The following is a 56,681-nucleotide window of genomic DNA, read 5'->3' as shown; positions in this document are numbered from 1 at the left end:
GCACAAGCACCAGCGCCCGGCGGAAAGTAATAACCGCCAGCGGTTCATATCCAGCATTCAGAACGAGAGTGCGCATGCACGTACCTCTTCACGGCCGCACCCGTCAGGGGCACGAGGGCCGGCTGCCCTCGGCATGTCCGGGCTATGGATCGACACCACAAGAGTAAACAAAGAAGTGCACTATCAGCTAATTGCTGGAGCACGCGGTGCCGTGTCCGGCCGGAATTCGTGAACTCCCGCATCTTGCCCAGTTCGCTGCTCGCAGCTTGCCGGGAGTCAACACCATGCCGGGAGTTAACAGACAAGACCCCCGCCGCAAGGGCAGGGGTCCTGTTTAGGGATCAGACGCGCATCCGAGGCCGGAGAGCATTAGCTAACGCGGATGAACACCGGGCCGGAACCAACGTTGGCGCTGAAGACTACGGTCTGGTTACCGTTGTAGCCGCCGTGCACTGCCTGGCCGTTACCGGCGTAGACAGCTATGTGGGCCATGCCGGAGCCACCATCGGCGTAGTAAATCAGGTCGCCCGGCTGGGCTTCAGCAGCGCTCACGGTGCGGCCCAAGGAGAGGTAGCCTGCAGGCCAGTCGTGGAAGTTGATGCCCACGGCAGCCAGCGAGTTGGTCACCAGCATGGTGCAGTCCTGCATAACGCCAAGCTGGGCGTAGGCTGCGGACAGGATAGCTGCACCCTTGCCGCTTGCCGAGGCAGGAGCGGCGGGGGCTGCTGCAGCCGGAGCTGTAGCGGTCACCTTCGCAACAGCGGCGGTCCTTGCGGCCGGAGCAGGAGCCGGAGCGGCTTCCTGGACCTCCACCTCGGGCTCCGGAGCTTCCACAACGGGAGCCGGCGTGGTGGTCACAGCAGGCTTCTCGAAGGAGATGGCAATGGTGGACGCAGCGGAGATCGGAGCCTCAACCGTTGATTCGACTTCCAGCGTGGAGGCCGGAGCTGAGTCACGCTGGACGTTGGCGTCAGCAGCGTTCGCCGCGAGGCCGCTGGTCAGGACCAGGCCGGAAGCGGCTGCGATAACGGCTGCCTGGCGTCCTACACCGCCGGCGTTGTCGCCGACAGCCTTGGCAATGATGGCGAGCGAGTTGGTCTTGGTGGCCTCGGCGCGGTGCCGTGCGGTTGCACGAGTAGTCATCAGTTCTCTCTTTCGTTTCCTTCAAAGCCGCATGTGGGCAGCCAAAGGTGTTTGGACGCGCCGGCATCTTGGGGGTACGCCGGCACGTCCCGAACGGGGATGTGTGGTGATTTAGCGAAGAGCTGTTTGGGCAAAGAAAAAGCCCTTGGACCGTGAGGTCGAAGAACTAGTTCATAGTGAAGAATGCTGAGGAGCCGGTAGCAGCTACCGAGTGCAGCAGCGTTCCCTGGGAGGGGTTCAGGGCACTGATCATCATGCCGTTGCCGACGTAGATGCCGACGTGCGCGCCGCCGTTCTGCATAACCAGGTCACCCGGCTGCGGCGTGGAGGTGGGCTTCATTGCGGTCCACGCGTTGACGCGGGGGATGCTGATGCCGGCCTGGGCATAGACCCACTGGGTGAAGCCTGAGCAGTCCCAGCCGTTGGGGGTGGTGCCGCCCCAAACGTACGGACGGCCGATGCCGGTGTAGGCGAGGCCCGCAATTCCGGAAGTGGACGCGGAGGCAATTGTCTCCACGGCCTTGTCCGCAACGGAGTCGGCCGACGCGGTGGAAGCGGTGGTCACTCCCTGCTCATCGTCTGAGTCCGTGGACTGCGCAACTACCCGCTCAACAACGGGTGCCGGGGTGGTCTTGACCACGGGGCGCTCGAAGGAGACGGTAGCCGTGGGCGCCGCCGTGACAGCGAGGGCACTTTGTGCCGATCCGGATTCCGTGGAAGCGGAGACACCAGCGGTGGTGTCCGCTGCATTGGCCGGCAGGCCCATGGTCAGGATGAGGCCCGAGGCAGCTGCGATGACTGCAGCCTGGCGACCTACTGTCCCGGCATTGGCACTAACAGCCTTGGACATGGAGTCCAGGGGGTTGGTACGAACCGGTTGCGCACGGTGGCGCGCAGAATTATGGCGTGAAGACACGAAGGTAGCCTCTCCCAATGCCTACGAGGTGAGCTGTCGGATTCGGATGGGAGTCACCCGGCCGCGCGGCTTCCTGGGAAGCTTTTGCGACTTAACCCCAAGGCCTTCAAAAAGCTGAAGGCCAAAATTGGTTCCCCCGCCCCTGCCAGACGATGAAATGCGAACGGACCTTGAGCGGTGGCAGAGTTAGGCAATCCGCACAAGAGCGTCAACTTCGGAAAAGTTGACGCGAGTTAGACGGTACAGCAGTTTTGGAAGAATGTCACATTCAGGTCACGGCATGTCAACACCAAGTGATAGCTCACCGTCATTTGACTAAAGCCAACCGGTCGGGTCAACAACTTCGCCGTTGACCTGGACCTCAAAGTGGAGGTGGCACCCGGTGGAAGCCCCCGTGGTCCCGCTGAGGGCCACGACGTCCCCGCGGGACACCGTCTGCCCTTCCTTGACGCTGAAGGACGACAAGTGGTTGTAAGTGGTTTCCAGGCCGTTGCCGTGATCCACTACGACGCGGTTGCCGCCGCCGTACTGGTGCCAGCCGGCGAAGGTGACCGTTCCAGTGGCTGCGGCCAGAACAGAGGTGCCGCACTGGGCTACGTAGTCCTGTCCGCGGTGGAAGTCGCCGGAGCCTCCGGTGATCGGACTGACCCGGTAGCCGAACGGCGACGCAGTGGTCAAAGCAGCGAGCGGGGCGCCAAGACTTCCTGCGGAAGCGGCGCGGGTGATGGCACCGGCAGACTGGGCACTGAGCAGCTGCTTCAGTTTGCCGTCCGGGTCTGCCTGGGTAACCACAGCAGAGCGGCTGAAGTCTATCTGGGCACCTGCTTCCGCGGAAACCTGCGGCTGGGGCACAACAGCGGACGCGGCGACAGGAGTGGATCCCGAGGCATCCGTGGCCATCACGGGACTGGTGGCCGGCACGGTCACGGTGAGCACCAGTCCGGTGGCGGCCAGGGCGATGCCGGCCTTTTGGCCGATGCCGCTGGCAGCGGCGAATTCAGTAATTTGGCGGAAGGGACCCCGACGGCGGCGCGCATCACGGTGCGGATCGCGGGGGCGTTCCGAGGTGATGACTTCGACAACACGCGGTGTCGAAGCAGGGACCGCCGCGCGGCGGCGTCCCCTGGAATTCTGCATGGTCAAGAAGGGTTCCTCTCTGGAAAGCCTGCGAAGTTAGCTGTCGGATTCGGGTCAGAGAGTACAAAGACCCGGTCCGCCGTAAGCAAGCTTCGGCACAGAGATATCCCCGGAGGAATCCTTCACTGGAAGAGGCTTGCTGCTGACGGACTTCACCCCAAGGCAGTCCCCCGCTGCCGCTTGTGGTTCCCCCGCCTCTGCCAGTTACGACTCGTGCTCCTGATCCGCTGGCAGAGCTCGGCTCCAGATCAGGTAACGCTTTAATATCAACGCTTGGTTCAACTATAGATGCTTAAGCCCGAAAGTAACAATTCCGTTATCTTTGCGTAACGCAGTTCACACGGAGTATGGCGTCCGCTCTTTGCCTTTCAGCGGATCGCCACGAACACATGGGCGGCAACTTCCGGAGGCAGCTCCAAGGCACCTTCGATACCCGGAACCCGGACCGAGATGTAGTCACCCACCCGTTCCAGCGACACAGCCGCACCCGGCCGGATACCGCCTTCATCAAGCTGGGAGAGCAGTTCAGGCTCTACCTGGATGGGCTCGGCGAGCCGGCTGATGGTCACCACCGAGGCAGGACCGTACGACTTCATCGCCTCCAAAAGGCTAATGGCGCCATCCGCAAAACCCAGGGTCGGCACGCCGCCCAGGGCAGCAAGGCCGGGGATCGGGTTCCCATAAGGGGACTCAGTGGGATGGTTCAGCAGCTCATAGATGCGCCGTTCCACCCGCTCGCTCATAACATGCTCCCAGCGGCAGGCTTCGTCGTGGACGTAGGCCCAGTCCAAACCGATCACATCGGCGAGAAGACGTTCAGCCAGGCGGTGCTTGCGCATTACTTCGGTGGCACGCTTCCGGCCCGTCTCGGTGAGCTCCAGGTGGCGGTCGCCGGAGACAACCACCAGGCCGTCCCGTTCCATGCGCCCGATGGTTTGGGAGACGGTAGGCCCGGAGTGGCGCAGCCGCTCGGCGATCCTGGCGCGAAGGGCAACGATGTTCTCTTCCTCGAGCTCCAGAATGGTCCGAAGGTACATCTCCGTAGTATCGATCAGATCCGTCATCCAGCTCAGCTCCTCGAGCACAGTACCTAGCGTTGTCCCACCGTATCGCCTTCACCGCGACGTAGTCCGTGGAAAAGCTTAGCCTATTTTGACTTTGTCCGAATAGTTCACCGGGGCGCGGGCGGGGCGTCTCATTGGCTGGACTATGACGGTTCCGGTTCCCGCCTATTGTGCCGTTCAGGCAGAATAAGGGAGGCCCTGGTTGCAGCCGTCACCGGCTGCCGGCCACCAACACCCGTCCGGACCAAAGCCATGTCCAGCCCGAAATTGGAGCACCCGTGAGCGAAACCAGCATCACTATTCCCGCCGACCTCCTGCCCAAGGACGGACGGTTCGGCGCCGGGCCTTCCAAGGTCAGGCAGGAGCAGATTGATGCGCTGTCCGCCGCCTCGAAGAACATCCTTGGCACCTCCCACCGGCAGGCCCCGGTCAAGAACCTTGTTGGCTCCGTCCGCGAGGGTCTCAGCCAGTTCTTCCGTGCCCCAGAGGGCTACGAAGTGGTCCTGGGCGTTGGTGGCTCCACGGCTTTCTGGGATGTGGCCAGCTTCGGCCTCGTTGAAAACAAGGCCCAGCACCTGTCCTTCGGCGAGTTCGGCTCCAAATTTGCCGCAGCCACCAACAAAGCGCCCTTCCTGGACTCCTCGTCAATCATCGTGTCTGAGCCGGGCACGCACCCTTCAGCCAAGGCGGAAGCCGGGGTGGACGTCTACGCGTGGCCGCAAAACGAGACCAGCACGGGCGTTGCTGCCCCGGTCCAGCGTGTTGCCGGCGCAGACGAAGGAGCCCTGGTACTGGTGGACGCCACCTCTGCCGCGGGCGGGCTGGACGTGGACGTAGCGGAAAGTGACGTTTACTACTTTGCGCCGCAGAAGAACTTTGCGTCCGACGGCGGCCTCTGGCTCGGACTGTTCTCCCCCGCTGCACTCGAACGTGCAGGGCGGATCAAGGCAGGCGGCCGCTGGATACCTGATTTCCTTGACCTGCAGACGGCCATCGACAACTCACGCCTGAACCAGACCTACAACACTCCCTCACTGTCCACGCTGGTAACGCTGGACGCCCAGGTGCAGTGGCTGAACTCCAATGGCGGCCTTGACTTCGCTTCTTCGCGCACGGCAGACTCTGCCGGCCGCATTTACAGCTGGGCAGAGGCCTCGGAGTTCGCGACCCCCTTCGTCACGAACCCGGAGGAGCGCTCAAACGTTATTGCAACCATCGACTTCGATGAGTCCGTGGATGCCGCAGCGGTCGCCAAAGTCCTGCGCGCCAACGGGATCGTGGATACCGAGCCGTACCGCAAGCTCGGCCGCAACCAGCTGCGTATTGCAACGTTCGTGGCCATCGAACCGGCGGATGTTTCCGCCCTGCTGGCCAGCATTGATTTCGTGGTGGGCGAACTGCGGAAGTGACCGAAACTGCGAAGGTCATCCGGCTGACGTAACGCTCCAGCCCCAACGCACGACGGCGCCGCCCGGGTTCTGCCCGATCGGCGCCGTTTGCGCGTCTTAACTCAGTTTTCCGTGCCTGGGCGCGCTATTCCGCGCCTAATCCGTCCCGGCGTCGTGGCCTGAGGGTTGTTCCCGCACGTGCGCGGCTTCATCAACCCGAACTTGGTCATTCCGGGCTATAGCGTCCAGGGCTTCATTGTCCACGGCTTCATTGTCCAGGGCTCCAGCATCCCCGTCAGCATCCCCGCCGGCAGGCAGGGCGATGGCGGGCTCAGTGGTAGCGGGCTCAAGGGCGACAGTTTCCGGTACATCGCCCTCGTCTGCGCGTACACCAGCCTGCTCTGCACCGGCGTCGGGCGTGCCGGCTTCCGGCTCGTGCACCGGGTCTTCGCCGCGCTCCGATTCCTGTTCCTGCTCATCCTCAGGCCGGACCCGTTCCGCCCACGGAACCCATTCGGGCGCCAGGATGGACTCCTCGGACGGCAAGAGGCCAAGCTCGTTGACCGTGACCACCTTGGACCGCGAATTCCGGGTCAGTACTGCGAACCACTGCCACCCGGCATAGCCGGGCAGCCTGCATTCAAAGAGGTGGGTTACCAGGCGGTCGCCTTCGCTTTTGGCTGCCAGGTGCTGCCCAACGTCCGATGCCGCGGTGATGCCTTGAATGGCGGTCCGTGCCGTGTCCACCGCAGCAGCTAGGAAAGCGTCCGGCTTGCCCGTCCGCCAGACGGGCACACCGGCGCGGCGCTTGGCTGCTTTTGCCGCCCCAGGCGCCTGGCCGGCAGGCTCAAGGCCGGCAGGCTCAAGGCCGGCAGGGGCCGCGGTACCACCGGCCGCCCCGCCGGCGGCGGCACCTGCCTGCGGCTGCGCCATCTCCAACGACACCGGGCCCATCGATTCATCCGGCGACTCCAACCCCTTCGCCAAGGGCGTTGACTCCGGATCGAGTGACTCCAGGTCCTGCTGATCAGCTTCCCGGTTCATCAGGGCCTAAACGTCCAGCTCGTCGGCAACCTTACGCAGGGCGGCGGCGATGGCCTTGCCCTTATTGCCTTCCGGGTACTTGCCTTTGGAAAGGGTTCCGGACAGGTTGTCCAAAACAGTCACCAGGTCCTGGACCAGCGGCGCAAGGTCCTTGGCACTGGGCCGTTTGGCCTTGGCGATGGACGGCGTCTTGTCCAGCACCCGCAGGCCCAGGGCCTGGGCACCCTTGCGGCCATCGGCCACACCAAACTCGACGCGGGTGCCGGCCTTCAGCTCGGTTACACCCTCAGGCAGCGACGATTTGGGCAGGAAGACTTCCTGGCCATCTTCGCCCGCGAGGAATCCGAAACCTTTTTCCTTGTCATACCACTTGACCTTGCCGGTAGGCACGTAATCAACCTTCTTCGTTCTGACGTCTTGAGACGCGGCCAGCCGTCACCGCATCCACATTGTTGTGCGGGTCCAGGGTATGACGGCTAAAGACCGCGTTGGTCTGTATCCCTCAAGGTTATCCTGCCCGGTGCCGTAATCCTGCTTTCGATACCTCTCCGCAGCGCCACCCTGCACTCATGCCCGGACTGTCAGACCGGGCTGTTAGCGTTACGTTCATGACACCCTCGCGTTACCGGCGTCCCCTGACGATCTTCGCCGCAATTATTGCCGTGCTTTCGCTAGTGGCGGTGGCTGCCGTGATGGCCTTCGCCTTCGCCGGTTCGGTTGCTCCTGCCTGGGTCACCTATACCGCCCTGTACGGCCTGCCGCTGGCGTTCCTCCTAATGCTGTTCCTTGTTTTGGACAGTGTTGCCGGACGCCGCCGGGCAGGAAAACCGGGCGGGCGGTAACGTTGGACTGATGTCCCTTATTCGCGCGCTCAGCAAGGACCTGGAGGCCCGCAGCGACGACTCGTTGCGGGCGCTGTTCGACGCGCGGCCGGACCTTATCTCCCCCGCTGTACCCGACTTCGCCGCCCTCGCTGCCCGGGCCAGCGGCCGCGTCAGCGTCCAGCGCGCCCTGGAGCGCCTCAACCGGCCACAGATGCAAGTCCTGGAAACCCTCCACCTGTGCACCAACACGGACACGGAGCACAGCGCCTCCGCCGCCGGCTTGCGCAAGCTGATTTCCGGTTCCACGGTTGCCGCTGTGGAACGAATCCTGGCGTCCCTGCAGGAACTCGCCCTCGTACACCGTGCCGAACCGCCGCACGGGTCACCCGCCACCGGCAACAGGCAGCGTTATTTCCTCCCCGTTGGCAGCCTCAAGGACGTGGTGGGAATCTATCCGGCAGGGCTTGGCCGCAGCTATACGGAACTGGTGCGCCTCCAGCCGGCCTTCGCGCAGCGGGCGGTCCAGCTCGTTTCCGAACTTCACCGCAGCGGCGCGGCCATCCATGGGGCCACAACGCCCATGGAGGCGGCGCTGGCCCTGCAGCACTGGACGTCCTCGCCGGATGCCCTGCAGGACATTTTGGCCACGGCTCCGGAACGGACGGCGGCCCTGCTCGCCCGGTTCAGGAACTGGGCCATGGGCGCCGTTCCCCAGGCGCAACGCAAGGCGTCCATCACCACCGAGGGATCCGACGTCGGGCCCATCGATTGGCTCCTGGCGCGGGGCCTGCTGGTGCCGCTGGACGCCGCCCATGTGGAGCTGCCCCACAGCGTAGGGCTCTCGCTGCGGGGCGGCGCCGTCATCGACGACTTCAGGCTGTCGCCCCCGGTCCCGGAACTTGGCCGGACCAGTGCCGCGTTGCGGCGCAATGCTGCCTTGGGCGCCATTAGCGAGACGCTGCGGCTGGTGGGGGAAGTACTTCAGGCTGTGCGCGAACAGCCCCTGGCCACACTGCGCAGCGGCGGCGTGGGTGTCCGCGAGATGAGACGGCTGGCCGAGATGCTCCGGATCGAACAGCCCCGGGCCGGGCTGCTCCTGGAGCTTTGCGGGCTTGCAGGGCTGATCCGCCTGGATGTCGACTCATCATCCTGGGTCCAGCCACCGGAGCTGGAGTGGCTTATCCTGCCCAGGCAGGAACAGTGGCTTTGGCTCGTCAACGCCTGGCTGGCCAGCGAGCGCGTGCCGTCCATGGTGGGGCAGCCGATCGCCGGAACCCCGGGAGCGGCAGCGCACCGGGCTGCTTCCGGGAGCACCATCATCGCGTTGTCCGCCGAAGCGCAGCGTCCCGACGCCCCCGTGGTACGCAAACGGATCCTGGAGATCCTGAACGAACTCACCCGTGAAGCAGCAGCCCCGGACGGAACTGCGCCGGTCCTGGACGCACCAGCGGTACTCCAGCGTGCAGAATGGGCCCAGCCGCGGATGGCCCGGCGGTTCAGCTCCCTGATCCGCGGAGTCCTGGCCGAAGCCGAAATACTCGGGCTGCTGGGCTCCGGGGCCTTGAGCCAACTGGGAAGCGCCATCGCGGACGACGATCCCGAGGCCGCCCTCTCCATCCTGGGCGAGCACCTGCCTGCCGAATTGAACCACGTGCTGCTCCAGGCGGACCTCACCGCCGTTGCGCCCGGCTACCTCGCCCCGGCGCTGACGGAGAAACTGCTTCTGATGGCCGATGCCGAAGGCCAGGGGCCTGCCACCATCTACCGTTTCTCGCCCGCCTCCATCCGGCGTGCTCTGGATGCCGGCCACGACGCCTCCACCGTGCTGGAGTTCCTGAAGGAGCACTCGGCCACTGCCGTACCCCAGCCGCTGCAGTACCTCGTGGAGGATACGGCTGCCCGGCACGGCCGGCTGCGGGTGGGTGCAGCGGCCAGCTTCGTCCAGAGCGAGGATGAGGCTGCACTGCTGGAGCTGTTGGCCGGGCCTAAGACGGAGGGGCTGGGGCTGGTACGGATTGCGCCCACGGTCCTCATCTCTTCGGCGCCGCCGCGGGAAACAGCGCAGGTTCTCCGGAGCCTGGGCCTGTCCCCGTCGTTTGACGATTCGGAGCCGCCCGTGCTCCGGCTCCGGCGCGTTCCGGCACCGCACAGCCCCTCCCGCCCCATCTACACTGCCCCGCGGACAGCCCCGCCGGCGGAGGAAGTGCAAGCACAACTTGATGTGCTGCGCCACCGTCCTGCCGCCGTCGGGACTCATCACGGCGCGGACGCAGACCACACCGGTGAAGCAGCGACTCAGCTTGGCCTGGAGGCGCTGCAACGGGCCATCCGGCTCAAGCAGCGCATCAGCATGAACGTAGTGGACGGCCTGGGGAATGCCAACCTGGAAGTTGTTGTTCCCCTTTCAGTAAGCGGCGGACGGGTGCGGGTCTTCGACCCCGCGAAGGACACCGAACGGGTGTTGTCCATCCATCGCATCATTGACATTGAGGCAGCAGAGGAACTGCGCCAGTGAAGGACTCCCCCGCGTGAACGACGGCCCCTTGATAGTCCAGAGCGATAAGACCATCCTGCTCGAGGTTGATCATGAGCTCGCCACCGAAGCCCGGCATGCCATCGCGCCGTTCGCAGAGCTGGAACGCGCCCCTGAACACGTTCACAGCTACAGGTTGACTCCCTTGGGCCTGTGGAATGCCCGTGCGGCCGGCCTGGACGCCGAGAAGGTCCTCGACACCCTCCTGAAGTATTCCCGGTTCCCCGTGCCGCATTCGCTGCTGATCGACGTCGAGGAAACCATGTCCAGGTACGGCCGGCTGCGCCTGGAAAAGGACCCGCAGCACGGACTGGTCATGCGGACTGACGATTACCCGGTCCTCGAGGAAGTGATTCGTTCCAAAAAGATCCAGCCGCTGCTGGGACCACGCATTGACGGCGAAACCGTGGTGGTGCACGCCTCCCAGCGTGGACAGCTTAAGCAGCTCCTGCTCAAGATTGGGTGGCCGGCAGAGGACCTGGCCGGCTACGTAGACGGCACCCCGCACCTGATCGCGCTGAATGAGGACGGCTGGAAACTGCGGCCGTACCAGCAGATGGCCAGTGACAACTTTTGGGCAGGAGGCAGCGGGGTTGTGGTGCTGCCCTGCGGGGCGGGCAAAACCCTGGTGGGTGCCGCAGCCATGGCCACCGGCTCCACCACCACACTGATCCTGGTAACCAACACCGTGGCTGCCCGGCAATGGAAGGACGAGTTGCTTAAGCGCACGTCCCTCACCGAGGACGAGATTGGCGAGTACTCGGGGGCTGTGAAGGAAGTACGGCCGGTAACCATTGCCACTTACCAGGTCCTCACCACCAAACGCGGTGGCCTGTATCCGCACCTTGAACTGGTGGATGGGCATGACTGGGGCCTGATCATTTACGACGAAGTCCATCTGCTGCCTGCGCCGATCTTCCGGATGACCGCGGACCTGCAGGCCAGGCGCCGCCTTGGCTTGACAGCAACCCTGGTGCGGGAAGACGGCCGGGAGGGCGAGGTGTTCAGCCTGATTGGACCCAAGCGCTACGACGCGCCATGGAAGGACATCGAGTCCCAGGGCTACATTGCCCCGGCCGACTGCGTGGAGGTCCGGGTGGACCTGCCGCGGGACGAGCGGGTTGCCTACGCGATGGCGGACGATGCGGACAAGTATCGGCTTTGTGCCACCTCCGAGTCCAAAACGCAGGTGGTGGAGCAGCTCGTGGCCCGGCACAGCGGGGAGCAACTGCTGGTCATCGGCCAGTACATCGACCAGCTGGACGACCTCGGCGAGCGCCTTGGGGCGCCGGTCATCAAGGGCGACACCTCCGTGAAGGTACGCCAGAGGCTTTTTGATGCCTTCCGTGCCGGGGAGATCCAGACGCTCGTGGTCTCGAAGGTTGCCAACTTTTCCATCGACCTTCCCGAGGCCTCGGTGGCGATCCAGGTTTCCGGTTCCTTCGGGTCGCGGCAGGAAGAAGCACAACGGCTGGGAAGGCTGCTGCGGCCCAAGAAGGACGGCCGGGCGGCGCGGTTCTACTCGCTCGTGGCACGGGACACCCTGGACCAGGACTTCGCCGCGAAGCGCCAGCGGTTCCTTGCCGAGCAGGGTTACGCCTACCGCATCATGGACGCCAAGGACGTGGAAACGGCCGAATAGCCGAACCTCCCGCAGGAACCGGGCGCCCGTCAAGTGGGAACCGGGCGCTTCTGCAGTCTGAATTTGGGCGCCCGTCCAGTGCGAACTGGAGTGGTGAGGCGCACACTGGAGCCATGCTTCCCGAGAGAAGGCTTGTCATTCCCCTGCCAGGCCAAGAGTCAGTGTGGGACTATCCGCGGCCACCGCGCGTGGAGCCGAGCCAGGAACGGATCCGGATCTTCCTGGGCGGCGAACTCATCCTGGAAACCACAGATTCGCTCCGCGTTCTGGAGACGAGCCACCCTCCGGCCTACTACCTGCTCCGGTCAGACTTCCACCCGGATGCACTGGAGCCTGCACCTGGAAGCAGCTTTTGTGAGTTCAAGGGCTCGGCGCGGTACCTGAATGTCCGCGGCGGCGGGAAGCTCGCGGAGCGGGCAGCGTGGTTCTACCCGGAACCCGTCGCCGCCTACGCTGCGCTCTTGGGCCGCATTGCGGTCTATCCCGGCAGGATGGACTGCTGCGAGGTCGACGGGGAGCGTGTGCTCCCCCAGGCCGGCGGCTACTACGGTGGTTGGATCACCAGGCGGGTAGTCGGCCCCTTCAAGGGTGAACCCGGAACACTCGGATGGTAAGCACAGGCGCGCCCTGCTCACAACAACTATCCAGACAACTCCCAGATTTCGGGAGCATCATGGAAGCATGAACAAGAACGGCCCTGAGGCAAAGCTCCTGGTAGTGGATGACGAACCGAACATCCGGGAGTTGCTCTCGACGTCCCTGCGGTTCGCCGGGTTCGACGTCGTCTCCGCAGCAAACGGACGCGACGCCCTTGCCGCTGCCGACCTGCACGCACCGGACCTTGCCGTCCTGGACGTTATGCTCCCTGATATGGACGGGTTCACAGTCACCCGCCGCCTCAGGGCTTCAGGGAAGCACTTCCCCGTTCTGTTCCTGACAGCAAAGGACGATACAGAGGACAAGGTCACAGGCCTCACTGTCGGCGGGGACGACTACGTGACCAAACCATTCAGCCTCGATGAAGTAGTTGCCCGAATCCGCGCCGTTCTGCGCCGAACGCAGCCCCTGCTCGACGACGACGCCGTGATCCGCGTCGATGACCTGGAGCTCGACGACGACGCCCACGAAGTGCGGCGCGGCGGCACCGTCATCGAACTGTCCCCCACGGAGTTCAAGCTGCTCCGCTACCTCATGCTCAACCCCAACCGGGTGCTGTCCAAGTCACAGATCCTGGACCATGTGTGGGAGTACAACTTCAACGGTGATGCCTCCATCGTGGAGTCTTACATCTCCTACCTGCGCCGGAAAGTCGACATTGACCCTGCAGCTCCTGCCCTGATCCAGACCAAGCGGGGCGTGGGATACGTGCTCCGGACGGCAGAAAAGCGCTGACCTTGCTGCAGCGGTGGAAGTCGTCCTCGCTCAGGACGCAACTGGTGGCCATGATCATGGCGCTGCTCATTGTTGCCCTGACAGTCACCGGTGCAGGCACGCTTGCCTTGCTCCGCAGCTACCTGCAGGCCCAGGTGGACGACAAGCTGTACGCAGCGGTGGATCTCGCGAAGGAGCAGCAGTCTTTTACGCCGCTGCAGGCACGCAACCCCATGGTCCCCACCGATTATTCGCTGATTCTCTTTGTTCCGGGACAAAAGCCCTATCCGTTCGGCGGCGACCCTGACGACGGCGGCCCGGACATCCCTGCCATCACCGTGGAGCAGGCCCGGGACCGCGGCGCGGTTCCCTACCAGGTCCGCGGCGATGACGGCCAGAACTGGCGAGTAGTAGCGGTCCCTGTGCAGACGGAGGAATCCGAAGCAGTGGTGGTCATCGGGCTGCCGCTCCAAAGCGTGGATGATGTGCTTAAACATGCCAGCCTGGTGGTTACCGGAGTGGGCCTGCTGACGCTCCTGCTGGCGTCCATGATTGCAAGCTGGACTGTCTCGCGCTCCTTCCGGCCGCTGGCACGGGTGGAAAAAACCGCCGCCGCCATTGCTGCCGGTGACCTTTCCCGCCGCGTGGACGTGGAAAATCCCGGTACCGAACTGGGCCGGCTCAGCAGCTCCCTGAATGCGATGCTCGCCCACATCGAAACGGCCTTTTCCGCACGCACGGCGTCTGAGGCGAGGATGCGCCGGTTCGCAGCCGATGCATCCCATGAACTGCGGACCCCGCTGGTGACCATCCGCGGTTTCTCCGAGCTGTACCGGCACGGCGCGCTGGCCACGGACGAGGACGTGGCCACTGCCATGGGCAGGATCGAGAGCGAAGCCAAGCGCATGGGCTCCATGGTGGAGGACCTGCTGCTGCTGGCCCGTCTGGATGAGCAACGGCCGTTGCAGCAAAAGCCCGTGGACCTCCAGCTGATAGCGCACGACGCGGTGGTGGACACCCAGGCCAGCGCCCGCTCACGGGTGATATCGCTCACCGGGCTCGACGGCGGCCCGGCAGCCCCCGCGCCCGTGCTGGGCGACGAAGCCAAGCTTCGCCAGGTGGTGGGCAACCTCGTAGGCAATGCACTGCGCTATACCCCCGAGGACAGCCCCATCGAGCTGGCTGTGGGCGTCCGTGCCACAGAGGGCGGGCAGCTCAGGTCAGTCATCGAAGTCCGCGACCACGGGCCCGGGATCTCGGAGGAGGACGCTTCCAAGGTTTTCGAGCGCTTCTACCGGGCAGATACCTCCCGAACAAGGGAGACGGGAGGCAGCGGGCTGGGACTGGCCATTGTCGCCGCGATCGTGGGCTCCCACGGCGGTTCCGTCCGGGTGGAAAATACCGACGGCGGGGGCGCAACTCTGGTGGCCACGCTCCCGCACCGCGATGACGCACCGGAGAAGGACGCAGCGGACGGCGAGGAAGCAGAAAGCCTGGGTTCGTTTCCCAGGCCCGCCGGCAGTGACGCCCGGGGCAGCGACGGCAGGGTTATCCACATATAGGTTCCCGGTAATGGCAGCAGCGCCTCCGCTTTCCTAGGCTCGGGGCAGTAGCCCGGACAGCCCGGGTGCGGGAGCAGAAGCTGCCCGTTCCAGCGAAAGGCCCTGCCATGAGCATCATTTCCGTCGACACCGAACTCCTCCAGCTCAAGTCCGCCAACGTCCAGGCAACCGTGGACCGGATCAGCGCCGATGTCCAGGCCATGAAGCGCGGGCTTGACGAGCTTCAGGGCTCTTGGCGGGGCTCCGCTGCCACCAACTTCCAGGCACTCATCACGGAGTGGACCATTACCCAAGGAAGGGTGGAGGCATCTCTGGCCTCAATCAACATGGCCCTCGTTTCGGCTGCGGCCACGTACGCGCAGGCGGAGCAGGGGAACACGCAGAGGTTCAGCTGATCTCGCCCTGTTTGCGGTCCTAGGCTTCCGGGGTGCCTTGATGGAACCGCAGGCGCCAGCGGTCGCCGTCCAGCACCCACAGTGAGCTCCTGAGAGTCGTGCCGGAGCGAGCGTAGCTCCGGTACGTCAGCAGGACGACGCTGGTGCCGATACGGTCCGCGCCGAGGATCTCGATGTCGGTCCGCTCGCCCGGGTCTTCTTCGAGCGCCATCATCATGGCGTCCCGCGTCCAGACCCTGCCCGAGCTGCCGATTTCCAGAAAGTCCGGGTGCAGCAGGACAGCTGTCCTGCCGATGTCGCCGCGCACCAGGGGTCCGAGCAGTTCGCGCTCCAGCTCTTCCACAAGCGCTTCGGGCGGGGCTGCTTCCGCCTGGCCTGCCGCCCCCGCGAGGTCAAAAGCGCCGTCCAGCTGGGTGAAGTCCAACTGGGTAAAGTCCAACTGGGCGGCTTCGCCTGCGGCCGACTTCTCTGGGGCAGGTTCCTTTTGGGTGGCATCTTGCCGGGCAACTCTCCGCCGGGTGCTCTCCGGTTGGATGGTCCCCGCTTGGGTGGTCCCCGGTTGGGTGATGTCCTGCTGGCTGAAGAGGTCAGGTTCGCCGGAGGCGGCTTCCGGGGGTTCACCGGCGGCAGGGGCTCTGCCGGCTGCATGCGTAACGGAAGCAGGCGCAGGGTGGGCGCCGGGAAACCCTGGTCCCGATCTGGCCGCCACCCCCTGCTGATAGGCGGTCGCAGCGGCCCGCGCCCGCTCATCGGCGGCTTCGTTCAGGTCATGCCCGGCGTGCCCCTTGACCCATTCGAACCTGTACTTCCGTCCCGCGAGCTCCCGATCCAGCTCTTTCAGCAGATCGACGTTCAGCACCGGTTTGCCGTCCGCCTTCCGCCAGCCTTTGCGTTTCCATCCAGGCATCCACTTGGTGATCGAGTTGATGACGTACTGGCTGTCGCAGAGGATGTGCAGGTCCTCGTGGCGAAGGTGCGCGGTGGCCCGCAGCAGATCCAGGACAGCCATCAGCTCGCCCTGGTTGTTGGTGCCATGCGGCCAACCGCCGGCCCGCCAGCAATCGTCATTCACGTACCAGGCCCAGCCAGCCGGGCCGGGGTTTCCCAAAGCCGAACCGTCGGCCGCTGCAGTAATTGTCACCGGTCCATCCTGCCAGAAGTCGGTGACAATGCGGATGCGGGCTCCTCCGAACCCTCAGAGCGGCTTCAGCATAGCGAACGGACGTCGGCAGGAAAGGCATAGAAGACCGTCGAAGGAAAGCGTGTACCGAAACCTCTTGACGCAGGGTTCAAAGCACCGGCACAATCGGACGTTATACGAGAAAACGCTTTCTCATCTGAAGCCTGTCAGCGACGACGCGTGACGGGGAGACCTTGGGGAAGCAAGTTCAGCAGACCAAGGAAGGCACATCAATGACGATTCCAACCGTTAGCCGGAGGAAATTCCAGCTCGGCGCGGCAGCACTTGCGCTCTCCCTCCTCGCAACCGGCTGTGGTGCGTCCACCAGCCCCAGCAGCAACGAGGAAGTGACCCTGCGATTTGCCTGGTGGGGCAACGAGTATCTCAATGCGCAAACCGAAAAGGTCATCGACGCTTTCGAGGCAGAGCACCCGAATATCAAAATCGAGTCCGAACCCGGCGAGTGGGCCAGCTACTGGGACAAGCTGGCTACCAAAACGGCCGCCAACGATGCCCCTGATGTCATCCAGATGGACCAGAAATACATTGCCGAGTACGGCGGCCGCGGAGCCCTGCTGGACCTGTCCAAGCAGAAGGGAATCGATACCTCCAAGCTGGACAAGGAGGCGTTGGCCTCGGGCCAGTACGACGATGCCCAGTATGGGCTGAGCACGGGCCAGAACGCTTATGTCATTATGGCGAACACGAAGGTCTTTGAGGCCGCCAACGTGCCCTTGCCCGATGACACCAAGTGGACCTGGGACGAATTCATCGAGACCGCGTCCAAGATCAGCGCTGCAGGAGAGGGCAAGAACTACGGCGCGGCCTACGGCAGCAATGAGGCGGACCTGATCATCTGGCTCCGCCAGCATGGGGACAACCTTTACTCCGAGGACGGCAAGCTGGACTTCGACATTAAAACGGCCGCCTCCTTCTGGGAGCGCCTGAAGGAACAGCGCGATTCCAAGGCGAGCCCGCCGGCGACGGTGGCCACGGAGGACTCCGGTGCCGGCCTTGAGGAGAGCCTCTTCGGCACTAACAGGGTGGGCATGGCGTGGTGGTGGACAAACCAGCTCGGCTCCCTCGAAGCCACCACTGGCAGCAGCATCAAGATGCTCCGGGCGCCCAGCAAGGACGGCTCCGCGGAAAGTAACGGCATGTACTACAAGCCAACCATGTTCTGGTCCGCTTCTTCACGGACCAAGCATCCCGAAGCCACGGCCACCTTCATCAACTACCTGGCCAACAGCCCGGATGCCGGCGCCATTCTTATGACCGACCGGGGCGTGCCCACCAACCCGGAGATTGTCGACAGCATTACGGCCTCCCTGAAGCCTGCCGACACCACTGTGGTGGGCTTCCTGAAGGACATCGCCCCTGACATGAAGGAAGCGCCGCCCGTTCCCCCGGTAGGCGCAGGCAGCGTGCAGAACGTGATCAAGCGGTACACCGACGAGGTCCTCTATGACCGCCTGACGCCGCAGGCGGCTGCCGAAGCATTCAAGAAGGAAGTTGAAGGAATGCTGGCCGGCGCCAGGAAGTAGTTCCTGTCCTGCAGAACCCCGACAAATGCAACAGCGGCCCCCTCAAGCGAGGGGGCCGCTGTTGCGTGTGGTGCGTGCGGGACTGGCCCGGCGGGAAGGCTAGAAGCCGCCCATGCCGCCCATGTCATCGCCGCCGCCAACCGGAGCAGCATTCTTCTCCGGCTTGTCGGCCACAACTGCCTCGGTGGTGAGGAACAGGCCGGCAATGGAGGCCGCGTTCTGCAGGGCAGAGCGGGTTACCTTGACGGGGTCGTTCACGCCGGCGGCCAGCAGGTCGACGTATTCGCCGGTTGCTGCGTTCAGGCCGTGGCCGGCGGGCAGGCCGCGGACCTTGTCCACCACAACGCCCGGCTCAAGGCCGGCGTTGAAGGCAATCTGCTTCAGCGGTGCATCGATGGCAACGCGGACGATGTTCGCACCGGTTGCCTCGTCGCCGGACAGCTGCAGGTTGGCGAATGCCTTGGCACCGGCCTGGATCAGGGCCACGCCGCCACCGGCGACGATGCCTTCCTCAACAGCAGCCTTTGCGTTGCGCACTGCGTCTTCGATGCGGTGCTTGCGCTCCTTGAGTTCAACCTCGGTTGCGGCACCGGCCTTGATGACTGCCACGCCGCCGGCCAGCTTGGCCAGGCGCTCCTGCAGCTTCTCGCGGTCGTAGTCCGAATCGGAGTTCTCGATCTCGGCGCGGATCTGGGATACGCGGCCTGCGATCTGGTCGGCGTCGCCTGCACCCTCGACGATGGTGGTTTCGTCCTTGGTGACAACAACCTTGCGTGCCTTGCCCAGGAGTTCCAGGCCGGCGTTTTCCAGCTTGAGGCCAACTTCCTCGGCGATGACCTGGCCACCGGTGAGGACGGCGATGTCGGCAAGCTGCGCCTTGCGGCGGTCACCGAAGCCCGGAGCCTTGACGGCGACCGACTTGAAGGTGCCGCGGATCTTGTTGACGATCAGGGTGGCAAGTGCCTCACCCTCGATGTCCTCGGCGATGATCAGCAGCGGCTTGTTGGACTGCATGACCTTTTCAAGGACAGCAACCAGTTCCTTGACGTTGGAGATCTTGGAGTTGACGATCAGGATGTACGGATCTTCGAGGACCGTTTCCTGGCGCTCCGTGTCGGTGACGAAGTAGGCGGAGATGTAGCCCTTGTCGAAGCGCATGCCTTCGGTGAGCTCAAGCTCCAGGCCGAAGGTGTTGGACTCCTCGACCGTGATAACGCCTTCCTTGCCCACCTTGTCCAGGGCTTCTGCAATGAGGGCGCCGATTTCCTCGTCGCCGGCGGAGATGGACGCCGTAGCGGCGATCTCTTCCTTGGTTTCGATTTCCTTAGCGGAGTTCAGCAGTTCGGCCGTGACGGCCTCAACTGCCTTCTCGATGCCGCGCTTGAGGGACAGCGGGTCGGCGCCGGCCGCAACGTTGCGCAGGCCTTCCTTCACCAGTGCCTGTGCCAGCACGGTAGCCGTGGTGGTGCCGTCGCCAGCGACGTCGTCCGTCTTCTTGGCAACTTCCTTGACCAGCTCGGCGCCGATCTTCTCGTAGGGATCGTCCAGCTCGATCTCCTTGGCGATGGAAACACCATCGTTGGTGATCGTGGGGGCGCCCCACTTCTTCTCGAGGACGACGTTGCGTCCACGCGGGCCGAGGGTGACCTTAACGGCGTCGGCGAGGATGTTCAGGCCCCGCTCAAGGCCGCGGCGTGCCTCTTCATCAAATGCAATGATCTTGGCCATAACGGCAATAGTCCTTTCGGGACAGTCGTTAAGAATGAACCTTCGCTGCAGTGCCCGCGACGGACGATCCTTTGCCGTTGGCCTCTGTATGCCTCCGGGTGCGGATCTCACTCCAGTTAGGTGTTTCTTCGCTCCTCGACCGGTGCCGCGCGCCGCAGGCCGGAACCAGCATTGCTTTAGCAGTCGGTACGTCAGAGTGCTAACTCAATAATTAGCACTCCCCACGTGAGAGTGCAAGCGAAAGGGACGGAAAACAGTGCCTCCCGGCAGCGGCGGCTGCGATCAGTTCGAAGCCCGCCCCGCCGTCTCGTGGCCGCTTATTACGGGGTTGTTGTCGGCCCCGTAGGTGAAGACGGTGAAGGTGGCTGCCGTGACGTCCCCGTTGGCGTCGAAGGCAATCGGCCCGGACTCGCCGTCGTAATTGGCATCCGGCCCGGACTTCAGACGTGCCAGGCAGTCTTTGTAGGACTGGCACGCCTCCGCAGCAGCTCCGCCCGATGATCCTTCCGCTGTTCCTCCCGAAACGGCAATCAGGTTGGCGGCGATAGACCGGCCGGCGTCGTCCTGTGCCCTCACGGCAGCCAAGGCGGCAACGGTCACGGCGTCATAGGCTTCGGCGGCGAAGGACACGTCCTCGAGGCCCGGGTCCACCGTCAGGAGCCTTGCCTGGAAGTCGGCATCAGGAAGCTGGCCGGGAACCACCGCCCGGGCGCCCTCCAAGTAGCCGGCTGCCACCCCTGACCCGTACCGGCCGAAGGCACCGTCACTGAGGATGAGCAGCTTCCCGTCAACACGTGAATTTGCCAGTTCTGCCAGCGCACCCTGCGCCCCATCACGGGCGATGACAATGACGGCGCCCGCGTCGGCGTTGCCGGCAGCGTCGGCTGCGCTGCCGGCAACGCCCTGCGTGAAGGCGGCAGTTGCCAGCACTTCCACACCAGCCTGCTTGGCAGAAGCTGCGACGGCGGCGGAAAGGTCCTTGCCGTAGGAGCCTTCCTGGTACATCACGGCCACTGAGGTGGCACCGGCGTCCTTGGCCATCTTGACCAGTACCGGGCCTTGTGCGACATCGGCCGATGCGGTCCGGAAGTAATAGCCGCCGCTACTGATGTTGCTCAGCCCGGCGGCCGTGTTGGCGGGTGAAATAAGCGGAGTCCGGGCGCGGGAGAGGACGTCGATGGCCGCTGCGGCATGGCTGGAATCGGTGGGGCCGATGACGACGTCCGCTTTCGCGGCAACCAGCGCCTGGGCCTGTAATGCCACATCCTGCCCCGCGTCGGTGGGCAGGAGCTCCACCGGCCTGCCTTTGTGTCCGCCGGCGGCGTTGATCTCCTGCACGGCGAGCTTGGCGGCGGCCAGTTGCGGGGCGTTGAGGAAGCCGTTTTGCCCTGTGTTGTCCAGGATCAGGCCTACGCGCAGGGTACCGTCGCCAGAAGCCTCTGCGGCTTCCACCCGCGCGTTGCCGGTGACGCCGGAACAGGCGGTCAGCAGCAGAGTGGAGCAGGCGGCAGCCGTGACGACCGTCCGGCGGAGGTTTCCAGGACGAAGGATCAGATCGTTCACCCGGCTGGCCGGACGCTTTCCGCCTGCGGGCCCTTCTCGCCTTCGCCAACTTCGAGCTCCACGCGCTGGCCCTCGTCGAGGGCCCGGTAACCTTCACCCTGGATGGCGGACCAATGGACAAAAATGTCATCGCCCGAGCCGTCAACGGTGATGAAGCCGTAGCCTTTTTCAGCGTTGAACCACTTGACGGTTCCCAGTGCCATGCTGACCACTCTTTCCGTTATTTCCGGACGCCCCCGGCCGCTGTGTGCCTGCCGGCATGAACGGACCCTGAAAACTCACTCTAGCCAATTCAGTGCCGGTGGCACCGGGATGGCCTTGGCCGGTCCTTGATAGTTATTGAGGCGTGACCCTGCAGTTGGACACCACTTAGCGGCGCACTGCTTACCGGTAGCCGGGCCCCAGGACCACAACCAGCGGTACCTGGAAATCCGTGCTGTTGACGACGGTGGGAATACCCAGAAGCGCCGCAAGGGCCTGTGCGTTGGGCAACTGGTCTGCCCCCTGGTAGAAGATGACGGAGGCCTGCTGCGGGGAACCTGCCCAGTTACCCACCTGTCCCAGAGTCCAGCCGTCCGCCTGGACAGTCCCGCCAACCCGGCTGGCCAGTCCTGCCGTCCCGGCGGCGTTGTAGATGGCGACGCTTTGCGCCTTGTCGATAAACACGGGAGCAGGGTCTGAAGCGCTTGGTTCCGGTTCGGCTTCTGCACTGGTTTCGGGCTCACCGGATGCAGAGGGCGATGCCTCTGCAGAGGGTTCCGGAGAAACGTCCGGAGTGGCGGAAGGTGTGGAACCGGTGCCGGCCAGAGGGGATGCCTCCTGGCTCGAAGCGGCCTGGCTGCCCGGCGCGCTGAAGCCGAGCTTGGGAAGGATCAGGAAGGACACCAGTCCAATGGCCAGTGCGGCCATGCCCACCGCAAGAATGGGCCAAAGCCGTACCCGTGACGGGGCGGAAGCCGTGCGGTGGACACCTTGTCGCGACGCGGTCTCAGGGACCTTGTCGAATTCATCGCGGGCGTATTTGGTCATGATGGAACGACATCCTTGTTGATTGCTGCTGAAGGCTCAGCTTGAGCGTCTTACGCGTCGGACCCCAGGCGCCGTGCAGTACGTGCACGGTGACGCGACGTACGTAGTCTACGCAACCGCTTGACCAGCATGGGGTCGTGGGCCAACGCATCCTCGGTGTCGATCAGTGCGTTGAGCAGCTGGTAGTAATGGGTTGCGGAGAGGTCGAAAAGCTCCCGGATGGCCTGTTCCTTGGCACCGGCGTACTTCCACCACTGCCGCTCCAGGGCAAGCATCTGCTGGTCCCGCTCGCTCAGCGGCGACTCCCGGAGTTTGAAGTCGGCCAGGAGGGACGGCCGGGGTTCCTGCTCCGGCAGGTGCTCCCGGGCTGGTTCCGCCACGGCGTACTCCTTAGCTGGTTACGAAAAATGTCTGACCCCCATGCTACGGACGAATAACAGCATTGTCATTTGGCGCTGCGAAGGGCCCGCCTGCGCCCGGATAGTCTGCCCTGCAAGAATGGGACCGTGTTTGAATCAGATGCCTTGTTCGAACTCGAGCAGGAGCCGGCTCGGGGAGCCGGCTTCGGCGAGTTGGCGCAGCTCCCGCTTGACGAGCTTATGGCTCCCGACTGGGCCGCTGCCCTGGCGGGCGTCGAAAACGATCTTCGGAAGGTGCTCACCTTCCTCGCCGACGAGGTGGCAGCCGGGCACCAGGTGCTGCCGGCGCCGTCGAACGTCCTGCGGGCCTTCCGGCAGCCGCTCGCCCAAGTTAAGGTCCTGATCGTGGGCCAGGATCCCTACCCGACCCCGGGGCACGCGGTGGGATTGTCCTTTTCCGTGGATTCGTGCACCCGGCCCATCCCCCGGAGCCTGGCGAACATCTACCGGGAGCTGGAATCCGATCTCGGGTTGCCGGCCAGAGTCCATGGCGACCTTTCCGCTTGGGCGGACCAGGGCGTGCTGCTCCTGAACCGCGTGATGACGGTGCGGGCGGGTTCCGCCGGCTCGCACCGCGGCAAGGGCTGGGAGAAGATCACGACGGCGGCGGTCTCGGCGGTCGCCCAACGCCGGGACGGGAGCGGGTCCCGGATGCCGCTGGTTGCCGTGCTGTGGGGAAAGGACGCCGAAGGCGTCCGCCCCCTTTTGGACGGGGCCCCTGCTGTGGCGAGCGCCCACCCCAGCCCGCTGTCCGCATCCCGCGGCTTTTTTGGGTCCCGGCCCTTCAGCCGGGTCAACGAACTCCTGATTGCGCAGGGTGCCCTGGGCGTAACCTGGGAGCTCCCCGCAGCACCCTAGCTTAGGCTTGCCTTATGAGCACCCTTCCCGCCGCTACCAGCGCCACCAAGAAAAGCCGTCCGCAGATCAACCTCTCCGTGCTGCGCAGGGAAGAGCTTTCCCCGCACATGGTTCGAATTGTGGCCGGCGGGGACGGCTTCGCGGACTTCGTGAACAACGGTTACGTCGACCGCTACGTCAAGATCGTCTTCCCCCAGCCCGGCGTGGATTATCCCTCCCCCCTGGACCTGTGGAGCATCCGGGAGATCATGCCCCGGGAACAGTGGCCCTTCACCCGGACCTACACCCTTCGCTGGGTGGACACTGCGGCCCGCGAACTCGCCATCGATTTTGTGGTCCACGGTGACGAGGGCCTCGCGGGCCCCTGGGCTGCCAAGGCCCAGCCCGGCGACTCGCTGACCTTTACTGGCCCCGGGGGCGCCTACAACCCGGCACCGGACGCGGACTGGTACCTCTATGCCGGCGACGAGGCCGCGCTGCCTGCGATTGCGGCATGCCTGGAGTCCCTGCCGCCGGAAGCGGAAGGGTTGGCCTTTGTGGAGGTGGATTCCGACGCCGAGATCCAGACCATCGCTGCCCCCGCCGGAGTGAAAATCCACTGGCTCACCCGCAATGGCGTCCCGGCCGGCGAGAGCGACCTCCTGGTGCAGGCCGTCGCACAGGCCGAATGGCCCGCGGGCCGGGTGGATGTTTTCGCCCACGGCGAGCGGGGCTACATGAAGGCCCTGCGCGGAGTCTTTTTCGACCAGCGGGGCCTGCAACGCAGCCAGGTCTCCCTCTCGGGTTACTGGGCCAAGGGCCGCGTGGAGGATGTGTTCCAGGCCGAGAAAAAGCTGCCGGTGGGACAGATCTAGCCAGGTCAGATCCAGCCAGGATCCATGCAGGCGCTGGTCCCCCCAGCCCCTGTCCCGTTGTCAGCGGCGGCGGGCGCGCCGCCGCTCATTGCTCGCCAGGCTGCGCGTCAGTGGCCGGGCAAGGGTGTCCCCGAGGACAATGCCGCCCGCCGTCCCCAGCACGATGGCGCCTGCATTGAGCATTCCGCCGGCGCCGAGCAGGATCTCGGCTTCCTCGATGGTGAGCACATACATGGAGCGGAAGATGGTCAGGCCGGGCAGCAGGATCAGGGCTGCGGGCACGGCAACCACCAGCTGCGGCGCCCCCATCCTAAGGGCCACCACACGCCCCAACAGGCCGATGACCACGGCGGCCAGGGCCGGTGAAAAGCGGTCACCCACGCCGAGCTGGCCGGCCGCGAGCAGGACGAGGTAACCGGCCACTCCCACGGCCGCTGTAGGCAGCAGGAGCTGCCAGCTGGTCTGTTCGGTGATGCCAATCGCCATCACGGCCACCGCCACAAAGATCACCAGGACCCACAGGTCGTAGGCCGGCGGGAAGGTTTCGGTGACGTCGATGCGCTGCATCCCGGTCAGCTCACCCACGACGAAGGCGACGGCGATACCGGCAACGATGGCGCCGAACGTCAGCAGTGTTGACAGGAACCGTCCTGCTGCCGTCACGGGGAAGCCGTTGATGGCGTCCTGCACCGACGAGACGAGGCGTCCTGTCGGCAGGAGCAGGAGGATGCCGCCCACCACCACGATGGCCGGGGACGTTGTCAGCCCGAACTGCCAGAGCACCAGCGCCAGCTGTGTCACCACGAAGGAGCAACTGGCGGTGATGAAGAAGTCCGGGACGCGCCAGCGCCCCAGCTGGCGGGCCAGCAGGCTGATTCCGATGTTGGCCACGAAGGCGATCGCCGAGGACACCGGTCCGCCGCCCAGGACTCCCACAAAGACGGCCGCGAACGTACCGAACGCCACGGTGACCATCCAGCGCGGAAAGGGCTTGGGGCTGGTGATGGCCTCATCCAGCCGGCGGATCGCCTCGTCCCGGCCTACTCCCCCGGCCACAATGTCCGTCACCAGCTGGTGAACTTTTGCCAGGCCGGCGTAGTTGTTGGTCCAGGAACGCACCACCCGCAGCAGCGAAATGGGTGTCTGGTCCTTGGGTGCGTAGTTGATGCCGACGGACTGGTTGGTGATGTCCACTTCGATGTTCTTCAGGCCCAGCGCCGCAGTGACGGCGATAATGCTTGTTTCCACTTCGAGCGCACCGGCTCCGTACCGGAACATGGTTTCGGCCAGGTGCAGGGCGAAGTCGAGGGTCTTGCGGGCAGAGGTGTCAACGCCGCCCACCTGGATGGTGGGGTTGGCGTAGGGACTGCCCGTCAACCGGTCCACGATGCTCATCGGCGCCGTGGGCGGGTTTTCACCCTGGACCAGGCGCCGCAGCATTCTTTTGGCTGCGGCGTTCTGCCGGACCTGGGCAGGGGTCAGCGGTTCAGTTCGGGGCAGGCCGTCCGTGTGCGGCCTGCGCCCGGGACGTTCGGGCCGGTCAGTCATGGTTGCCTCCTCCCGGTGCGGTGCTGTGGTTGGTAGTTCAGGCGGGACGCTTCAGGGGCAGCTTGCCGAGCAGGGTGCGGGCAGCGGCGGCCGCCGCGCGGGTCAGCCTGTTGGCGTGGAAGACGGCGGGACGGACCGGCATTACGAAGTCACCCACCAGCTGGACCACCTCTCCCCCGAAGCCCTTTTTGAACGCATACCCGCCGTGGCCTTCCTCGTCCTGGCCGGAGATGCCGAAAGTTCCGTAGAAGTTGTACCGCGGGTACCCCTTCTCCAGTGCGTGGAGCATCATGCCCCAGTACAAGGACGTGGCGCCGTTGAAGTAGATGTAGTCCTGCACGGTTCCGCCGATGACGCAGACCACCTCGTCCCCGTAGCAGACAAAGTGGATCGCGGCCACTGTGGCGACTCCCACCGAGTCGGGGAACCGCTCAATGTCCTTCAGGCTCCGTTCGTAGCTGTCCACGAGGTCCTGGACCACCTTGAGCCGGTTCGCCTTTTTCTTGCTTCCGGTCTCTTCCACCTCGCGGCGCAGTTCCGCGGCCGTCGCGGATTCCGCCTCCAGCCGCTCGGTGATGGATTTCCGGTAGGCCGGGATATCGATCTTGGCCATCATGAGCTTTGTGAACTCTGCCGAGGTGGTCCGGAGCAGGTGCTCATAGTAGGCACGTTCGCGGTAGACGAAGCCCTTTTCGTCCCCGGCCTTGCTCAGGGCGCCGTAGAAATCGTCAAGGGTTTCCAGCGTGGCCTGTTCCAGGAAGACGCCGTTTTTCTCGGCTTTGCGGATGGCCTTGCGGGTTCGGTAGCTGGTGCCCATGATGAGCTCTTCGGCGTCGCTCACGCCGGCAAGGCTCTTGATGAACATCCAGTTCACGTTGACGAAGTTCATGTCCAGTCCCTGGTGCTGGAATCCCAGCCCCGAAAGCCGGGCCACCAGCTCCCGGTTGTCCTCAACTTCAGGGTGTTCGGCGCCGTCGGCGTCGCGGGCGATGTACTTGAGGTTGGGCGAAATCCTCAGCTCGGCGGCTTTGCGTTCCGCGGCGCGCTGGCGGAGGAGGCCGACGACGGCGCGCACCAGGCCAGCATCCGTGTAGTCCATCAGGGGTCCCTTGGCGCATTCGCACACGGTGTAGCCCAGGCGGGTGGTGGTGTAGTTCAGTTTGCCGGCCGCCACCAGTTCGCCGTTGCGGCGTACGCCGAACAGCTCCACCTGCTGGCCCCGGGCGCGCTGGAATGCCGCGAAGTCAACGGACTGGAGAAAGCTGTTTTGCGGGTGCTTCAGGGCATAGGCCTCGAAGTCTGCGTCGGTGAGGAGGGCAAATTCAAGATCGGTGCCGGTGGTGACTGGATTCAAGGGATTTCCTCATTCGCTGTTGTGCGTCCTGGCAATGGCAGGCTCAGGGCAATGACGGGCAGGGGGCCGGCCGGCCGGTGCAGCGGCTGGTCCGGGCGTAACAGGTCAGTAGAACTGCTGGCCGGTCCGGGCGGTTTCGATTCGGCGGAAGACCCTTTCGGCGCCTTTGACCCACAAACGGTGCTTGAGGGGAGCCAGGACGTAGTCGTGGCACCCTACGAAGTCGGTGACCGTTTTGGTGAAGCTGGTCTTGAACATGCCCATGCCGTACAGGTTGTGGCTCTTGTCTTTGATCCGGGCGGAGGGCGGCGTGCCGCAGAAGTCGTACTCGGTGCAACCCAGTTCCTGCATGCGCCGGATGGCTGCCCACTGGACCAGGTGCGAGTCACCGTACTGCTTGCGGTTCTGGGTGGAACCGCCGTCCTTGTAGGTGGCCTTGGCTCCGTAGTTGATCACGAACGCACCCACGCTGGGTTTGCCGTCCTCATAGACGAAGAAGAAATTGCCCTGGCCGCGGTTGCAAAACTCGTCCCAGAACTCGGCGTAGTACTCATAGCTGCGAAGGGGCATGGAACCCTTGGCGCTGACGGTGTCCGCCATCAGGTCGTAGAGTGCCCGGTAGGTTTCCGGGCCGTGTTCTTTCCGGAGCACCTGGCAGCCTTCCCGCTCTGCGCGGCGGATCGCATTGCGTGCGCGGGAGGAAATGGCTTTGAAGACGGCTTCCTCCGGGCCGGAGATGTCCAACAGGGCCGTGGAGTCGTTGGACTGGATGTTGGGGGCCTTAACCAGGCCGGCTTCAGCCAGGTGGGCCTGTGCATCGGCCGAGTCCACGATGTCCGGTTCGATCTTGATGGTGAAGACGCTGAGCTTGCTGGCGCGGGCGAAGTCGGCGCAGGCTTGAAGGGCTGACTTCAGGTCTCCGGCGTCAGCGAGGTCAGGGCCCTTGATGAGGTACCAGAGCCGGCCCAGCACCGGGAACTTCTTTTCAAGTACCAGGTTGTAGCTGGCGGTGCCGGAGCTTTCCAGCACCAGGAACCGGACCTTCCAGCCAGTGCCGTTCTTTACCGACGCGTATGCCGCGGACTGCAGCATATTGCCGCCATTCGGGTTGGCCGTGACGTGCTTGTCCCAGTTTTCAATTTCCTCGGCTGTGGCAAAACGTGCGGTGAATTCTCGCAAGGGGGCCGTGTCCAATCAGGGGTTGTGCGCGGTTCTGTACTCGTGGCTGCGTGCGGACATGCAGCCTCAAGTCTAAAGCCTGGCGGGGTGGGGGCTTTCCAGCGTGGTGGACCGAAGCCATGCTGCCGACCCTGCCGGGGATGCCAAAGCCCCGCTGCCTTGACTCGGGAAAGCGTCCTGGCAAGGGTTGAAGCATGCAGCCGTATCCCGGACCTTTGAGGCACGAGCAGGATCAGAGTGTTGAGCGGCCGGGGCTTGGCAGGCAGATCGTGGCCTTGGTGGTGTTCCTTGCCGCTTCCTTCCTCGTGGCCGGGCTGGGTGCCCTGGCCACCGCGGGCAACGTGGACGGGTGGTACACCACTGCGGACAAGGCCCCCTGGTCGCCGCCGAACTTTGTCTTCGGTCCCGTCTGGACCATCCTCTACACGGCGATGGCGGCTGCAGCCTGGCTGGTCTGGCGGAAGCAGGCAGCAGGTGGCCGGCGTGCCCTGACTGCGTATGCAATCCAGCTGGCCCTCAACCTGGCCTGGACCCCTGTATTTTTCGGTCTTTATCCAACCATCGGTACAGCTGCACTGTGGTTGGCGCTGGTGATCATCCTCGCCCTCATCGCCGCCGTCTCGGTGACGGTCCTGTCCGTCGGCCCCATCAGCCGGGCCGCCGGCCTGCTCCTGCTGCCGTACATCACCTGGCTGGTGTTCGCAGCCACGCTGAACTTGTGGGCCGCCATCCATAACTGACGGCGCGCGTTATGCCGACGCGGCAGAGATGTCAGCATACGGCCACGTTGACGGCGAGGCCGCCCATGGCCGTTTCCTTGTATTTGGAGCTCATGTCCTTGCCGGTCTCGCGCATGGTGATGATGACCTCGTCCAGGGAGACCCGGTGGGACCCGTCGCCCCAGAGCGCCATTTTCGCGGCGTTGATGGCCTTGGCAGCGGCGATCGCGTTGCGTTCGATGCAGGGCACCTGGACCAGCCCGCCGATGGGATCGCAGGTCAGGCCCAGGTTGTGCTCCATCGCGATTTCGGCGGCGTTTTCCACCTGCGCAGGGGTCCCGCCCATCACCTCGGCCAGCCCCGCGGCAGCCATCGACGACGCCGACCCGACCTCGCCCTGGCAGCCCACCTCGGCCCCCGAGATCGATGCCTGCTCCTTGTACAGTACCCCGACGGCGGCGGCGGCGAGCAGGAACTTCACCACCACGTCCTCGCGGTCCTCCTGGCTGGCGTTCTCCATGCCGGGCGCGAAGTGCAGCGCGTAGTACAGCACCGCCGGGATGATCCCGGCAGCCCCGTTCGTCGGGGCGGTGACGACCCGCCCGCCGGAGGCGTTCTCCTCGTTCACGGCAAGGGCGATCAAGTTAACCCACTCCTGCCAATACTTCGGGTCGTGGAAGTCCTCATCCTGGCCGTCACCGTCAGGCCGGGAGCTTTCCTTCTGGAGCCGCTCGTACCAGTCAGGGGCACGGCGGCGGACCTTCAGCCCGCCCGGCAGCACGCCTTCACGCTTAAGGGATGTGGCAACGCAGCCCTCCATAACGGAGTAGATATGCAGCAGGCCCGCCCGGATTTCCTCCGCAGTGCGGCTCTCTTCCTCATTGACCCGCATCACCTCGCTGATGCCCAGCCCGGTCTCCCGGCAGTGCTCCAGCAGCTCGGCGGCGGTCCGGAACGGCAGCGGCAGTTCCTTCTTGGATTCCTCCAGCTCCTGCTGGGCCGCGTCCTCCTCACCCTCACGCACAATGAACCCGCCGCCCACGGAGAAGAACGTGGCAGTGTGGAGGATCTCGTCCTCGGCATCAAAGACGGTGAACGTCATCCCGTTGGTGTGCCGCGGCAGGATGGTCAGCGGCCGCAGCACCATGTCCTTCACCCCATACGGCAACGGCACAGCGCCCGCCAGCTGGAGAATTCCAGTCTCGGCGATAGCCGCCAGGCGTTCCTCCACCTCCTCCGGCAGGATCAACTCCGGATGAAACCCCTCCAGCCCCAGCAGGATCGCCGTCATGGTCCCGTGACCGTGTCCCGTCGCCGCGAGCGACCCATACAGATCCACCCGAAGCGAGGCCACACGGTCCAGGGCACCGAAGGATTTCAGCTCCTCCGCGAACACAGCAGCAGCCCGCATCGGCCCCACAGTGTGCGAGGAAGAAGGCCCGATCCCAATAGAGAAAAGGTCAAAGACTCCAACAGCCATTACGGGTATTCCTCACTAAGAGTGTGCGTGGGTTGCGTGGTGGGTAACCGGACTCCGGCAGCATGCGTCTAAGGGAGCGTCACGTCCGCCCAGCGGGCGTCTTCGCGCCCGAGCATGCAGAGGAGTTCAGACCCGACGGGCCTTACGCCAGCCACCAAGCCCTATCTGGCGCGTTTATAGAACGGGAGATCAACTACTTCGAACGGCTCTGCCTTGCCGCGCAGATCAACCTCCAGTGGTGTGCCGACTTCGGTGAATCCGACGTCGACGTATGCCATGGCGATCGGGTATCCCAGGGTGGGGCTGGGCTGACCGGAGGTGACTTCGCCAACGATATTGCCGTCCTTGAGGACCGGGTAATGTGCACGGCCGGCGCGGCGTCCCAGGCCCTTGAGGCCTACGAGCCTGCGGCCGGACGTGCTGCCCGCGCCGGCCTCCTTTTTGGCTGCCAGCGCGGCCTTGCCCACGAAGTCGCCTTCCTTGGAGAGCGCGACGACAGGTCCCAGGCCTGTGGCAAAGGGGTCGCCCTGCAGGGACAGTTCGTTGCCGTACAGCGGCATGCCTGCTTCAAGCCTGAGCGAATCGCGGGAGGCGAGGCCGGCGGGAGTCAGCTCCCCTTCGTCAGCGATGGCGACGAGTGCCTGCCAAAGGCCAGCGGCGTCGTCGTTGGCCACAAAGATTTCAAACCCGTCCTCGCCGGTGTAGCCCGTGCGGGCGAGCAGGAGGTCCAGTCCGGCGCCGCCCACTAGGATGGGAACCACCACAGCGGCGTAGTACTTCAGCTCCGTCACCAGGTCGTGCTGCGCGGCCGGGACCAGGCGCAGCAGCAGCTCCTGCGCCTTGGGGCCCTGGACGGCGATCAGGGAGGTGGCGGCGGAAGCGTCGTCGACGGTGACGTCGAATCCGGCGGCCCGCTGGGCAAGGGCAGCAGCAACAACCCCGGCGTTACCTGCGTTGGGGACCACCAGGAAAACATCGCTGCCGCCTTCCGAGGTGCCCTCACCTGCAGGGCGGCGGTAGGTAATGAGGTCGTCGATGATGCCGCCGTCCTCATCACAGATCAGCGAGTACTTTGCCTTTCCCACGGGCATGGCGGACATCTTTCCCACCAGGGCGTAGTCCAGAAATGCGGCGGCATCCGGCCCGGTAACCCAGACTTCACCCATGTGGGAGAGGTCAAACAGGCCGGCGGCGTTACGCACCGCATGGTGCTCGGCCAGCTCGGAGCTGTACTTCAGGGGCATCTGCCAGCCGCCGAAGTCGGTGAAGGACGCCCCCAGTTTCTTGTGCTCGTCGTAGAGTGCGGTGTACTTCTCAGTCATGGCGCGGACCTTAGTTCTCGAACTCGGAAAGCGGCGGGCAGGAGCAGATCAGGTTCCGGTCGCCGGCCGCGCCGTCGATGCGGCCCACCGGCGGGAAGTACTTGTCCTGCTTCAGTGCCTTCACCGGGAACACGGCCTGCTCACGCGGGTAGGCGCGGTCCCAGTCACTGCTGATGGCAGCCGCGGCGGTGTGGGGAGCGTTGCGCAGCGGGCTGTCAGCAACGGAGAAGTCGCCCTGGGCCACCTGGTCGATTTCACCGCGGATGGAGATCATGGCCTCGATGAAGCGGTCGATCTCGCCGAGGTCCTCGGATTCCGTGGGCTCCACCATCAGGGTGCCCGCAACGGGGAACGCCAGGGTGGGGGCGTGGAAGCCGTAGTCGATGAGGCGCTTGGCCACATCCTCAGCTGTGACGCCGGTCTTGGCCGTGAGCTCACGCAGGTCCAGGATGCACTCGTGGGCCACCAGGCCGCCTTCACCGGTGTACAGGACCGGGAAGAAGTCGTTCAGGCGGGCAGCGATGTAGTTGGCGGCGAGCAAGGCGGACTTGGTGGCCTCGGTCAAACCATGTCCGCCCATCAGCTTCACGTACGCCCAGGAGATGGGGAGCACGCCGGCGGAACCGTACTTGGAGGCGGAGATGGGGACGTCGTTGCCTTCGGTCCAGGTGGCCGCGTTGCCGGGCATAAAGGGCGCCAGGTGCGCCTTCGCAGCGACAGGGCCGACGCCGGGTCCGCCGCCGCCGTGCGGGATGCAGAATGTCTTGTGCAGGTTCAGGTGCGAGACGTCGCCACCGAACTTGCCCGGCTGCGCCAAACCGACGAGGGCGTTGAGGTTTGCGCCGTCAATGTAGACCTGGCCGCCGGCAGCGTGGATGGCGTCGCAGACTTCGCGCACGTCGGCGTCATACACGCCGTGCGTTGACGGGTAGGTGATCATGATGCAGGACAGGGCGTCCTTGTTGGCCTCGATCTTGGCGTACAGGTCGGCGTGGTCGATGGTACCGTCGGCGGCGGTGGCCACCACAACCACCTTCATGCCCGCGAGGACAGCGGAAGCGGCGTTGGTGCCGTGCGCCGACGCCGGGATCAGGCAGACGTTGCGCTGCTGGTCCCCGCGCGAGTGGTGGTAGCCGCGGATCGCCAGCAAGCCGGCGAGCTCGCCCTGGGAACCGGCGTTGGGCTGGATGGACACCTGGTCGTAGCCGGTGATCTCCGTGAGCTGCGCTTCGAGGTCCGCGATCAGTTCGCGCCAGCCTTCGGTCTGCGAGTCCGGGGCGAACGGGTGGATGGAGGCGAACTCGGGCCAGGAGATGGCTTCCATCTCGGCTGTGGCGTTCAGCTTCATGGTGCAGGAGCCCAACGGGATCATGGTGCGGTCCAGCGCCAGGTCCCGGTCGCTGAGCTTGCGGATGTAACGGAGGAGCTGGGTCTCCGAACGGTAGGTGTTGAACACGGGGTGCTGCAGGAAGTCGGAGGAGCGTTCGACGGCGGCATCCAGGCCGAACCCATCCGCCACCTCAGCCAGCCCGGCACCAAAGGCGGCCAGGACGCCGTCGACAATGTCCGCGGTTGTCGTTTCATCGGTGGAGAAGCCCACCGTGTGCGCGTCGATGCTGCGCAGGTTGATTCCCCTGGCCTCTGCTGCGGCGATGATGCCCGCGGCCTTGCCGGGAACGGAGACCGTGACAGTGTCGAAGAAGCTGGTGTGCACTACCTCCAGGCCGGCGGCCTTGAGCGAAGCGGCAAGGGTCCTGGCGTGGGCGTGGGCGGACTGCGCAATCGCCTTCAGCCCCTGGGGTCCGTGATAGACGGCGTACATTGAGGCCACGATGGCCAGCAGGGCCTGCGCGGTGCAGATGTTCGAGGTGGCCTTCTCGCGGCGGATGTGCTGCTCGCGGGTCTGCAGGGCCAGGCGGTAGGCAGGAGTTCCCGCGGAGTCCTTCGAGACGCCCACCAGCCGTCCGGGCATGGAGCGTTCAAGGCCTTTCTGGACTGCCATGTAGGCGGCGTGCGGGCCGCCGTAGAACAGCGGGACACCGAAGCGCTGTGCCGAGCCGACGGCGATGTCCGCGCCCTGCTCACCGGGGGGCGTGATGAGGGTCAGCGCGAGCAGGTCGGCCGCGACGGTCACGAGGGCGCCGCGCTGCTTAGCGTCGGCGATCACGGCGCTGTGGTCAAACACCCGGCCGGAAGCCCCGGGCTGGTGCAGGACCACGCCGTTGATGGGGCCGTCGGGCAATCCCGTGGAGAGGTCCGCCACCTCAACCTCGAAGCCGAGTGCCTCGGCGCGGCCCTTCACGATGGCGATGGTCTGCGGCAGGCAGTCGGCGTCCAGCACAGTCTTGCCGTCCCGCACCTCTTTGTTTTTGTTCGCGCGGCGCATCATCAGCACGGCCTCGGCCACGGCGGTGGCTTCATCCAGCAGGGAGGCGTTGGCGATGGGCAGTCCCACCAGGTCCTGGACCATGGTCTGGAAGTTCAGCAGCGCTTCGAGCCGGCCCTGGGAAATCTCGGGCTGATAGGGCGTGTACGCGGTGTACCAGGCCGGGCCTTCGAGGATGTTGCGGCGGATCACCGGCGGCGTGACGGTGTCGTAGTAGCCCTGGCCGATCATCTGCACGGCGGTCTTGTTCTTGGCTGCCAGAGTGCGCAGTTCGGCGAGCGCCTCCACCTCGCTCAGTGCGCCCTTCAGTTCCAGCGCGGAGTCCTGGCGGATGTCCTTGGGGACCGCGGTATCCACCAGCGCGTCCACGGTGTCGTAGCCCACGGCCTTGAGCATGGTGTCGACGTCGGCCTCCCGGCGTGCGCCGATGTGCCGGTCAACGAAGGTGGCAGCAGCGGGGGCGGCAATAGCCGGAGAGGCGGGGGCCGGAGATACAGTCACGGGGAACTCCATAGCTAAGGCGGCATCAGGGTACGCCGCATCGATTCGGGTTCCTCCCCGCTCTGTATTGGACCTGAGAGTTTCCGCGTTGCCTGCATCCGCTGGCCCCGCTTGCACCGTCGGTGAGCACAGCAGTCCAGGTATCCGGGGAACCGGATGCCAGGCGGACGGCCTGCTACTTTCCAGAGTTGCCTCGCCGCGGCGGTACATGGGCCTGTGAGATTCCTGGGGAGGTATTGCTCCTACGGCGCCTGCTTGTACCTTCTGGCAGAACTCTCCCGCCGCAGATCAAAGGCTATTCATTTGGGTTTTCCTGGTGGCCGGCGACGGCCCACACATGCAGTAATTCTCCTATGCCGCGGGCTCAGGAGCAAATACCGGCTAGCCCCTGAGCCTCTCGACGGCGGCCAGGAGTTCGTCGACCTCGGCCTGCCTGTCGCCGGCGTTTCCGGACGGCCCGCTTTCCCACATGGCGTTGAAGTACAACCCGTCCCCCATATACAGGACGGCCTTTGCCATCGCAGCGCCCACGTCCTTGCCGATCAGGTCCAGCCATTGCTGCTGGATGACTGCGAAGCGGCGGCGGGCATCCTCGTGGGCCACCTCGGCGAGTCGCGTCACGGCGACAAAAGAACGGTCCATGGGGGTATCGGACCAGAGGGAGGACCGGATGAAGTAGGCCGCGGCCCCCTCGGGCGCGGCGGCCATGGCTGCGAGGTCATCTCCTGCCAAGCGGTCCAACCGCTCCAGGGTGGCAGTGATCAGCGCTTCCTTGTTGGGGAAGTGGTACAGCAGGCCGCCCTTGGAGACGCCGGCCCGCTTTGCCACCGCATCCAGCGTGGCGGCCCTCTCCCCCACGTCGATCAGGAGTTCTTCAAAGGCATCGAGGACTGCATCTCGCGCTACGGGTTTTCGGGGCATGCCTCCCATCATGCATCGCGGGTAGTGGATTTCTTAACTATACCGTCTGGACGGTATAGTTATTCCATGACACCGTCCACCGCCTCCCAGCAAGCACTCACCCGCACTGCCCCGACGGCCCCGGATCCCACCAGGGGCACGTGGCGCGACTGGCTTGCGCTCGGGCTGCTGATGTTCCCTGTCCTCCTCGTGGCAGTGGACAATACCGCCCTGACGTTTGCGCTGCCGGCAATTGCGCGCACGCTGGGAACCTCGGGAGTGGAGCTGCTGTGGATTGTGGATGCCTATCCGCTGGTGCTGGCTGGATTGCTCGTGGCCATGGGGAGCCTGGGCGACCGGATTGGACGCCGGCGGCTCCTGATCATCGGCAGCATCGGCTTTGCAGCCGTATCAGCAGTAACGGCCTTCGCTCCCAGCGCCGGCTGGCTGATTGCCGGACGCGCGGCCCTGGGTTTCTTCGGCGCCATGCTGATGCCCTCCACACTTTCCCTGATCCGCAACATTTTCGTCGATCCCAACCGCCGGCGGCTGGCCATTGCCATCTGGGCTGCAGGGTTTTCCGGCGGCGCCGCCCTGGGCCCAATATTTGGCGGGTGGCTCGTTGAGCAGTTCTGGTGGGGAGCGATACTCCTGGTGGCCGTGCCCATCATGCTGCCCCTGCTGGCCTTCGGACCCGCATTCATCCCCGAGTCCAAGGACCCAACACCTGGGCGGGTGGATGCGCCGAGCATCCTGCTCTCGCTGCTCACCATGGTTCCGGTGGTCTACGGCATCAAGGAATTCGCCACCGAAGGTGCCGGACCGCTGGCCCTGGGCAGCCTGGCCTTCGGCCTGGCAATGGGTGCCACTTTTGTCCGGCGGCAACAGCGGCTCAAGAGCCCGCTGCTGGACATGTCCTTGTTCCGCAACCGGGTGTTCAGCATGGCCATCACGGCAAACGTCCTGGCCCTGTTCTCCTTCAACGGCTTCATCCTCTTCCTGGCCCAGCACCTACAGCTCCTTGAGGGCATGTCCCCTTCCGCTGCGGGAATGGCAATGATTCCGGCGCTGGTGGCAACCGTCGTGGCGGGCCTTGCGGTGGTGCCGGTGGTGCGGAAGGTCCGGCCGGGTTTCGTAGTGGGCACCGGCCTGGCCATGAGCGCCGCAGGCTACAGCATGGTGACGTTCGGCAGCCATGCCGACGGGCCGGCACTGCTGCTCGCTGCCCTGCTGGTCCTGGCCCTGGGCGTGGGAACGGCCGAAACCATCTCCAATGACCTCATCCTTGGCAGCGTCCCGGCGGAAAAATCGGGGGCAGCCTCGGCGATCTCGGAGACAGGCTATGAGGTGGGCGCACTGCTGGGAACTGCCGTCCTGGGCTCCATCCTGACCGCCTCCTACCAGCAGAACCTGCAGCTTCCTCCCGGAGCGGTTGAAGCCGCCGGCCAGGGCAGCGCGCATGCCAGCGAAACCCTGGCCGGCGCCATGGAACTTGCAGCCGGGTTGCCGGCACCCTTGGCGGACGCCGTCCGCCATGCCGCCGGCTCCGCTTTCGACTCCGGCGTGCACGTCACCGCGGCGATCGGGCTGGTGCTGATGGCGACGGCGGCAGTCCTGGCCGCCGTCGTGCTCCGGAAGGTGCCCAAGGCACAGTAGGGGCGCAGGCTGCATAACGGGCTCGCGCGGGCAGGCATAAAAACAGCGCCCGGCTCCGGACTTCGTGTCCGGGCCGGGCGCTGAAGGCCGTGCGTGGTGCCCCGCTGGCTAAGCGTCAGGTGCCGTGACGCTCGCCGTCGGCTTCATGGTTTCGGCGTTCACCATCCAGGCGAACTGCTCGAACTTGGCGATGAACTCGTGGAGCAGGTCAGCCGACGTAGGGTCTTCCTCGTCTACTTCATCATGGACCTTCCGCATGGTGCCTACGGCAGCTTCCAGGGCTGCGACAATCCGCTCGATGGCATCCTTGGTGCTAATCAGGCCCGCAGGAAACGGAGCGAGACTGGTGGACTCCGCCACGGTGGAGCTGCGTCCATCCGGGAGGGCATGCAGCGCGCGCATCCGCTCGGCGGTATCGTCGGCAAACTGGCGGGCGGCGTCGATGATCTCGTCCAGCTGCAGGTGCAGGTCGCGGAAGTTGGTTCCCACGATGTTCCAGTGGGCCTGCTTGCCCTGGAGGTGCAGCTCGATCAGGTCCGTCAGCACAGCCTGCAGGTTGTTGGTCAGTGTCGGTGAAGCTTTCATGCGTCCTCCTCGATTGGTCCAGTAATCCCGACGCTACCAGCCCGGCACCGGGCAGAGGACGGTACCTCCGGGAAATTTCTCAGTGAGCTTACTAATTCCTTTTTCCCGACATAAACGAACGCGATTCATATCTCCCCTTGCATCCGGGGCGATGGGACCGCATACTAAATGAACGTCATTCATTTAGTGACCGTCGTCTCACTGGAGTAGCAAACATGATTGAAATTTCCTGCCTCGACGCACCCGCTTCCCTGGCACGGACATCGCCGTCCAGCCGGAAGGCCCTGCGCGTTGGCGTGGTCCAGCACCGGTGGCAAGCTGACAGCGCCGCTGTCGAGGCCGAACTCAACGAGGGCATCAGCCGGGCCGCTGCACTGGGAGCCTCTGTGGTTTTCCTCCCGGAGCTCACGCTGTCGCGCTATCCGGCGGACACGCGGCCGCACAACGATCCGGCAGAGGGGACACACCGTACCCGGCCCTCGGACATCGCCGAAGACCTGCTGACGGGGCCTACCTTCCGCTTCGCCGCAGACGCCGCCCGCCGTCACGGGGTATCGGTCCACGCGTCCCTGTACCAGCGGGCAGAAGACCCGGACGGACAGGACGACGGGCTGGGCCTGAACACGGCCATCCTGGTCTCGCCGGAGGGCGAACTCCTGGCGCGGACCCACAAGCTCCACATCCCCGTCACCGCCGGGTACTACGAGGACAAGTTCTTCCGGAAGGGCCCGGCAGCGGCTGACGCCTACGAAGTGCACGCCCCTGCCGAACTCGAAGGCGCCCGGCTGGGCATGCCCACCTGCTGGGACGAATGGTTTCCTGAGGTGGCCCGGCTGTACTCGCTGGGCGGTGCTGAAATCCTGGTCTACCCCACGGCCATCGGCTCCGAACCGGACCACCCCGATTTTGACACCCAGCCGCTCTGGCAGCAGGTGATCGTAGGAAACGGCATCGCCAACGGGCTGTTTATGATCGCGCCCAACCGCTGGGGCAGTGAAGGCACCCTGAACTTCTACGGTTCATCCTTCATCTCCGACCCCTACGGCCGGATCCTCGCCCAGGCACCCCGTGACGCGTCCGCCGTCCTCGTGGCCGACCTGGACCTGGACCAGAGGAAGGACTGGCTGACCCTGTTCCCCTTCCTGGCAACACGCCGTCCGGACACCTACGGCCGCCTCACCGAGCCCGTCCGCCCGAATGAATCCATCGGCGGCGAGCGCGGGTTCGCGGAGGTGTGCTCGTGACCGCCCCCGCGGCACAGCAGGACGCGGCTGTCCCGGCGCAGGCCGGACAGTGGCAAATGCCCGCCGAAACAGCGCCGCAGGAGCGGCTCTGGATGGCGTTTCCCGCCGGCGGCTACACCCTTGGCGAGTCCACTGAGGCTGCCCACGCAGCAAGGTCCACCTGGGCTGCAGTGGCGAACGCCGCCGTCGAATTCCAGCCCGTCACCATGGTGGTGGATCCCGACGACGTCGAAACGGCCGCCGCCTATCTCCACCCTGAGGTTGAGGTACTTGCAGCCCCGCTGAATGATGCGTGGATGCGCGACATCGGCCCCACTTTTGTCCTGGACGGCGCGGGAAACCTTGGCGCCGTGGACTGGGTGTTCAACGGCTGGGGCGCACAGGACTGGGCGCAGTGGGACAAAGACGCCCTGGTCGCCGGCGAGGTGGCTGGCCGCTCCGGGGCACACCACATCGTGTCGGCGCTGGTCAACGAGGGCGGCGGCATCCAGGTCGATGGCCAGGGAACGGTCCTGGTGACGGAAACAGTACAGCTGGATCCCGGACGCAATCCCGGCCTCAGCCGGGCCGACGTCGAGCTGGAACTGGCCCGCACCATCGGCGCCACCCATGTGGTGTGGCTGCCCCGCGGCCTGACCCGGGATTCCGAGCGCTTCGGCACCCGCGGCCACGTGGACATCGTGGCGGCCATCCCCTCGCCCGGCACTCTGCTGGTCCATTCCCAGAGGAATCCCGAACATCCGGACTTCGAGGTATGCCGGGAAGTCATCGACTTCCTGCGCGGCACCACGGACGCGGCCGGCCGGACGTGGAACATCATCGAAGTCCCCGCCCCCGAAACACTCCGGGATGAGGAAGGCTTCGTGGACTACAGCTACATCAACCACGTGGTGGTCAACGGCGGAGTGATTGCCTGCAGCTTCAACGACCCCCAGGACGACAAGGCCCTGCAGATCCTGGCCGAGGCCTACCCCGGACGGCGTATCGTCGCCATTGACGCACGCGAGCTGTTCGCCCGCGGCGGGGGTATCCACTGCATCACCCAGCAGCAGCCTGCTGCCTCCCAGAAAGTGGTGTCATGACAGAAACCATCCGCACCGGGACAACCGCCGCAGGCGGGCATGCTCCCGGTACTGCCCACGGGATCACCCCGAAGGGCCTGAAGGGCGGGCAGCTGGGACTCCTCGCCGTCGTCGTTCTCGGCATTTCCACCATCGCCCCCGCCTACACGCTCACCAGTGCGCTGGGCCCCACCGTCAACGAGGCCGGGCTCCAGCTGCCGGTCATCTTCCTCATCGGGTTCATCCCCATGATCCTGGTATCGCTGGCCTACCGGGAGCTCAACGCCGACTCCCCGGACAGTGGCACCACCTTCACCTGGGTGACCAAGGCTTTTGGCCCCTGGGTGGGCTGGATGGGCGGTTGGGGGCTCCTTGCGGCCAACATCATCGTCCTGTCCAACCTGGCCGGCGTCGCCGTCGACTTCTTCTACCTGTTCCTCTCGCAGCTCACCGGCCAGCCCGGACTGGCCGACCTGGCGGCCAACAAAGCCTTGAACGTGCTGACCTGCTTTGTGTTCGTGGCCCTGGCGGTCTGGGTCAGCTACCGCGGGATGCACACCACCAAGCTGGTGCAGTACGGCCTCGTGGGGTTCCAGCTGCTGGTCCTTGGCCTGTTCGTGACCATGGCGTTCGCCAACTGGTCCAGCTCCGAAACGGCCATCCCCTTCAGCTGGGAGTGGTTCGATGTCACCAAGATTGAAACCTTCGGCCAGATCGCTGCCGGCATCTCGCTCTCCATCTTCGTGTACTGGGGCTGGGACGTCTGCCTCACCGTGAACGAGGAAACGGCTAACGGCAAGAAGACCTCCGGCCTGGCCGGCACCCTCACCGCCGTCATCGTCCTGGCCATCTACCTGCTGGTCAGCATCGCCACCATGATGTTCGCCGGCGTCGGAGACACCGGCAACGGCCTGAACAACACGGAAATCCACGAGAACATCTTCACAGCCCTGGCCTCGCCCATCATGGGCCCGTTCGCCATCCTGATGTCCCTTGCAGTCCTCTCAAGTTCCGCTGCCTCCCTGCAGTCCACGTTTATGTCGCCCTCGCGCAGCCTGCTGGCCATGGGCCACTACGGTGCCCTGCCGAAGCCGTTCAGCCGGATCAGCACGAAGTTTGCAACACCGGGCTTCGCCACCGTCGCGGCGGGCGTTATGTCGGCGGGATTCTACGCCGTGATGCACGTGGTCAGCGAAAACGTCCTCAATGACACCATCCTGGCCCTGGGCCTGATGATCTGCTTCTACTACGGCCTGACTGCCCTGGCTTGCGCCTGGTACTTCCGGCACAGCGTCTTCACCAGCGCCCGCAACTTCGTCCTGCGGCTCCTGTGCCCGGTGCTGGGCGGGGTGGGCCTGTTCGTAGTGTTCTTACAGACGGCCGTGGACAGCTGGGCGCCTGAGTTCGGCAGCGGCTCTGAGGTCTTCGGCGTGGGGCTGGTCTTTGTCCTTGGGGTAGGCATCCTGGCCCTGGGTGCGGTGTTCATGCTCATCATGGCCCGGCTGCACCCAGGCTTCTTCCGCGGCGAAACCCTTAAGCGGGATACTCCGGCCCTGGTTGTCCCGGAGTAGCCCCTAACAGCAGCGCACACAAAAGGTGCCGCACCCCCGATCGTTGGGGATGCGGCACCTTTTGGGTGGTGTCACCAGAAGTGCGCCACGTCCACAATCAGCCGTGAGCCGGATCCCGGGCCATCGAGCGTGAACACACGGTAGGGCAGCCGGGCGCGGACGCCCAGACCGATGGTTGTGTAACCTTCAAAGCTGCCCGCCCAGGCGAGTTGACGGAAGGTCTGGTAGCCGTTGACGTTGGTCAGTTCGGCCTGGTTGGCCGGGCTGTACGTGGCATTGCCGTTGTCGTCGTAGGACGGGGCGGTCACCGTGACCTGGAGGAACGCCTGCCCCCGGAGAGGAACCGGATTTCCGGAACCGTCCTGTGTCACGGTGTGGACGTAGCGGGCTTTGTAGCCGGCAACATCACCTTTAAGGTCAATCACCATCCGGTCGAAGCAGTAGTGCTGCCCGGTCCGGATGTTGGTGACGGCGGCGGCGCTCATGGTTTCAACGGCTTTCGCCTTCGAACCCCATTGGAGACCGCAATACGATGTGGTTGCCGAGGCGGGCCCCGGAACCAGAATTCCCAGCCCGACAGCCATTAAGAGCGCCGTGAGCCAGATGAGGAGCTTTTTCATTGTGGTGCCATCCATGTTTGGTGGAGCGGTTGGATAGCTCAAGAGTAGGAGCGCAGGACTGCCGAAACGAGGGTTGTGGCCGCTTCGGCGCGCAACCGTGAGGAAGCCAGGATCCGCATCACGCGGCAGTAAATCCGGGGCCTTTTTGCCGCCGTCCTTAACCGTTCCGGTGCCGTTTCTGGACCCGGCCGTTATGCCGGATAACGGTGCCGGAAAGACGAAACAGCGCCGGACGCCCAATGGAGTGTCCGGCGCTGTTCTTCGTATGGAATTTCAGCCTTCGCAATCGCGGCAGTACTTCATGCCGTTCTTTTCGCGGGCCACCTGGGACCGGTGGCGGACCAGGAAGCAGGAGGAGCAAGTGAACTCATCTGACTGCTCCGGAACAACGATGACTGTCAGTTCCTCGTTGGAAAGGTCGGCGCCGGGCAGGTCGATACCCTCGGCCGTGTCATTTTCATCGAGGTCGATCACTGCCGTCTGCGCGTTGCCGCCACGGGAGGCTTGCAGGGCCTCCAGGGAGTCGGCGGGAGACTCTTCTTCTTGCTTGCGTGGAGCATCGTAATCGGTAGCCATTGCATGTTCACTTTCGTTGCTGCACAGCGCCATTTCAGGCACCTCAGTGAAGCAGTTTAGGTCATTATGCCCTCACGAGCGCAAAAGTGTGCTCAACCAGACATACTGCCCGGTTCCGCCGCAGATATCAGGTGCTTTTCCCGCGCTTGGTCTGCTCCGACAGCCACGCCGCTGAGAGCCGGAAGCCAGCCCCACCGCGTCGCATCTGCCATGGCATCTGCAGCTTGGCCGGGAGTGTCGCAGTAAAAGGTATCCGCGAACCAGGCCTGGATACGGGCTGGAAAGTTAGCTGTCATGCCCCCGACCGTACGCAGCCAATGTTGTGGCCGCGTTTCGTCCCTGTCTCGCGGACATTAATCCTGTTCTCCTGTTGAAAGCGGATGCGGCCTTGGATTCGGGACGGCCGCGGCCGAAAGAAGAGGCTATTGACCGGCCCGCGGAACTGCTCCTAAACTCCGGGCATCGGGATCCCCTGTGAGTAGTTTTCGCCCTTTGACCCGGAAGCATCAGCGATGGCCACAGTTCATCACCACGATCCGGAACGTGACGTCCAGCAGTCACTGCATGAGTTGCGAGTGCGGCTGCAGGGACCCTTAATCGAGCCACAGGATCCGCTGTACGAGGAAGCCCGGGCCGTATGGAACGGCATGGTCGATCTCCGCCCACGAGCCATCGCAAAGGCTGGGGCAGTCTCGGACATTGACGTTGTTCTGGATACTGCGCGGCGCAGCGGGCTGGCGCTGGCGGTCCGCGGCGGAGGGCACAACATTGCCGGCCACGGAACTGTTGACGGCGGCCTGGTGCTGGACTTGGGATCACTCCGGGCTGTCCAGGTGGACTCTGAACGACGGCTCGCCACCGTTGAGCCGGGAGCTACCCTGGCTGATGTGGACCGGGCAACGGCCGCACAGGGGCTGGCTGTTCCGCTGGGGGTCATCAGTGGAACAGGGGTGGCAGGACTCACCCTTGGCGGCGGGGTGGGCTGGCTGACCCGAACCGGAGGCCTGAGCCTGGACAACCTCGAAGCCGCGGACATCGTCACCGCCGCAGGCGAACACCTGCACGCCAGCGCGGACGAGAACGCGGAACTGTTCTGGGGGCTGCGCGGCGGTGGCGGAAACTTCGGCGTCGTATCCTCTTTCACTTTCCGCGCCCATCCCCTGCCGGCGGCACCCTTGGGCGGCAACCTCTTCTACCGGCGACAGCACTGGAAGCACGCCCTGCTGGCCTTCGATGCCTGGACCCGGGACCTGCCCGATGAGATGAACCCGATCATCTCCTTCCTGGTCTTTCCGCCCGATTTCGGCATGGGCGACGAGCCCTGGATGATTCTTGGATTCGCCTGGGCCGGCGACGACCACCAGGCCGGCCTCAACCTCGTTGACCAGCTCCGGGCCGATGCCCCGCCTGACGAGGAGGAAGTGGGGCCCACGTCGTGGCTGGACTGGCAGAGCGCCATGGACGCGGTGTTCCCCAAGGGCTCACGCGGCTACTGGAAGAACGTTTCGTTTTCGCGGCTGGACGAGGAGGTGGCCGACGTCGTGGTGGGTTTCGCCTCCGAGCTGGCGTGGCAGGGAACCGGTATCGACATCCACCACCTGGAGGGCGCGTTCGGGCGGGTCCCGGAGGAGGCAACAGCGTTTCCGAACCGGTCGGCGCGTTACTGGCTGAACGTTTACGGGTTCTGGCGTGAGGCCGCCGAGGACGAGCGGCTGACCGCCTTCGCCCGCAAGGCCTACGCCCTGATGCGGCCGTTCGCTGAGCAGGGGGAATACGTCAACTTCCTGGGGGCGGAGCTGGGCATCAAGGAGGCGGACGCCGCGCGGAGTGCCTACGGCCAGGATAAGTACCAACGCCTCGTGGCACTCAAGAACCGCTATGATCCGCAGAATCTCCTGCGCCTGAACCACAACATCCCGCCGACGCAGGCGTGAAACGTCCCTCAGGATGGACTGCCGCTCTGAGCCCCCTGTCGGATTCGAACCGACGACCCCCGCTTTACAAGAGCGGTGCTCTGGCCAACTGAGCTAAGGAGGCATTGCCCTTGCGGGCGAGCGCCTGAACGGCGCTAGATAAGGTTAGCCCAAGTCTTCCCGGTGGTAAAAACGCCGCCTCAGTTCCGGCACGGAAGAAGCGGGCAACGGAAAAGCCCGCCTCCGGAAGCGTTCCGGAGGCGGGCCCCTCATGTTCGGCGGAGACCGTTAGGCCTTGGCGTCGATGGCCGCCTGGATCTCAGCGTTCAGGTCGGTTGCGCCGTCCCACTGCTTGCCGTCAATGAAGACGGTAGGCGTACCGGTGATACCCGTGTTCGCTGCCAGCTCGGTGGAGTACTTCACGTAGGGGCGGAAGGTCTTGTCGTCCACGCAGCTGTTGATGTCCGCACCGATGTCACTGGCAAGGGACTTCAGCTTGTCGTCAGAGAGTCCGGCTCCGCCTTCGGCAGGCTGGTTGGCAAAAAGAACGTCCACATATTCGGCGTACTTTTCCGGCGCCTTGTCGGCTACGCAGGCGGCAGCGTTGGCGGCGCGTGAGGAGTAGTTGGTGCTGGACTGGCGGTCCAGGAAGCCCAGCGGACGGTACTCCATGCTGATCTTGCCTTCATTACGGAGCGTGGTGAGGGCTTCGTTGTAGGTGTTTTCAAACCGCAGGCAGACCGGGCAGATGAAGTCGATGTAGGCAATCACCTTCACGGGCTGGCCGGCCTCGGCCTCGGCGCCAGGTGCCACCACCGGGCTGGGCTGCGCATCCGGCTTGGCCGGCAGGTTGGCCATGTCCACCGTCGCCGTGTCTGTCTTCTTGACTTCGGTGTTGGCCAAGAGGGTCACACCACCGTTGACGTTGGCGCTGGCAGGCACCGGGCCCTGGTCTGCGATGGGCGTGTTCTGCCGGATGCCCGTCGTCACCACCAGCGCGATCACCGCCAGGATGGCCACAACGGCCACCACAATTCCCCACCCGATCAGCAGCTTGTTGCGCTTGTCCTTTTTCAGCTGGGCTTCACGGATCAGCCGCGCTTTCTCGCGGGCCTCCGCGGTTCGCTCAGCTTTGGACTTACGTACTTCGTTTGCGGGGCTCATGTGTTCCTTGGGTCGATTGACGAGGGGGACCAATTCGTGGCAACCCCATTATTTTAGGGGAGAAAGCTGAGAGCTTGCCTTTTCAAGTATTCTGCCGGATTGACCAACGGACGAATAGCATGGAAGATTCCGTCCCGTTAGGGTGGGCTGAGAGGCACAAGCAACCCCAGGGGGCCGCAATGCAAACACCCGTCCAGGAAAAACCTGCCACCGCAGCCGGGTCCGGCGCCGCCGGCTCCGGCCGCAGCGGGAAAACAAAGTATGACTTCATGGTGGTCTCGAACAGGCTGCCCGTCGACCGCTGCGCCCCGGGCGAAAGCGGCGACGACGGCTCCGGGTGGCGCCGGTCCCCCGGCGGCCTGGTGACGGCACTGGCGCCGATGATGACCAAGACCGACGGCGCGTGGGTGGGCTGGCACGGCGCCCCGGATGAGACGGTGGAACCGTTCAGCCACGGCGGCATGGACCTGGTTCCGGTCCAGCTGAGCGCTGACGACGTAGAGCTCTACTACGAGGGTTTCTCCAACGCCACACTGTGGCCGCTCTACCATGACGTCATCGCCCCGCCGGAATTCCACCGGACGTGGTGGGATGCCTACCGCACGGTCAACAGAAGGTTCGCCGACGCCGTCGTACGCCATGCTGACGATGGCGCCACTGTGTGGATCCAGGACTACCAGCTGCAGCTGGTGCCACGGATGCTTCGGGAGGCGCGGCCGGACCTCCGGATCGGCTTCTTCAACCACATCCCGTTCCCCCCGCCGGAGATCTTCGCCCAGCTGCCCTGGCGCCAGGCCATCATCGACGGCCTCCTCGGCGCGGACCTGGTGGGCTTCCAGCGGCCCAGCGACGCCGGAAACTTCATGCGCTCCGCCCGGCGCTTCCTGGGCGCCAGTGTCAAGCAGCAGCAGGTACACGTTAAGGGCCAGAACGGGGAAATTACCCACATCGCCCGCGCCCAGGCGTTCCCCATTTCCATCGACGTCCAGCAAATCATGGAGCTGGCCCAAAAGCCCGAGATCATTGAGCGCGCGCGCCAGATCCGCCAGGACCTCGGCAACCCGAAAACCATCCTGCTCGGAGTGGACCGCCTCGACTACACCAAAGGCATCCGGCACCGGCTGAAGGCGTTCGAGGAACTCCTGGCCGACGGCAAGCTGTCCGTTGGTGATGCCACGCTGATCCAGGTGGCCAGCCCCAGCCGCGAACGCGTTGAACAGTACCGGCTCCTGCGGGAGGAGGTTGAGGGCACGGTAGGCCACATCAACGGCACCTACGACACCCTCGAGAACACCGCGGTCCGCTACCTGCACCACAGCTACCCTGTGGAGGAGATGGTGGCCCTGTACCTGGCAGCGGACGTCATGCTGGTAACCGCCCTGCGGGACGGCATGAACCTGGTGGCCAAGGAGTACGTCACGGCCCGCACCAACAACGACGGCGCCCTGGTGCTCAGCGAGTTCGCCGGCGCGGCCGACCAGCTCAAACAGGCGCTGCTGATTAACCCGCACGACATCGATGGCTTGAAGGGCGCGATCATGCGGGCTGTGGAGCTGCCGCCCCGGGATGCCTCGCGGCGGATGCGGGCCATGCGTAAGCAGATCCTTGAGCACGACGTGGACTACTGGTCTGCCGAGTTCCTCCGGGCCCTTGAGGAGAAGGCGGTCCGTGATGACTCCTGAGGACCGGGCCGGCAACGGCAAGTTGGCACTGACACCTGAGCTTCGCGAGGCCCTTCGGCGCGTCGCTGCAACGGATCACTTGCTGGTGGCCATGGACTTCGACGGCACCATGGCTCCCATCGTGGGCCACGCCGACGACGCCCGCCCCCTTCCCCGCGCCGCCACGGCGTTCGCCGGCCTCGCCGTGCTGCCGAGGACGACAACGGCGCTCATCTCCGGACGCGCCCTTGCGAGCCTGCGCACGGTCGCGTCGCCCCCGGTGGACACCCTCCTGATCGGCAGCCACGGGGCAGAGGCCTGGCTGGGGCCGGGATCGACCGGACTGACGCTCGATGAGGAGCAACAGGCCCTGCTTGCCGAGGTCCGCAGCATCCTTGCGGAAATCGTCGAGGAGGCACCAGGCACCAGGCTGGAGGACAAGCCCGCCGGGGTGGTCCTGCACACGCGACTGGCGGACGACGACGTGGCGCAGGACGCGGTATCTGCCGCGCGCTCGGTGCTGGAGGGCCGCAAGGGCGTCTTCCTCAAGGACGGGAAGCGCGTCCTGGAAACCTCTGTGGTCAACGCCTCCAAGGGCGAGGGCGTTACCTTCCTTCGCCAGGTCACCGGGGCCACCGCCGTCCTGTTTGCCGGCGACGACACGACGGACGAGGATGCGCTGGCCCGGCTGGAGCCCGGGGACGTGGGCGTGAAGGTGGGCCTGGACTTCACCCAGGCCCAGTACCGCGTGGAGGCACCGGTGCACGTGGCGGAGATGCTGGAAGTGCTGCTTCAGGAGCGGAGCCTTGCTGTTGCCGAGGAAGACCAACAGGGCTTTCAGGGCAGAAGTTGAGCAAGGTCATATGTGACGTCCGTAACATTTGCGACTAAAAGCACAACATCTGACATACTCTTGCTTGTGATGTGGCGCACAAGTACCGTGCGGCGTCACTCGACGCTCTCCAACCCCGGTTGAAGAACGTTTGCAGCACAAAACTGAACAAACATGAACCATTCACAACGGATCGTCCGGCACGTACCTGCCGGTGAAGGGATTGATAACTGTGGCTACAGTTACTTTTGATAACGCTACGCGTCTGTACCCGGGCACAGAAAAGCCCGCCGTCGATAAGCTCAACATCGACATCGCCGATGGCGAATTCCTCGTCCTCGTTGGACCCTCCGGTTGCGGCAAGTCCACCTCCCTGCGCATGCTCGCAGGTCTTGAGGACGTCAACGCAGGCCGTATCCTCATCGGCGACCGCGACGTCACCGACGTTCCGCCGAAGGACCGCGACATCGCGATGGTTTTCCAGAACTACGCGCTGTACCCGCACATGACTGTGGCCGACAACATGGGCTTCGCCCTGAAGATCGCCGGCGTCTCCAAGGAAGAGCGCGCCGAGCGCGTCCGTGAAGCTGCCAAGCTCCTTGACCTCGAGCCCTACCTGGACCGCAAGCCGAAGGCGCTCTCCGGTGGCCAGCGCCAGCGTGTTGCCATGGGCCGCGCCATCGTCCGTAACCCGCAGGTCTTCCTCATGGATGAGCCGCTTTCCAACCTGGATGCCAAGCTCCGTGTGCAGACCCGCACCCAGATCGCATCCCTGACCCGCCGCCTGGGCGTCACCACTGTCTACGTGACGCACGACCAGGTCGAGGCAATGACCATGGGCGACCGCGTCGCTGTGCTGAAGGACGGCCTGCTGATGCAGGTGGACACCCCGCGCAACCTGTACGACAAGCCCAAGAACGTCTTCGTGGCCGGCTTCATCGGCTCCCCCGCCATGAACCTGCTCGAACTGCCGGTCGTCGACGGCGGCGTGCAGTTCGGCGGCACGGTTTACCCGGTACCGCGCGACGTCCTCCAGGAAGCACATGGCTCCACCGTGACGCTGGGCTCCCGCCCGGAGGACCTTGAGACCGCTCCGCACGGCGAAGGCCTGAAGGTAGAGGTCGACGTCGTCGAGGAACTGGGTGCCGACGCTTACGTCTACGGCCACACCACCCTTGACGGCAAGGACCACGACATCGTGGCACGTGTCGACGGCCGCCGCCCCCCGATGAAGGGCGAGTCCATCTACGTCCGTCCGCAGTCGGGCCACGTGCACCTGTTCGACACCAAGACCGGCCTGCGCCTGGGCGACTAGTCCCCACCGCATAAACCGACGGCGGCCCTCCTTGACTGGACGGCCGCCGTCGGCCTTTAACCGTGCCGGCAGAAGAATTAGCTGGCCACGCCTACGTACGGAAGAATTGACCCATGACCGAGGAATACAGCGCCCAGTGGCACGACGAACCCACCGACTATGGGCAGGTGGGGAAGCTGCCCCGGTTCGTGGCGGCGAGTGCGGACGACGGCAAGCTCGCTTCGGTCTCCAGTTCGCTGAACATTACGGCAGCAGCGGCTGATCCTGAACTGCTTGACCTGCCGTGGCACATCGCGCTGGAGGACTGGCCAGCGGAGAACCTGGCTGCCCTCCCCCGCGGCATTTCCCGGCACATCGTCCGCTTTGCCCACCTCGGCGGCTCGGTGATCGCCATCAAGGAAACCTCGGAGCACGTCGCCCGGCATGAATACCACATGCTCCGCAAACTGGCACGGCTGGATGTTCCCTGCGTCGAGCCCGTCGCCGTCATCACCGGCCGCACCACCTTGGACGGCAGGCCGCTGAACCCGGTGCTGGTCACCAGGCACCTGAAGTTCTCCATGCCGTACCGCGCCCTGTTCTCGCAGATGCTCCGCAAGGACACGCTCACCCGCCTCATCGATGCGCAGGCGCTGCTGATGGTGCGGCTGCACCTGATTGGCTTCTACTGGGGCGACGTCTCGTTGTCCAACACCCTGTTCCGCCGCGATGCCGGGGCCTTCGCCGCCTATCTGGTGGACGCCGAAACCGGTGAGTTGTATCCGGACCTGTCCACGGGCCAGCGCGAGTACGACCTGGAAATCGCACGCGTGAACATCGCCGGCGAGCTGATGGACCTGCTGGACGGCGGGCTGATCGAGGAAAAGGTCGACCCCGTGGCCACGAGCGAGCTGATCATGGACAGCTACCGCCGCCTGTGGGCAGAACTGACGGAGAAGGAGTCCTTCGAACTCGGTGAGCGGTGGCGCGTGAGTGCCAGGATCCGCCGGCTCAACGAACTCGGCTTCGACGTCGAGGAATACGCCATCAAGACCACCCAGAACGGGTCCACCATCCAGCTGCAGCCCAAAGTGGTGGACGCCGGACACCACCAGCGGCGGCTCCTGCGGCTTACGGGCATCGACGCGCAGGAAAACCAGGCCCGCCGGCTCCTTAATGACATGGACTCCTTCCGGGCGGACAACAACCCGGACATGGACGAGGAATACAGCGCCCACCTCTGGGTCAGCCAGATCTTCGAGCCGATCGTCAGGTCCATCCCGCGGGACCTTTCCGGGAAGCTGGAGCCCGCAGAAGTGGTGCATGAGGTCCTGGAGCACCGCTGGTACATGTCCGAAAAGCAGGAACGGCACATCCCCCTGGCCGAGGCCGTCCAGTCCTACATCGACTCCATCCTCCGGCACCGCCGGGACGAGGCCGCGATCATGCTTAACCCGGACACCGGGCTGCTGAAGATCCTCGAGGTGGAAACTGAAGAGTCCCGCTACGGCGCAGACGAGTCGATCGAGGAATACCCGGACTCGGACGACTAAGGCTAGATTGCCTTGCCGGGATTCAGGATGCCGGCAGGGTCAAACAGTTCCTTGATCCTGCGCTGGAACTCCCGGACCGGTTCCGGCTGCTCCTGGCCCAGCCACCGCAGTTTGTACTGCCCCACGCCGTGTTCCCCGGTAATGGTTCCACCCATTTGCAGGGCTGCGGTGATGGATTTATCAAGGACCTGCTGGAGCCTCGCCATGGCGGCGGTATCCACCATGCTGTCCTTCCGGTCTATCCAGAAGGTGGGGTGCAGGTTGCCGTCGCCCGCGTGGGCCACCACCTTGAGGTGCACGCCGTGGCTGGCGGCCATGGCCTCAAGGGCAGCGACGTAGTCAACCAGCCGGGAGCGGGGCACGGCGACGTCCTCTCCCACTCTGTACTCATCATCCACTTCCACGCCCCTGCTGTGCCGTCTGAGCTCCACCAGCCGTTCTGCCTCCGCGCTGGCTTCGGTGGTGACAGTTGCCCCGCCGGCCTTCAGGACCTCCCGGACCACTTCCGCCTCGGCTGCGGCACCGAAGCCGTCCGTCTGGACCAGGAGCAGGGACTTGCCGCGTGCCGTAAGGTCCGATCCGTGGATCTCATCCAGCTGGGCCAGCGTACCGCCGTCAAGCAATTCCATGATGGCGGGCTGCACCCGTGCCCTGCCTACGGCAAGGACCCCGGCCGCGGCGAGACGGAAGTCCGGGTAGAAAGCGGCAACTGTGTGCACTTCCCGGGGAAGATACTTCAGGCGCACGGTCACGCCCACCACAATGCCAAGTGTTCCTTCCGAGCCGACGAACAGGCCCGTCAGGTCATAGCCAGTTACGCCCTTGAAGGTCTGGTGGCCGGTATGGATGAGGGATCCGTCAGCCAGCACTACGTCCAGCGCAAGGACAGAGTCCCTGGTGACCCCGTATTTGGCGCACCGCAGGCCGCCTGCGTTGGTGGCAACGTTGCCGCCGATGGTCGAGGTGCGGAAGCTGGCTGGATCCGGCGCGTACATCAGGCCATGCACCGCTGCCGCCTCATTTAGCACGGCATTGATGACCCCTGGTTCCACCACTGCTGTTTCGTCGTCAGGATTCAGGTCCAGGATCTGGTCCATGCGTTCGAGGGACAGGATGATGCAGCCCCGGGTGGCATGGGCACCGCCGGAGACTCCGGTCCCGGCGCCCCGAGGCACGATTGGCACTGCACTGTCCGCGCAGATCCGCACCACAGCCTGTACGTCCCGCACTGACTCCGGGAACACCACCGCCAGCGGGAGCTGGTAGTCGAGGATGGGCGCCTGGTCCACCGCGTACCGGCTGAGGGTCGCTTCCGCACGGTCCACCTGGCCGGCCGCCAGTACGGTCTCCAGCTCCTCAACTACGCTTCCCACGAAGCCTCCATCCGTCGTCGCACACGTCCCACCAGTGTAGGACGGTGCTGTGGGGCGGCAGCGCGAAGGGCTCCGCTGGCGGTAGTAAGCGTTTGAAAAACTCTTGCAAGCGCTTCCAGTGCCTGACCTGCGAAAAGGCTGATTCTGAGCGGCTGCCCCTGTCTTCGGGTGTGGAAGCGTTTCCATAATCGGCGGCAAAGCGTCTAAGCTTACTTCCATGTCTGTCGAAACTGTGACGCTCACCACCACTCCCCGAACCGGGCCGCTGACCCTGGTCCACCAAGAGGACAGCCAGCCCGGCTGGTGGCGCTCCGCCGTGATTTACCAGGTCTACCCCCGCTCGTTCCGTGACCTCAACGGCGACGGCGTGGGGGACATTGCGGGCATCACAGAGGAACTGCCGCACCTGGCGGACCTCGGAGTCGACGCTGTATGGTTGTCCCCCTTCTACCGCTCCCCCCAGCGCGACGCCGGCTACGACGTCAGCGACTACTGCGACGTGGACCCGATCTTCGGCACCCTCGGTGACTTCGACGTCATGATGGCCGAATCCCACCGGCTGGGCCTGCGCGTCATCGTGGACCTGGTGCCCAACCACTGCTCGGACCAGCACCCGTTGTTCCAGGCAGCCCTCGCGGCGCCGGCCGGCAGCCCGGAACGGGAGATGTTTATCTTCCGCGACGGCCTTGGACCTGGCGGCCATGAACCGCCCAATAACTGGCAGTCCCACTTCGGCGGACCAGCCTGGACCCGAGTGACCGGGCCGGACGGCCAGCCGGAGCAGTGGTACCTGCACCTTTTTGATTCATCCCAGCCTGACTTCAACTGGGACAACCCCGCCGTCCGCACCGAATTCGAACGGATTCTCCGGTTCTGGCTTGACCGCGGCGTTTCCGGCTTCCGCGTGGACGTGGCCCACGCGCTGGTCAAGGCCCCGGGGCTCCCCGCGTGGGGAGGTCGGGCCGACGGCGGAAGTTCGGACGGATTCCCGGGCCATGAGGCACCGATGTTCGGCCAGCCGGCCATCCACGGGATCTACCGTGAGTGGCGCAGGATCCTGGACCAGTACGGCCCGGACCGGATTCTTTGTGCAGAGGCCAGCGTTGACCTCCCCCGGCTTGCGCAGTGGGTCAGGCCGGACGAGATGCACCAGGCCTTCAACTTTCCGTACCTGCACGCAGGGCTGGATGTATACCGGCTGCGTTCGGTCATCACGGACTGCCTGACGGTCTTGGACGCCGTCGGCGCTCCCAGCACCTGGGTGCTTTCCAATCACGACGTCGTCCGGCACGCCAGCCGCTTCGGCTATAACGGGCATGGGCCCCGCGATGGTGACGGCATCGGACCCGCAGATCCGCAGCCGGATACGGCCTTGGGCCGGCACCGGGCCGCTGCTGCCTCGCTGTTTATGCTCGGGCTTCCGGGGGCGGCCTATGTCTACCAGGGTGAGGAGCTTGGACTTCCGGACGGCATCGACATCCCTGAGCACCTTCGCCAGGACCCCACGTTCGCGAGAACTGGCGGGGAACGGCTGGGCCGGGACGGCTGCCGGGTTCCGTTGCCATGGCGCGCCAACGAGCGCCACCTTGGATTTGGTTCCGGGAGCGACCCCTGGCTGCCGCTGCCTTCCTCGTTCAACGGACTGGCACGGGACGTACAGGCCGAATCGCCGTCGTCGCACCTCGCCCTGTACCGGCGCATGTTGGCCGTCCGCCGCGAGCTGGATCTGGGTCGTGGGTCATTGGCGTGGGCGGAGGATTGGTGCACCGGTTCATCCCTGGCGTATGTTAACGGCACTACGCTGGTGCTTATGAACCTTAACCACGAGCCGCTGGAAATGCCTGCGGGCCAGGTCCTCGTCCGCAGCACCTCAACAGCCTCGGGTCTCCTTGCGTCGGGCGAAACCGCCTGGATCAGGATTGGATCGGACAACCCAGCAGAGTGAGCATGGCGGGCATCAAGGATGTTGCTGACAAGGCGGGCCTGTCCGTAGCCACCGTTTCGAGGGCGCTGAGCGGTAAACCGAATGTCTCGGCAAAGAGCCGAAAACTGGCGCTGGAGGCGGCAGGGGAACTGGGGTTTGTCCCGTCCTATCATGCCTCCAGCCTTGCCTCCGGGCGGAACCACAACATTGGCCTCGTGGTTCCCGCCATCCATCGCTGGTACTTCTCGTCGGTTCTCGAGGGTGTATCTGAAGTCCTTCTGGACGCCGGCTACGACCTGACCCTCTACAACGTGGGCCACGAGCCGGAGCATCGTCACCGCGTGCTCAACGATTTCCTGCTCCGGAAACGCCTCGATGCGGTAATTGCCGTGGCCCTGGTGCTCAGCGATGCGGAGATCCAGCAGCTGCTGGCCGTCCATCGCCCCATTGTGGGCATCGGCGGCGCCTTGCCCGGTGCTTCTACCATCAGGATCGACGACGAGCGGCTGGCCCGTATGGCCACCGACCACCTGGTCCGGCTCGGGCACACCCGGATAGCCCATGTCACCGGCAACGCGGCCCTCGACCAGGACTTCAAGCTGCCGGGTATCAGGCACGCGGGCTATCAGAAAGCCATGGCGGCCGCCGGCTTGGAGGTCCGCCCTGAATGGCAGATCGCCGCCGACTTCACTGTCCAGGGCGCATACACGGCTGCCCGCCGGCTACTAGGCACTACCCCGGAACGCCCCACAGCGGTGTTCGCTGCCTCCGACGAGATGGCCGTGGGCACTATCCTCGCCGCCCGGGACTTCGGCTTACAGGTTCCACGCGATCTCTCGGTGGTGGGCATGGACGGCCACGAATTGGGTGAAACGTTCGGCCTGACGACGATCGACCAGGACCCCCGCGGACAGGGCGCTTTGGCCGCCAGGACAGCCCTGCAGCTGCTTGAGTCCGCGAGAGAACGCGACGGAGCCCAGGTATCGCCGGATGCTGACCAGGAGTATCCGACCGAGTTCGTCATCAGGACCAGCACGGCGGTGCCGCCGGCCTGACTGGGGCAGCTGCCTTGACGTCAATGCCGTTGACCCCAAACTGCGGGGCCTGTCGTAGAATTTTGGGACTGCGTCAGGCTTTGGCCACGTCGGCGTCAGGGACGCCCATAAACCGGCAATACTTGGCAAGAATCGTCGGCCAGGCGGCAAGGTACCGTGCGCGCTCTGCGGCCGGGTTCTCGGCCCCTTCCCAGCCCTCGTGGAACACCCGTACTTCCGTGCCGTCAGCCACTGCCCGGAAGACCACCAGCAGTTCGGTGGACCACAGTGCGCTGGAGCCGGGGTGCCACGTGGCGTGGAAGGACAGCGGCGGTTGCCAGTCGTCGAGGGTGCCCCAGATACTGGTCCGGCCGTCGTCAGCTGTTTCAAGGATGAGGTTTTCCTCGAACTCCACATAGGACCCCGAGCCGTACACGCCGAACGTATCCAAGGGCCACCAAAGGTGCGTGTGGTCGGTGAAGCCGGCGAAGGCGTGAGCCACGCTTCCGGGCACAACCACTGTGTTGACCACAGGTTCGAGGAGCTCGATGGGACTCTTGTCATTGCTTCCGAAGGGTTTGCCGTGGCTGAAGAGGCTGTCCATGGTGTTCAACTCTACCCGCGCCACCCCTCCCCAACGCCCCATCACCTCCTGCGCCCTTCCCGGTCACGCCCCATCACCTCCTACGGGTTTTCGTCCAACCCTCCATCAGCTTCCACGGGTGTTGGCGTGGCGGGCGGACCTTTGGCGGGGTGTTCGACGGCGGCGTTTGGTGCGGGAGGTGATGGCGGGTTGCAGCGTTTGGTGCGGGAGGTGATGCCGGGTTGCGGCGTTTGGTGCGGGAGGTGATGGGGGGTTGCGGCGTTTGGTGCGGGAGGTGATGGCGGGTCGCACCAGGGGTGGGATCTGGTGGGCTGGCTGCCTTGGGTGCTGTGGTGGTGTTTTGTTTGTTAAATGCGGCAGGGCCCTGACGTCGTTTGTCAGGGCCCTGCTCGTAATTTATGTCCGGCGGTGACCTACTCTCCCACACCCTCCC

Annotated in this window: 48 protein-coding genes, 1 tRNA gene, 1 pseudogene and 3 riboswitches (1 of these 53 running past the window's edge); of the genes and pseudogenes, 23 read left to right on the top strand and 27 right to left on the bottom strand. The window is 64.9% G+C overall.

Going from position 1 to position 56,681, the window contains the following annotated elements; translation table 11 throughout:
- The 5 genes from AC5RUQ_RS20030 to AC5RUQ_RS20010 all read right to left on the bottom strand — a co-directional run.
- Positions 1-76, bottom strand: the 5' portion of a protein-coding gene (locus tag AC5RUQ_RS20030) for an HNH endonuclease (RefSeq protein ID WP_493949015.1). 425 nt of this gene lie to the left of the window's left edge; the window shows 76 of its 501 coding nt (coding positions 1-76); the start codon lies at positions 74-76; its stop codon lies beyond the left edge, outside the window.
- A 293-nt stretch (positions 77-369) separates the two neighbouring features.
- The gene (locus AC5RUQ_RS20025; protein ID WP_493949014.1) at positions 370-1,143 is read right to left on the bottom strand and encodes an NlpC/P60 family protein; all 774 of its coding nucleotides are present in this window, start codon (positions 1,141-1,143) and stop codon (positions 370-372) included.
- 166 nt (positions 1,144-1,309) lie between these two features.
- The gene (locus tag AC5RUQ_RS20020; RefSeq protein ID WP_493949013.1) at positions 1,310-1,993 is read right to left on the bottom strand and encodes a C40 family peptidase; all 684 of its coding nucleotides are present in this window, start codon (positions 1,991-1,993) and stop codon (positions 1,310-1,312) included.
- 70 nt (positions 1,994-2,063) lie between these two features.
- A riboswitch (cyclic di-AMP (ydaO/yuaA leader) is annotated at positions 2,064-2,246 on the bottom strand.
- A 128-nt stretch (positions 2,247-2,374) separates the two neighbouring features.
- Positions 2,375-3,196: a M23 family metallopeptidase gene (locus tag AC5RUQ_RS20015; RefSeq protein ID WP_493949080.1), complete on the bottom strand. Its 822-nt coding sequence runs from the start codon at positions 3,194-3,196 to the stop codon at positions 2,375-2,377.
- A gap of 10 nt (positions 3,197-3,206) precedes the next feature.
- Positions 3,207-3,418, bottom strand: a riboswitch (cyclic di-AMP (ydaO/yuaA leader).
- Between the two features lie 146 nt (positions 3,419-3,564).
- Positions 3,565-4,260, bottom strand: coding sequence for an iron-dependent transcriptional repressor DtxR (locus AC5RUQ_RS20010; protein ID WP_493949012.1), 696 nt, complete (start codon positions 4,258-4,260; stop codon positions 3,565-3,567).
- Positions 4,261-4,538: 278 nt separating this feature from the next.
- Between AC5RUQ_RS20010 and serC the strand changes: the two genes are divergently transcribed.
- Positions 4,539-5,669, top strand: coding sequence for a phosphoserine transaminase (serC, locus tag AC5RUQ_RS20005; protein WP_493949011.1), 1,131 nt, complete (start codon positions 4,539-4,541; stop codon positions 5,667-5,669).
- 315 nt (positions 5,670-5,984) lie between these two features.
- Here serC and AC5RUQ_RS20000 read toward each other — a convergent pair.
- Positions 5,985-6,581: pseudogene (locus AC5RUQ_RS20000) on the bottom strand (DUF3027 domain-containing protein); the annotation flags it as partial.
- A 117-nt stretch (positions 6,582-6,698) separates the two neighbouring features.
- Positions 6,699-7,082: a cold-shock protein gene (locus AC5RUQ_RS19995; protein ID WP_013599963.1), complete on the bottom strand. Its 384-nt coding sequence runs from the start codon at positions 7,080-7,082 to the stop codon at positions 6,699-6,701.
- 218 nt (positions 7,083-7,300) lie between these two features.
- Between AC5RUQ_RS19995 and AC5RUQ_RS19990 the strand changes: the two genes are divergently transcribed.
- The 7 genes from AC5RUQ_RS19990 to AC5RUQ_RS19960 all read left to right on the top strand — a co-directional run bounded on the left by AC5RUQ_RS19990 (position 7,301) and on the right by AC5RUQ_RS19960 (position 15,019).
- The gene (locus AC5RUQ_RS19990) at positions 7,301-7,534 is read left to right on the top strand and encodes a hypothetical protein (protein WP_493949010.1); all 234 of its coding nucleotides are present in this window, start codon (positions 7,301-7,303) and stop codon (positions 7,532-7,534) included.
- A gap of 10 nt (positions 7,535-7,544) precedes the next feature.
- Positions 7,545-10,031, top strand: coding sequence for a helicase-associated domain-containing protein (locus AC5RUQ_RS19985; protein ID WP_493949009.1), 2,487 nt, complete (start codon positions 7,545-7,547; stop codon positions 10,029-10,031).
- Between the two features lie 13 nt (positions 10,032-10,044).
- Positions 10,045-11,691 (top strand): DNA repair helicase XPB, encoded by a 1,647-nt coding sequence (locus AC5RUQ_RS19980; protein WP_493949008.1) that lies wholly within the window; start codon positions 10,045-10,047, stop codon positions 11,689-11,691.
- 113 nt (positions 11,692-11,804) lie between these two features.
- A complete protein-coding gene (locus AC5RUQ_RS19975; protein ID WP_493949007.1) occupies positions 11,805-12,305 on the top strand; it encodes a DUF427 domain-containing protein in 501 nt (166 codons plus the stop codon).
- A 67-nt stretch (positions 12,306-12,372) separates the two neighbouring features.
- On the top strand, positions 12,373-13,083 hold the full coding sequence (locus tag AC5RUQ_RS19970; RefSeq protein WP_163165678.1) for a response regulator transcription factor: 711 nt from the start codon (positions 12,373-12,375) through the stop codon (positions 13,081-13,083).
- Positions 13,084-13,085: 2 nt separating this feature from the next.
- Positions 13,086-14,624, top strand: a complete 1,539-nt coding sequence (locus tag AC5RUQ_RS19965; RefSeq protein ID WP_493949006.1) for a sensor histidine kinase — start codon at positions 13,086-13,088, stop codon at positions 14,622-14,624.
- A gap of 107 nt (positions 14,625-14,731) precedes the next feature.
- A complete protein-coding gene (locus AC5RUQ_RS19960) occupies positions 14,732-15,019 on the top strand; it encodes a WXG100 family type VII secretion target (protein ID WP_493949005.1) in 288 nt (95 codons plus the stop codon).
- A 19-nt stretch (positions 15,020-15,038) separates the two neighbouring features.
- Here AC5RUQ_RS19960 and AC5RUQ_RS19955 read toward each other — a convergent pair whose 3' ends face one another.
- Positions 15,039-16,160 (bottom strand): RNase H family protein, encoded by a 1,122-nt coding sequence (locus AC5RUQ_RS19955; protein ID WP_493949004.1) that lies wholly within the window; start codon positions 16,158-16,160, stop codon positions 15,039-15,041.
- Positions 16,161-16,432: 272 nt separating this feature from the next.
- Here AC5RUQ_RS19955 and AC5RUQ_RS19950 point away from each other — a divergent pair, with 272 nt between their 5' ends.
- Entirely contained in the window at positions 16,433-17,743 is a 1,311-nt protein-coding gene (locus tag AC5RUQ_RS19950) for an ABC transporter substrate-binding protein (RefSeq protein WP_493949003.1), read from the top strand.
- 99 nt (positions 17,744-17,842) lie between these two features.
- On the opposite strand, the gene groL is transcribed toward AC5RUQ_RS19950, so the two are convergent.
- From groL to AC5RUQ_RS19925, 5 genes are all read right to left on the bottom strand, one after another.
- Positions 17,843-19,471, bottom strand: a complete 1,629-nt coding sequence (groL, locus tag AC5RUQ_RS19945; RefSeq protein ID WP_163165685.1) for a chaperonin GroEL — start codon at positions 19,469-19,471, stop codon at positions 17,843-17,845.
- Positions 19,472-19,753: 282 nt separating this feature from the next.
- Positions 19,754-21,025 (bottom strand): ABC transporter substrate-binding protein, encoded by a 1,272-nt coding sequence (locus AC5RUQ_RS19940; protein ID WP_493949079.1) that lies wholly within the window; start codon positions 21,023-21,025, stop codon positions 19,754-19,756.
- A 5-nt stretch (positions 21,026-21,030) separates the two neighbouring features.
- A complete protein-coding gene (locus AC5RUQ_RS19935) occupies positions 21,031-21,237 on the bottom strand; it encodes a cold-shock protein (RefSeq protein WP_493949002.1) in 207 nt (68 codons plus the stop codon).
- 181 nt (positions 21,238-21,418) lie between these two features.
- Positions 21,419-22,063, bottom strand: coding sequence for a LytR C-terminal domain-containing protein (locus tag AC5RUQ_RS19930; RefSeq protein ID WP_493949001.1), 645 nt, complete (start codon positions 22,061-22,063; stop codon positions 21,419-21,421).
- Positions 22,064-22,113: 50 nt separating this feature from the next.
- Positions 22,114-22,443, bottom strand: a complete 330-nt coding sequence (locus tag AC5RUQ_RS19925) for a DUF3263 domain-containing protein (RefSeq protein WP_163165689.1) — start codon at positions 22,441-22,443, stop codon at positions 22,114-22,116.
- A 126-nt stretch (positions 22,444-22,569) separates the two neighbouring features.
- Here AC5RUQ_RS19925 and AC5RUQ_RS19920 point away from each other — a divergent pair, with 126 nt between their 5' ends.
- On the top strand, positions 22,570-23,340 hold the full coding sequence (locus AC5RUQ_RS19920; RefSeq protein ID WP_493949000.1) for a uracil-DNA glycosylase: 771 nt from the start codon (positions 22,570-22,572) through the stop codon (positions 23,338-23,340).
- A 14-nt stretch (positions 23,341-23,354) separates the two neighbouring features.
- A complete protein-coding gene (locus tag AC5RUQ_RS19915; protein ID WP_493948999.1) occupies positions 23,355-24,194 on the top strand; it encodes a siderophore-interacting protein in 840 nt (279 codons plus the stop codon).
- A 60-nt stretch (positions 24,195-24,254) separates the two neighbouring features.
- On the opposite strand, the gene AC5RUQ_RS19910 is transcribed toward AC5RUQ_RS19915, so the two are convergent.
- The 3 genes from AC5RUQ_RS19910 to AC5RUQ_RS19900 all read right to left on the bottom strand — a co-directional run bounded on the left by AC5RUQ_RS19910 (position 24,255) and on the right by AC5RUQ_RS19900 (position 28,275).
- Entirely contained in the window at positions 24,255-25,742 is a 1,488-nt protein-coding gene (locus AC5RUQ_RS19910) for a threonine/serine exporter family protein (RefSeq protein ID WP_493948998.1), read from the bottom strand.
- A gap of 37 nt (positions 25,743-25,779) precedes the next feature.
- Positions 25,780-27,096, bottom strand: coding sequence for a peptidoglycan bridge formation glycyltransferase FemA/FemB family protein (locus AC5RUQ_RS19905; protein WP_493948997.1), 1,317 nt, complete (start codon positions 27,094-27,096; stop codon positions 25,780-25,782).
- A 105-nt stretch (positions 27,097-27,201) separates the two neighbouring features.
- Complete coding sequence (locus AC5RUQ_RS19900) at positions 27,202-28,275, bottom strand: lipid II:glycine glycyltransferase FemX (protein WP_493948996.1); 1,074 nt, start codon at positions 28,273-28,275, stop codon at positions 27,202-27,204.
- A 194-nt stretch (positions 28,276-28,469) separates the two neighbouring features.
- Between AC5RUQ_RS19900 and AC5RUQ_RS19895 the strand changes: the two genes are divergently transcribed.
- Entirely contained in the window at positions 28,470-29,015 is a 546-nt protein-coding gene (locus AC5RUQ_RS19895) for a TspO/MBR family protein (RefSeq protein WP_493948995.1), read from the top strand.
- Between the two features lie 31 nt (positions 29,016-29,046).
- On the opposite strand, the gene AC5RUQ_RS19890 is transcribed toward AC5RUQ_RS19895, so the two are convergent.
- The 4 genes from AC5RUQ_RS19890 to AC5RUQ_RS19875 form a co-directional block, all read right to left on the bottom strand.
- Positions 29,047-30,474, bottom strand: a complete 1,428-nt coding sequence (locus AC5RUQ_RS19890) for an L-serine ammonia-lyase (RefSeq protein WP_493948994.1) — start codon at positions 30,472-30,474, stop codon at positions 29,047-29,049.
- A 161-nt stretch (positions 30,475-30,635) separates the two neighbouring features.
- On the bottom strand, positions 30,636-31,796 hold the full coding sequence (gcvT, locus tag AC5RUQ_RS19885; RefSeq protein WP_493948993.1) for a glycine cleavage system aminomethyltransferase GcvT: 1,161 nt from the start codon (positions 31,794-31,796) through the stop codon (positions 30,636-30,638).
- A 10-nt stretch (positions 31,797-31,806) separates the two neighbouring features.
- Positions 31,807-34,695, bottom strand: a complete 2,889-nt coding sequence (gcvP, locus tag AC5RUQ_RS19880) for an aminomethyl-transferring glycine dehydrogenase (RefSeq protein ID WP_493948992.1) — start codon at positions 34,693-34,695, stop codon at positions 31,807-31,809.
- Positions 34,696-34,875: 180 nt separating this feature from the next.
- A riboswitch (glycine riboswitch) is annotated at positions 34,876-34,974 on the bottom strand.
- A gap of 90 nt (positions 34,975-35,064) precedes the next feature.
- Positions 35,065-35,604 carry a TetR/AcrR family transcriptional regulator gene (locus tag AC5RUQ_RS19875; protein ID WP_493948991.1) on the bottom strand — a complete coding sequence of 180 codons (540 nt, stop codon included), beginning with the start codon at positions 35,602-35,604 and terminating at the stop codon, positions 35,065-35,067.
- Between the two features lie 66 nt (positions 35,605-35,670).
- Here AC5RUQ_RS19875 and AC5RUQ_RS19870 point away from each other — a divergent pair, with 66 nt between their 5' ends.
- Positions 35,671-37,239, top strand: a complete 1,569-nt coding sequence (locus AC5RUQ_RS19870) for an MFS transporter (protein WP_493948990.1) — start codon at positions 35,671-35,673, stop codon at positions 37,237-37,239.
- Positions 37,240-37,347: 108 nt separating this feature from the next.
- On the opposite strand, the gene AC5RUQ_RS19865 is transcribed toward AC5RUQ_RS19870, so the two are convergent.
- Positions 37,348-37,824 (bottom strand): Dps family protein, encoded by a 477-nt coding sequence (locus tag AC5RUQ_RS19865; protein WP_493948989.1) that lies wholly within the window; start codon positions 37,822-37,824, stop codon positions 37,348-37,350.
- Between the two features lie 215 nt (positions 37,825-38,039).
- Here AC5RUQ_RS19865 and AC5RUQ_RS19860 point away from each other — a divergent pair, with 215 nt between their 5' ends.
- Genes AC5RUQ_RS19860 through AC5RUQ_RS19850 form a run of 3 tightly spaced genes read left to right on the top strand, consistent with a single transcriptional unit; the run spans position 38,040 to position 41,700 of the window.
- The gene (locus tag AC5RUQ_RS19860) at positions 38,040-39,068 is read left to right on the top strand and encodes a nitrilase-related carbon-nitrogen hydrolase (RefSeq protein ID WP_493948988.1); all 1,029 of its coding nucleotides are present in this window, start codon (positions 38,040-38,042) and stop codon (positions 39,066-39,068) included.
- Positions 39,069-39,124: 56 nt separating this feature from the next.
- Positions 39,125-40,150: an agmatine deiminase family protein gene (locus tag AC5RUQ_RS19855; RefSeq protein WP_493949078.1), complete on the top strand. Its 1,026-nt coding sequence runs from the start codon at positions 39,125-39,127 to the stop codon at positions 40,148-40,150.
- A complete protein-coding gene (locus tag AC5RUQ_RS19850; protein ID WP_493948987.1) occupies positions 40,147-41,700 on the top strand; it encodes an APC family permease in 1,554 nt (517 codons plus the stop codon). The genes AC5RUQ_RS19855 and AC5RUQ_RS19850 overlap by 4 nt, the downstream gene beginning before the upstream one ends.
- A gap of 71 nt (positions 41,701-41,771) precedes the next feature.
- Here AC5RUQ_RS19850 and AC5RUQ_RS19845 read toward each other — a convergent pair whose 3' ends face one another.
- On the bottom strand, positions 41,772-42,320 hold the full coding sequence (locus AC5RUQ_RS19845; RefSeq protein ID WP_493948986.1) for an AMIN-like domain-containing (lipo)protein: 549 nt from the start codon (positions 42,318-42,320) through the stop codon (positions 41,772-41,774).
- 273 nt (positions 42,321-42,593) lie between these two features.
- Positions 42,594-42,896 (bottom strand): DUF4193 domain-containing protein, encoded by a 303-nt coding sequence (locus tag AC5RUQ_RS19840; RefSeq protein WP_163165722.1) that lies wholly within the window; start codon positions 42,894-42,896, stop codon positions 42,594-42,596.
- Between the two features lie 512 nt (positions 42,897-43,408).
- Between AC5RUQ_RS19840 and AC5RUQ_RS19835 the strand changes: the two genes are divergently transcribed.
- A complete protein-coding gene (locus tag AC5RUQ_RS19835) occupies positions 43,409-44,830 on the top strand; it encodes an FAD-binding oxidoreductase (RefSeq protein WP_493948985.1) in 1,422 nt (473 codons plus the stop codon).
- 29 nt (positions 44,831-44,859) lie between these two features.
- On the opposite strand, the gene AC5RUQ_RS19830 is transcribed toward AC5RUQ_RS19835, so the two are convergent.
- Both AC5RUQ_RS19830 and AC5RUQ_RS19825 read right to left on the bottom strand, forming a co-directional pair.
- Positions 44,860-44,933, bottom strand: a tRNA-Thr gene (locus AC5RUQ_RS19830).
- Positions 44,934-45,097: 164 nt separating this feature from the next.
- The gene (locus AC5RUQ_RS19825; protein WP_493948984.1) at positions 45,098-45,973 is read right to left on the bottom strand and encodes a DsbA family protein; all 876 of its coding nucleotides are present in this window, start codon (positions 45,971-45,973) and stop codon (positions 45,098-45,100) included.
- 179 nt (positions 45,974-46,152) lie between these two features.
- Here AC5RUQ_RS19825 and AC5RUQ_RS19820 point away from each other — a divergent pair, with 179 nt between their 5' ends.
- The 4 genes from AC5RUQ_RS19820 to AC5RUQ_RS19805 all read left to right on the top strand — a co-directional run bounded on the left by AC5RUQ_RS19820 (position 46,153) and on the right by AC5RUQ_RS19805 (position 51,313).
- Positions 46,153-47,655, top strand: a complete 1,503-nt coding sequence (locus AC5RUQ_RS19820) for an alpha,alpha-trehalose-phosphate synthase (UDP-forming) (RefSeq protein ID WP_493948983.1) — start codon at positions 46,153-46,155, stop codon at positions 47,653-47,655.
- On the top strand, positions 47,645-48,487 hold the full coding sequence (gene otsB / locus AC5RUQ_RS19815) for a trehalose-phosphatase (protein ID WP_493948982.1): 843 nt from the start codon (positions 47,645-47,647) through the stop codon (positions 48,485-48,487). The genes AC5RUQ_RS19820 and otsB overlap by 11 nt, the downstream gene beginning before the upstream one ends.
- 211 nt (positions 48,488-48,698) lie before the next feature.
- On the top strand, positions 48,699-49,781 hold the full coding sequence (locus AC5RUQ_RS19810) for an ABC transporter ATP-binding protein (protein ID WP_050056295.1): 1,083 nt from the start codon (positions 48,699-48,701) through the stop codon (positions 49,779-49,781).
- Between the two features lie 113 nt (positions 49,782-49,894).
- On the top strand, positions 49,895-51,313 hold the full coding sequence (locus AC5RUQ_RS19805) for a DUF4032 domain-containing protein (RefSeq protein ID WP_493948981.1): 1,419 nt from the start codon (positions 49,895-49,897) through the stop codon (positions 51,311-51,313).
- A gap of 2 nt (positions 51,314-51,315) precedes the next feature.
- On the opposite strand, the gene AC5RUQ_RS19800 is transcribed toward AC5RUQ_RS19805, so the two are convergent.
- Entirely contained in the window at positions 51,316-52,686 is a 1,371-nt protein-coding gene (locus tag AC5RUQ_RS19800; protein ID WP_493948980.1) for an FAD-binding oxidoreductase, read from the bottom strand.
- A 217-nt stretch (positions 52,687-52,903) separates the two neighbouring features.
- Here AC5RUQ_RS19800 and AC5RUQ_RS19795 point away from each other — a divergent pair, with 217 nt between their 5' ends.
- Positions 52,904-54,631 (top strand): glycoside hydrolase family 13 protein, encoded by a 1,728-nt coding sequence (locus tag AC5RUQ_RS19795; RefSeq protein WP_493948979.1) that lies wholly within the window; start codon positions 52,904-52,906, stop codon positions 54,629-54,631.
- Positions 54,632-54,633: 2 nt separating this feature from the next.
- Positions 54,634-55,665, top strand: a complete 1,032-nt coding sequence (locus AC5RUQ_RS19790) for a LacI family DNA-binding transcriptional regulator (RefSeq protein ID WP_493948978.1) — start codon at positions 54,634-54,636, stop codon at positions 55,663-55,665.
- A gap of 73 nt (positions 55,666-55,738) precedes the next feature.
- Here AC5RUQ_RS19790 and AC5RUQ_RS19785 read toward each other — a convergent pair whose 3' ends face one another.
- Complete coding sequence (locus AC5RUQ_RS19785; RefSeq protein ID WP_493948977.1) at positions 55,739-56,248, bottom strand: SRPBCC family protein; 510 nt, start codon at positions 56,246-56,248, stop codon at positions 55,739-55,741.
- Positions 56,249-56,681: the final 433 nt, after the last annotated feature.

The sequence above is a fragment of the Arthrobacter sp. MDT2-3 genome, from assembly GCF_059090465.1.
The sequence above is the reverse complement of the archived record's forward strand: the minus strand, read 5'-3'. Positions and strand labels throughout refer to the sequence as shown.

Excerpts from the sequence above, each read along its gene's own strand:
- AC5RUQ_RS20025 (WP_493949014.1), bottom strand. The coding sequence starts at position 1,143 with ATGACTACTCGTGCAACCGCACGGCACCGCGCCGAGGCCACCAAGACC.
- AC5RUQ_RS20020 (WP_493949013.1), bottom strand. The coding sequence starts at position 1,993 with ATGTCCAAGGCTGTTAGTGCCAATGCCGGGACAGTAGGTCGCCAGGCT.
- AC5RUQ_RS20015 (WP_493949080.1), bottom strand. The coding sequence starts at position 3,196 with ATGCAGAATTCCAGGGGACGCCGCCGCGCGGCGGTCCCTGCTTCGACA.
- AC5RUQ_RS20010 (WP_493949012.1), bottom strand. The coding sequence starts at position 4,260 with ATGACGGATCTGATCGATACTACGGAGATGTACCTTCGGACCATTCTG.
- AC5RUQ_RS19990 (WP_493949010.1), top strand. The coding sequence starts at position 7,301 with ATGACACCCTCGCGTTACCGGCGTCCCCTGACGATCTTCGCCGCAATT.
- AC5RUQ_RS19985 (WP_493949009.1), top strand. The coding sequence starts at position 7,545 with ATGTCCCTTATTCGCGCGCTCAGCAAGGACCTGGAGGCCCGCAGCGAC.
- AC5RUQ_RS19975 (WP_493949007.1), top strand. The coding sequence starts at position 11,805 with ATGCTTCCCGAGAGAAGGCTTGTCATTCCCCTGCCAGGCCAAGAGTCA.
- AC5RUQ_RS19970 (WP_163165678.1), top strand. The coding sequence starts at position 12,373 with ATGAACAAGAACGGCCCTGAGGCAAAGCTCCTGGTAGTGGATGACGAA.
- AC5RUQ_RS19960 (WP_493949005.1), top strand. The coding sequence starts at position 14,732 with ATGAGCATCATTTCCGTCGACACCGAACTCCTCCAGCTCAAGTCCGCC.
- AC5RUQ_RS19950 (WP_493949003.1), top strand. The coding sequence starts at position 16,433 with ATGACGATTCCAACCGTTAGCCGGAGGAAATTCCAGCTCGGCGCGGCA.
- groL (WP_163165685.1), bottom strand. The coding sequence starts at position 19,471 with ATGGCCAAGATCATTGCATTTGATGAAGAGGCACGCCGCGGCCTTGAG.
- AC5RUQ_RS19935 (WP_493949002.1), bottom strand. The coding sequence starts at position 21,237 with ATGGCACTGGGAACCGTCAAGTGGTTCAACGCTGAAAAAGGCTACGGC.
- AC5RUQ_RS19930 (WP_493949001.1), bottom strand. The coding sequence starts at position 22,063 with ATGACCAAATACGCCCGCGATGAATTCGACAAGGTCCCTGAGACCGCG.
- AC5RUQ_RS19915 (WP_493948999.1), top strand. The coding sequence starts at position 23,355 with ATGAGCACCCTTCCCGCCGCTACCAGCGCCACCAAGAAAAGCCGTCCG.
- AC5RUQ_RS19910 (WP_493948998.1), bottom strand. The coding sequence starts at position 25,742 with ATGACTGACCGGCCCGAACGTCCCGGGCGCAGGCCGCACACGGACGGC.
- AC5RUQ_RS19895 (WP_493948995.1), top strand. The coding sequence starts at position 28,470 with ATGCAGCCGTATCCCGGACCTTTGAGGCACGAGCAGGATCAGAGTGTT.
- AC5RUQ_RS19890 (WP_493948994.1), bottom strand. The coding sequence starts at position 30,474 with ATGGCTGTTGGAGTCTTTGACCTTTTCTCTATTGGGATCGGGCCTTCT.
- gcvT (WP_493948993.1), bottom strand. The coding sequence starts at position 31,796 with ATGACTGAGAAGTACACCGCACTCTACGACGAGCACAAGAAACTGGGG.
- gcvP (WP_493948992.1), bottom strand. The coding sequence starts at position 34,695 with ATGGAGTTCCCCGTGACTGTATCTCCGGCCCCCGCCTCTCCGGCTATT.
- AC5RUQ_RS19875 (WP_493948991.1), bottom strand. The coding sequence starts at position 35,604 with ATGCCCCGAAAACCCGTAGCGCGAGATGCAGTCCTCGATGCCTTTGAA.
- AC5RUQ_RS19870 (WP_493948990.1), top strand. The coding sequence starts at position 35,671 with ATGACACCGTCCACCGCCTCCCAGCAAGCACTCACCCGCACTGCCCCG.
- AC5RUQ_RS19865 (WP_493948989.1), bottom strand. The coding sequence starts at position 37,824 with ATGAAAGCTTCACCGACACTGACCAACAACCTGCAGGCTGTGCTGACG.
- AC5RUQ_RS19860 (WP_493948988.1), top strand. The coding sequence starts at position 38,040 with ATGATTGAAATTTCCTGCCTCGACGCACCCGCTTCCCTGGCACGGACA.
- AC5RUQ_RS19855 (WP_493949078.1), top strand. The coding sequence starts at position 39,125 with ATGCCCGCCGAAACAGCGCCGCAGGAGCGGCTCTGGATGGCGTTTCCC.
- AC5RUQ_RS19850 (WP_493948987.1), top strand. The coding sequence starts at position 40,147 with ATGACAGAAACCATCCGCACCGGGACAACCGCCGCAGGCGGGCATGCT.
- AC5RUQ_RS19845 (WP_493948986.1), bottom strand. The coding sequence starts at position 42,320 with ATGAAAAAGCTCCTCATCTGGCTCACGGCGCTCTTAATGGCTGTCGGG.
- AC5RUQ_RS19840 (WP_163165722.1), bottom strand. The coding sequence starts at position 42,896 with ATGGCTACCGATTACGATGCTCCACGCAAGCAAGAAGAAGAGTCTCCC.
- AC5RUQ_RS19835 (WP_493948985.1), top strand. The coding sequence starts at position 43,409 with ATGGCCACAGTTCATCACCACGATCCGGAACGTGACGTCCAGCAGTCA.
- AC5RUQ_RS19825 (WP_493948984.1), bottom strand. The coding sequence starts at position 45,973 with ATGAGCCCCGCAAACGAAGTACGTAAGTCCAAAGCTGAGCGAACCGCG.
- AC5RUQ_RS19820 (WP_493948983.1), top strand. The coding sequence starts at position 46,153 with ATGCAAACACCCGTCCAGGAAAAACCTGCCACCGCAGCCGGGTCCGGC.
- otsB (WP_493948982.1), top strand. The coding sequence starts at position 47,645 with ATGACTCCTGAGGACCGGGCCGGCAACGGCAAGTTGGCACTGACACCT.
- AC5RUQ_RS19805 (WP_493948981.1), top strand. The coding sequence starts at position 49,895 with ATGACCGAGGAATACAGCGCCCAGTGGCACGACGAACCCACCGACTAT.
- AC5RUQ_RS19795 (WP_493948979.1), top strand. The coding sequence starts at position 52,904 with ATGTCTGTCGAAACTGTGACGCTCACCACCACTCCCCGAACCGGGCCG.
- AC5RUQ_RS19790 (WP_493948978.1), top strand. The coding sequence starts at position 54,634 with ATGGCGGGCATCAAGGATGTTGCTGACAAGGCGGGCCTGTCCGTAGCC.
- AC5RUQ_RS19785 (WP_493948977.1), bottom strand. The coding sequence starts at position 56,248 with ATGGACAGCCTCTTCAGCCACGGCAAACCCTTCGGAAGCAATGACAAG.